This is a genomic window from Variovorax sp. AC194 (assembly GCF_979257995.1).
On record NZ_OZ409823.1, the window covers coordinates 4,206,692 to 4,262,737 of the forward strand.

A 56,046-nucleotide genomic window follows, 5' to 3' on the forward strand; every position below is an offset into this window, starting at 1 on the left:
TCGAACGCGAGGGCGCCGGCATCGAGAACTACATGGACCACCTGGGCGAGCGCAGCCCGTTCAAGGCCGGCTGAGGGCGCATCTCTCTAACCAAGGGCATAGCGCCCTTGACCGTTTGGCACATCGACGGCGCGCGGCGCCTCTCCTAGCATCCGGGCCAGAACAGGCCCGCTCCCGCACTCCCGAGGAGAAACCGCATGCGCCCATCGATCCGCCTCGCCCTTGCGGCGCTTTGCTTCATGAGCGCCGGCCACGCCTTCGCCGCGAGCTTCGACTGCGCCAAGGCCGGCAACGCCACCGAGAAAGCCATCTGCGCCGACCCGGGCCTGTCGCGGCAGGACGAGGCCCTGGCCGCGCTCTACCAGCGCCAGCTCGAGATGCCCGACGCGGGCCAATGGGCAACGATCCTGCGGCGCGACCAGCGCGACTGGATCGCGCTGCGCAACCGCGAGTGCAAGGGCAACGTCGATTGCCTGAACCAGGACTACCAGCGCCGCATCGCCTACCTCAGCCATGCGCTGCTGCAATGGATGGGCCGCTACGTGCAGGGCAAATGCCCGCACGAGGGCCGCTTCCTCGATGTCACGCCCGGTGACGCCGGGCAGCTCGATGTGGAGATCTACATCTGCCCCAACCCACGCGGCAACATGCTGCTGCAGGGCAGGAACGTGCTCGAAGCCGGACAGCGCCTGAGGGTGGCGGAAAGCGGGCGTTGCACCCGCACGTTCCAGTTCGCTGCCGATCGCGTCACGGTCGCAGACGGGCCCGAATGCGCGCCCTCGCTGAAAGGCATTTACGTGCGCGACCCGCGCCGTTCGCCGTTCGAGCTCGAGGGCGTGAAGTGAATGGGCCGGATTACTTCTTGTACGCCGCGATCCCGTCCACGACTTCCTTCTTCGCCGCGTCGATGCCTTCCCAGCCCAGCACCTTGACCCACTTGCCTGCTTCCAGGTCCTTGTAGTGCTCGAAGAAATGGCTGATGGCCTTCAGGCGCATCGGGTTCACGTCGTCGACCGACTTCCAGTGGCTGTAGATCGGCAGCACCTTGTCGGTGGGCACGGCCAGCACCTTGCCGTCGACGCCGGCTTCGTCTTCCATCATCAGGATGCCCAGGGGGCGGCAGGGCACGACCACGCCCGGCAAGAGCGGGTACGGGGCGATCACCAGCACGTCGACCGGGTCGCCGTCGCCCGAGAGGGTCTGCGGCACGTAGCCGTAGTTGGCGGGGTAATACATGGCCGTCGTCATGAAGCGGTCCACGAAGATCGCGCCCGATTCCTTGTCGACTTCGTACTTGATCGGGTCGGCATTCATCGGGATTTCGATCACGACGTTGAAGGCATCGGGGACGTTCTTGCCGGGGGAGACTTTGTCGAAGGACATGACGTTTTTCGAGTAGTTGAAAAGTATTGGGGAGACGGGGACAAACCCTGAGTTTACTTTCCGTGTCACCGCGCGGTCGCACACGCCCGCGTTTTTGCCTGTAAATTGCAACCGTTGGCCAATCGGCTCCTCACCTTCTCGGTGCAGCGAGCTTCGAGGAAGCAACGCGACGGAAAACCTGGGTCCCGTACGCGTTGCGCGCAGGATCCATGCTGTCCGTCTCCACAAGTCACATCGAACGAATGGAGAAGCAAAGCATGATCGGCAACACCCCCCTGATACTCGCCATCGTCTGCGGCCTCGTGGCCGTCGGCTACGGTTTCTGGGCCCGAAGTTGGATTCTCGCCAAGGACCCGGGCAACGCCCGGATGCAGGAAATCGCCGCCGCCATCCAGGCCGGCGCCTCGGCTTACCTCGCCAAGCAGTACACCACCATCGCGGTGGTCGGCGTCATCCTGGCGGTGCTCATCGCCCTCTTCCTTGACCTCACCACGGCCGTCGGCTTCGTGGTCGGCGCGGTGCTCTCGGGCGCCTGCGGCTTCATCGGCATGAACGTGTCGGTGCGCGCCAACGTGCGCACGGCGCAAGCCGCAACCAAGGGCATCGGCCCGGCGCTGGACGTGGCGTTCCGCGGCGGCGCCATCACCGGCATGCTGGTGGTGGGCCTGGGCCTCCTGGGCGTGACCGGCTTCTACTGGTTCCTGGCCGGCAGCGCGCCCAAGTCGGACCACACCCTGGCGGCCATCCTCAATCCGCTGATCGGCTTTGCCTTCGGCTCCTCGCTGATCTCGATCTTCGCGCGGCTGGGCGGCGGCATCTTCACCAAGGGCGCCGACGTCGGCGCCGACCTGGTGGGCAAGGTCGAAGCCGGCATTCCGGAAGACGATCCGCGCAACCCCGCGGTGATCGCCGACAACGTGGGTGACAACGTGGGCGACTGCGCCGGCATGGCGGCCGACCTGTTCGAGACCTACGCGGTGACGCTGATCGCCACCATGGTGCTCGGCGCGCTGATGGTCACCACGGCGCCGGGCAATGCGGTGCTGTATCCGCTCGCGCTGGGCGGCGTGTCGATCATCGCGTCGATCATCGGCTGCTTCTTCGTGAAGGCGTCGCCGGGCATGGTCAACGTGATGCCGGCGCTCTACAAGGGGCTGGCGGTCGCGGGCATCCTCTCGCTGATCGCGTTCTGGTTCGTCACGGCGTGGATCATTCCGGACAACGCCATCGCCGCGAGCGGCAGCCAGCTGAAGCTCTTCGGCGCCTGCTTCGTGGGCCTGGCGCTCACCGCGGCGCTGGTGTGGGTCACCGAGTACTACACGGGCACGCAGTACAAGCCCGTGCAGCACATCGCGCAGGCCTCGACCACGGGCCACGGCACGAACATCATCGCGGGCCTGGGCGTCTCGATGCGCTCCACGGCCTGGCCGGTGATCTTCGTTTGCATCGCGATCCTGGCCTCGTATTCGCTGGCCGGCCTGTTCGGCATCGCGGTGGCCGCAACGTCCATGCTGAGCATGGCGGGCATCGTGGTGGCTCTCGACGCCTACGGCCCCATCACCGACAACGCCGGCGGCATCGCCGAGATGAGCGATCTGCCCGACAGCGTGCGCGCCGTGACCGACCCGCTCGACGCGGTCGGCAACACCACCAAGGCCGTGACCAAGGGCTACGCGATCGGCTCGGCCGGCCTCGCCTCGCTGGTGCTCTTTGCCGACTACACGCACAAGCTGGAGAGCTTCGGCCTGAACATCAGCTTCAACCTGAGCGACCCGATGGTGATCGTGGGCCTCTTCATCGGCGGCCTGATTCCCTACCTCTTCGGCGCGATGGCGATGGAAGCCGTCGGCCGCGCGGCCGGTGCGGTGGTGGAGGAAGTGCGCCGCCAGTTCCGCGAGATTCCCGGGATCATGGAAGGCACCGGCAAGCCCGAGTACGGCAAGGCCGTGGGCATGCTGACCGGCGCGGCCATCAAGGAAATGATGATCCCCTCGCTGCTGCCGGTGGTGGTGCCGATCGTCGTGGGCCTCGTGCTCGGACCGAAGGCGCTGGGGGGCCTCTTGATGGGCACGATCGTCACGGGCCTGTTCGTCGCCATCTCGATGTGCACGGGCGGCGGCGCGTGGGACAACGCCAAGAAGTACATCGAGGACGGCCACCACGGCGGCAAGGGCTCCGAGGCGCACAAGGCGGCCGTCACCGGCGACACCGTGGGCGACCCCTACAAGGACACCGCGGGCCCCGCCGTGAATCCGCTGATCAAGATCATCAACATCGTGGCGCTGCTCATCGTGCCGCTGGTGGTGAAGTTCCATGCGGGCGATGCGGCGGCGATGGCGCCTGCCAAGGTCGAGACGCCGACCGCAGTGACGGCGCCCGCGGCAATGGCACCGGCTACACCGGCCACACCGGCGGCCGCCGTCGCCTCGGGCGCGGTGTCCGCAGTCGAAGCCGCCGCGGTGAAGGTCGAGAACGGCGTCGTGAAGTTCTACTTCGCGAGCGCCAGTTCCGAAGTCGCGCCCAACGCCAAGGAGGCGCTGGCCGATGTCATCAAGGCCGTGCAGAGCGGCAGCACCGTGCTCGTGAGCGGCTACCACGATGCGAGCGGCGACCCGGCCAAGAACGCCGAACTGGCCAAGCAGCGCGCCATGGCCGTGAGCGATGCGCTCAAGGCCGCGGGCGCGCCCGAGGACAAGATCGAGCTGGCCAAGCCCGAGCAGTCGCAGGCCGATGGGCCGGCGTCGGAAGCGCGCCGCGTCGAAGTGAAAGTGAAGTCCTGAAGATGCCCACGCCCGCACGGCTCGAAGCCTTCATCGCCGCCGTGGAAGGCGGCGCGCATGCGCAGGTCATCGAGGACTACTACACCGAAGACGCCACCATGCGCGAGAACCAGGCCGAGCCCCGGCGCGGGCGCAGCACGCTGGTCGCGCAGGAGAGCGCCGTGCTCGATCGCACCGAGTCGGTGGTGTCCACGTGCGTGCGGCCGGTGCTGGTGAACGGCGACCACGTGGCGATCCAATGGGTCTTCGCGTTCACCTTCAAGGGTGGCGCCACCATGCGCATGGAAGAGATCGCGTGGCAGCGCTGGGACGGCGAGCGCATCGCCGAGGAGCAGTTCTTCTACGACCCGGCGCAGAGAAAGCCAACGCCGGCCCCGTCGAGCGGCAACGTCGCTTAGCGCTGGCTCTCCGCGGCCACCGCGCGCACCAGCCGCGTGGCGGGTGCCACCAGTTCGCGCAGGTCGCCCGCACGGTTCTGCTCGATGGCCTGCAGCACCAGCTCGTTGATGCCGCCGACCACCGTCATCGCCATCTCGCTCGTGAGGTGCGCCGCGGGGCTGCAATCGCTGTCGCTGCTGTTGATGGCCACCTGGATGAAGTTGGCGATCTCGTCGTTGACGCGGCGCCGTGCCGCGAGGCCCGGCATGCCCAGGCCCAGGATCTCGACGAAGAGGGTGCGCAGCAGCACCGGGTCTTGGGCGAGGTAATCGAAGTACGCGGTCATCGCCTGCTCGACCTGCGCATGCCAGGGCTGCGCGGGATCGAAGGCCTCGCTCACGGCCTGCAGCGCGAGGCGGCTGGCGGTTTCGTAGAGCGCGATCAGGCACTCGGTCTTGGTGCTGAAGTGCTCGTAGAACGTGCGGCGCGAGACGGCCGCCTCGCGCACGATGTCGGCGATGGTCGTGTCCGCGTAGCCCTTGGCCGCCACGGCGTGCGCCATGCCCTGCAGGAGGCGCGCATAGTGCTCGCTTTCCGTGCCCTCGGCGGATTTGGAGGCCACGGTTTTTTCGATGGTGTCGCTCATGGATGGCACATTTTCCTACGCCTCGGTACTTGACAGTACCAGCATCGACCCGCAACATGGAGGCATGCGGTACGAAGCTGTACCAACTTTTCATCCCACGATGTCCCGAGGATTGTTTTCATGACTGAACTCGTTGTCCGCCGCCTGCTGATCGACCTGCAATCGCCCTTTGCCCGCAACTGGTGCGGCGGCGATGCATTCTCCAGCGCCTTCTTCAATGCACTGTCGATGAGTTTCCCCTTCGGCGAGCAATTCTTCATCGATGCCGTGCGCGATGCGGTGGCCACGCTGCCGCCCGAGGTGCAGGAAAAATACCGCGCCGACGTGCGCGGCTTCATCGGCCAGGAGGCCACGCACCGGCGCATCCATTCGCTCTTCAACAACCACCTCGAGGAACAGGGGCTGGTCGACGGCTGGACCGCGCGTGCCAACAAGCGCATGACGCTGATGGAAGAGGCCGATCCGCGCCACGCGTTGGCGGTCACGGCGGCCACCGAGCACTTCACCGCGATGTTCGCCGAGTGGCTGCTGGCGCGCCCCGAGATCCTCGATGGCGCGGAACCGCGCCTGCGGACGATGTGGCTGTGGCACAGCGCCGAGGAGCTGGAGCACAAGTCGGTCGCCTTCGACATCTACAAGGCCGCGGGCGGCTCGGACGAATGGCGCCGGCGCTGGTTCCGCCGCGTGACCGTGATGTTCCTCGGCGACCTGATGCACCAGACCATCGACAACCTGCGCCACGAAAAGCAGTTGTGGAAGTGGGCGACGTGGAAGAGCGCGGCGCGCATCCTGCTGGGCAAGGGAGGCCTGTTGCGCGGCAACCTGCGCGGCTGGCGCAGCTACCTGCGGGCGGACTTCCATCCGGCGCAGCAGGACAGCAGCCTGTCGACGCGCTGGCTGGCCGACAACCGCGCGCAGTACACGCCGGTGGGCGTTGCCTCCGAGGCAGTTACGTCCTGATCGTCTCTTCTCAGTACATGCTGGCGCGGTGCGTGCCGCCGCCAGTGCCGCTGCGCGCCTGCTGCTGCTCGGGACGCAGCGACAGGTCGTGCAGGGTGTCGAAATCCGACGGGGCGTCGGGCACGCGCATCACCACTTCGAGCTCGTGCATCGACGCGACCCATCGGCCCGCGGGCGAGTCGGCCGGCTCGTCGTTGGCGAAGGTCCCGTCGCGGATGTAGAAGGTCTCGCCCTCGGGGCGCTCGGCATGGAGCTCGACCAGGCGCGAGATCGAGAAGTTGTACGTCACGAGCTTCTCGCGCGTCTTGCGGTCCTTGCCGCCGCAGTTGAAGGAGCCTTCGGCCGCGATGACGATGCAGGAGCCTTCCACGCCCCCGTCGATGTCGATCTCGTTGCCCGAGCGCCAGATGGCGTTGGGCAGGCGCACCCTCACCTTGTCGATCACCAGGTCGCGCTGCTTGTTGAGGCTGCCCAGGGGCGGCACCAGCGAACGCAACTGGCGCAGGCGCTCCGCGAAGTTGTCGTCCATGAGGAATTCGACGTGGTGCGTGGCGCTGCCCGAGGAGCGCTTGACCACCTGCATGACGACATGGCGTGGCTTGCTCACGGCAGGCCCCTTTCGCACGCGTCAACGTCAACGTCCACGCCCAATGCCGGGCAGCCAAGGCCTTGCTGGAATTGATTTGTCATCGGCTACAGATTAGAACTTTTGAATGAATGCAATTACATGCATCAATTGTGTCTAACTGTATATCGATTAAGTCCGTTGTGGAAGGAAATCTGCGACATGTTCACGCGGGCATGTCGCCAAAACGTCTCCGCTTCGTGCTAGCCGAAAACTAGCCCGACGACGCTTCCGATTGCTCCAGCGCCTCGTCGAGCGCCTTGCACGAAGGCGCGCACACGGTCTGCGACTTGCCCAGCACCTGACGCGTGCGCAATTGCGAGCGCACGCGGTGCTTGCCGCACATGAAGCAGGACATGGTCGCCCCGCTGAACGACGCCGAAGCGCGGAACGGGGAACCCGGTGTCTTGGTCTTGTAGCGCAGGCCGTCCGCCACCACTGCCGTCTTCACTTCACCCTTCGCCATGCGTCTTGTCCTTGTTCGTTTTGGCACCGCCCATGGCGCGTGCAATGGCTTCCCTGGCGCTGACTTCTGCCGCCAGGGAAACGTCCAATGCCGAGCGGCAAAGCCCGGCGTGCTGATAGTTGAGGTTCTCATAAACCTCGGATGCGGCCGGATAGGCATCGAGCAGGCGGCCCAGCTCGGCGCCTGGCGCGACATCCTCGAACTCATGCACCAGGTGCTCGACCACCGAGCGGTACTGCTCGGCGCCTACGGGCACGGCGCTGTGCTCCAGTCGCTCCAGCAGTTGCGCCAGCACTTGGGTCACTGCCAGATCGGTCTTGGGGGACGGATTGTGGGTCGTGTTCATGGTTCGCATCTGGGGGCAGCATACGCCTATGCAAGTGGCTGATCGTAGAGGGCCGTCTCCGGCTCCCCTGCTTTTTGGGCCGCCTGCATGCGCTGCAGCAGGCTGTGGAGCATTTCCGTGGACAGCCCGTGGATCACCAGCCGGTGCCCCGCCCGCAGGGTCGACAGGGGCACCAGCGGGTGCTTGTTGTTGACCAAAATCAGGTGCTCGGGCGCATTCAGGATCGTCGCCGTGTAGATGCCGATGGTTTCGTCCAGTTGCAATGAATTGGCCGCGCGCCAGAAATCGTTGTCGGTCAGCATCAGCTGGTAGAGCGGCGTGAACAGCTCGATGGCGCTCTGCAGGTCGAGGAAATTGAGCTTGCCGTGCGGCATGTCCTCCAGCCGCAGCCCCGGCTCCTTGATCATCGAGAAATCGACCTCCTCCGCCTTGCACAGTGCCACGCCCTTCTCGCGCAGCGCCGTGTTCAGGCGGATCACGAAGTTGAAGAGGTTCAGGTCGTGCTTCAAGAACATCTCGTCCTTCAGCGCGTCGATGTCCGCCGGCTCCAGCGGATGGGTGGACACGGGCGCAGGCGAGTTGCGCCCGATGAACGCCAGCACCTGCGACCCCAGGTGAAAGTGCCGCAGGATCAGCCAGTTCGCCTCCGGCGACACGAAGCGCTTGAGGCCCCACGCGAGAAAGCGGTGCAGCAGCATCGAATGCGACCAGTTGCGTGGCACGAACACCTTCACGATCTGGATGAGGATGATCGTGAGCCGCGCGATCGGCCTGAGGAACGGCAACAGGTACTGCCGAGAGCCCGAGCTCGAATCGGCCAGCCACGCCGACTTGACATTGTCCGGCAGCGGCGTGCTCTGGTCCAGGTAGAGCGCGAGCCACGGACTCGGGTCGCGCTCGTCGTGGGCTTGGGTCAGGAATTCAGGCGTTCGGCTCATTGGCACCTCCGCCTGCGGCTGCGGTATTCGCCTTGGGGCGGCCCGGCGGCTCATGCGGCATCCGCTCCGTGATGTGCTGGAACTGCATCAAATACAGCGCGGCCGTATGGCGCGCCGTGTCGATGATCTGACGGGCCGCGCGGGCCTGCCCCTCGATGGCCATGACCATCTCGACCGCGGCGAGCCAGCGGTTCAGGTGGTTCTCGTCGTTGTGGCCGTGGTATTCGAGAAAGCGGAAGGCATCGGGCGGCAGCTTCACGCTCGCCTTGATGAGCGGCAGCAGCGCCGGCACGATGCGCTGGCCCGTGCCTTCGATGATGTAGATCGCGCCCAGCAGGCCGATCGGATCGCGCGTGGCCGCCAGGCCGTGCAGGTAGGCATTGAGCGCTTCGCCGCCCGGGTTGCGGCGCAGGTCATCGATCTGCGCGACCGTGCCCCCGGCCTTCTTGTAGTCGCTGAAGAGGATGTTGAAGTCGTCCTGCTCCTCGCCCGCATGCACGCCGATCAGCGAGGCCAGCATCTGGTACGGCTCGCTCAGCGACGCGGCGCCTTCGCGCATCCACTTGCTGCCTTCGCGCACCTGCGGCACCCATTGCTCCATCCAGTTCAGGTAGTCGGGCAACGCGAGGCGGCGCTCGCGGATCTGGCGGACGAGCGGCGTGCGCCAGACGCGCGAGCGGTAGTCGTGCCAGATGGCGGCCAGTTCCGTCAGCAGAGCGCCCAGGCCCTCGGGCGCGGCGGCCGGATCGTGCGGGGGCGCGATGACGAGATCGTCGTCCGGCACCGCGGCGCGGGGCGCCACTGTCGTCACGGGCGCCGCATCGGCCGCTTCGACTTCCAGCAGCATGTACGCCGCCATGAAGCGCCCCGACTCGGGCACGTAGCAGAAGATCTGCTCGCCGGGCTTCAACGTCTTCGTGTGAAGGAATTCGGCCAGCATGACCAGGATCGACGCGGCCCCCGTGTTGCCGCGCCACGCGAGGTTGCTCCACCAGCGCTCGCGCGGAATCGACAGGTCGGCCTTGTTCATCAGGTCCTCGACCACCGGGATGAATTTCTCCGACGAGTAGTGGCACAGGAAGTGATCGATGCGCTTCGGATCGACCCAGCCGTCGCGCACCAGTCCTGCGTATTCGTGGATGCCGATGTCGAACAGGTGCGGCAGCAGGCGGATGTCCTGCCGCAGCGAGAGTGCGCCGGCGGCTTCGGCCTCTGCCCAGGAGCCGAAGTCGAGGTGGCCGCGCGCGCGGTCTTCGGTCAGCCCCATCTGCATGCACACCGGGTAGTCGCCCGAGAAGGCGCGCTGGTGCACCCACTTCAACTTCAGGCGCAAGCCGGGCGCGCCCGCCAGTGCGGGTGAGCCATCGGACAGCAGCAACGCGCCCGCGCCGTCGGACAGCATCCAGCGCAGGAAGTGCGAGTCGAAGTCGGTCTCGTAGCCGCGCGCCGCGAAACGCGAGCGCTTGAAGAGCCGCGACGGCATCTCGCTCGCCACCGCCATCGCGCTGCGGTGCGCGCCCAGCTCGATGCCCTGCGCAGCCGTCTGGATCGCCGACACGCCGGCCGCGCAGATGCCGTGCACCGAGTGCGTCTCCATCGGCTGCGCCGCGAGCTCGCCCTGGATCATGTTGGCGAAGCCCGGCATCAGCGTGTCGCCGCCCGAGGAGCCGCTTGCCAGCAGCGACACGCGCGACAGCTCCGCGCCGCCGCGCCGCAGGCAGTCGCGGATGGCGCCCGCGGCGAGCTGCGCATTGGTGTGCTGCGTCACGCCCTCCGCATCGATGGCGTAGTGCCGCGTGAGGATGCCGTTCTCCGCGAGGATGCGCCGCTTGATGCGCTCGGACATGCGATTGAGCGGCGCGATGTACGCGTCCATGCGGTCGTTGGGAATGGGCTCACCCGGCATGAAATAGCCGGCGCTCTCGAGGTACACGCGTTGGAATGAAACAGGCATGGTTCAGTGAATGGAGGAATCGGGAGGCATCAGCGAGCGGCTGCGAAAACGCGGCCACACGGTCCCCAGCACGAAGACCCGCACCATGTAGGGAACCAGCCCGCCCTCGTTGAGCACGGGATCGACCTGCGCGCGATAGCGCGTGGCGTGCAGGTGTGTGAGCTCGGACCAATGGGCATGCGGGTTCTCGTGGTGTGCGGTGTGCAGGCCGATGTTGAACAGCAACGGGTTCACCAGCCCTTCGAAATTGCGTGCGTAGTTCAGCCTGCCCCCAGGGGTATCGCGCAACGCTCCTTCGCGCGATGGCTTCCGGCCATCGGCGTGCGCATGCTGCAGGTAGTTGGTCGCGAGCAGCCAGTGCAGGCCATGCAGTTGCGGCACGATCACGAAGAGCAGCGCCTTGCGCCAGTCGAGCGCGAGCAGCACGGCCCAGCTCGCGAGCCACAGCGCGTACTGCGCGATGCAGTAGCGCCAGGCGCCGCGCCGGTACGTCCGCAGCCGCGCGAGCCAACCGACGAACACCGGCATCAGCACCCACACGGCCTGGAACGGATGCAGCAGGTAGCCCCACAGATGGTTGGTGTCGCCGCCGAAGCGGTAGGTGCGCGCGACATCTTTCGGGCCATGCCGGTGGCGATGGTGATTGGCCACATGCGCGGGCCAGAACACGAAGGTCGGGTGGCCCTGCAGCAGCGTGATCCAGAAGTCGGTCAGCCGGTTCATGCGCCGCCCGCGCCACATGCGCAGGTGCACGTGGTTGTGGTGAATCACGCCGATGCCCAGTGTGAGGAACAGCATCGGCGCATAGAGCAGCACGTTGAAGCCGTTCACCCACTGCCACGCCGCCAATGCCGGCAGCGCTGCGAGGTACGCGAGGCTTTGCCAATCGCGCCGGTGCCGCAGGCGCGGCAGGCGGCGCGACGCCTCAGGCCGGCGTGCCATGCTGCCGCGCCTGCTTGTCCCGAAAGGCCTGGAAGTGCGGCTCGGCCGCGTCCGCCGCGATGCGCGTGCCGAACAGCCGGTCCATGAAGGTGAACTGGAAGCCGTAGTTGCCGTTGTGGCAGGCATGGTGCAGGTGATGCCGCCGGCTCGCGGCGAACCAGTGGCCGTACGACACCCCTGTGAAGAAGTCGTAGTTCGAATGTCCCACGCAGTTGAAGAACAGGCTGAACACCGGCACCGCGGCCAGCGACCAGAAGCTGAAGTCGTGCACCACCATCGGCAACAGGATCACGTTGCCCAGCATCAGCGCCTCGATCGGGTGGAAGCTGTAGGTGGCCCACGGCGTGGTCACGAACGAGCGGTGGTGCGGCCCGTGAAAGCGGCGCAAAAGGCGCGTGTGCAAGAGGCGATGGTTGATCCAGAAATGCACGTCGTTCCACACCGCGAGCAGGAGGATCTCGAGCGCGATCTGCCGCCAGCCCGCATCGGGATCGAGTCGCGCCCAGCCCAACTGGAGCAAGCCCCACGGAAACACCATGCCCAGCCCGAAGATCAACACCGAGATGCCCGACTGCCCCAGCTCCCGCCGCAACTGCCCCGGCTGCAGCGGCCGCGGATCGAGCACCCGCCCGATGCGCAGCGCCGGCAGCACGCGCTTGGTCAGCAGCCAGGTGATGGCGCCGAAACCGAGGTAGATGCCGCCGAAAAAAAGCACGCCCCACAGCATGACCTGCAGGGCGGGCAGTGAAGTGAAGGTCTGCGCCATCCCCCGAGGCTACAGCAGCATCTCGGGAACGATGGGTGCGATGAGCATGTTGTAGAAGCGCTGGAAGAAGCCCGACTCGGGCTCGGAGGTCAGGATCACCTCCTTCTCGCCATCGCTGGTGAGCCACTGCAGCGTGCCGGTGTCCTTGGCCAGCCTGAGGCGGTAGGAGTTCTGCAGCTTGCTGATGTTGATGATGCGCAGCATCTCGCGCGCCAGCTGCGGGCTGTCCACCACCAGGCCCATCTCGGTGTTCTGGCTCGCCGAGCGCGGGTCGAGGTTCATCGAGCCGATGAAGATGCGCGTCTTGTCGATGGCAGCGGTCTTGGCGTGCAGCCGGCCGAGCGACTTGCCGAACATGCCGAAGCGCTCGCCCTTGCTGGTGCGCTGCGGGCTCAGCTCGTACAGGTCGGCGCCGCTTTGCAGCAGCCGCTCACGGTAGCGCGCATAGCCGGTGTGCACCAGCGGCTCGTCGTTGGCGGCCAACGAGTTGGTCAGCAGTGTGAGTTTCACCTTGCGCTTGGCCAGGTCGTCGAACGCCGCCATGCCGCGCTCGCCCGGCACGAGGTAGGGCGAGGTCAGGTCGACCTCGGTCTTGGCGTCCATCAGCAGGCCCCAGACTTTCATCGTCACGCTGGTGGCGATGGCCTCGTCGGCCGTCATGGTCGCGGGCTTGGTCGGCGGGTCGGCGATGGCGCGCGCCTCGCCCCACAGGAGGCCCATGCGGCCGCCGTCGAGCTCCTCGGCGATCGGGCCATAGCCCAGGATGTCCGACGGCGGCAGCACGATCTTCGGTGGCGGCGCGGCCATGCCGATCCAGTCGTCGAACTCGGCGCTGCCGGGCATGCGGCCGCCCTCGCCCTTCACGATGTCGGCGATGGGCCAGACCTGCACGCTGTTCCAGTAGGCGTCGAAGATGGATTCGAGCTGCGGCACCACCTTGCCCACCACCAGCGCGTCCATGTCGATGAAGTTCTGCGCCTCGCTCAGCACGAAATACTCGTCGGCGATGTTGCGTCCGCCCACCACCGCCATCGCGCCGTCGGCGATGAAGAGCTTGTTGTGCATGCGGTGGTTGAGCCGCACGATCTCCCAGGGCGAGGCCGCGAAGCGCGAGAGAAAACCGTCGCGCCCGCAGCAGAACGGGTTGTAGAGCCGCACCTGCACATTGGGCGTTTCCGAGAGCGCCAGCAGCAGCTGCTGGCTCTTGACGGTGTAGAGGTCGTCCACCAGCACCCGCACCTTCACGCCCCGTGCCGCGGCTTCGCGCAGCGTGCGCAGCAGCAGGCGGCCGACGGCGTCGTTCTCCAGCTGGTAGTACTGCACCACCAGCGACTGCTGGGCGCGCTGCGCGAGCTGGATGCGCGCATCGAGCGAATAGACGCCCAGCGGCATCAGCCGGAAGCCCGAATGCTCGCCGGGCGGGGTGGAGGCCGCCGCGATCTTCGCAAGCCGGGTCGACGGATCGGCCGAGGCGGCGTGCTCGGCGGGCCGATCTTTCGCCGGCGGCAGCGAGCCGCAGGCAGCGAGCACTGCCAGCAGAAAGCCCGCGAGCGCCATGCGCAGAAGTCGGTCCCAGCCGTTCATGATGATGATTTCCGTCGTTCGTTTTTCAATCGCTGCCATGAATACGCGGGCCGGAGGGCGTCAGTTTCGTTCTGCCCTGCGAAAGGTGCGCCGTCCTAGAATTCGTGTCACACCCGCACGGAGTTACACCATGGCCCGACCGATCCTCTCACGCATCGCGCTGATGACGGCCCCTGCCGCCCTTTACGCCCTTTCCGCGCTTGCACACCCCGCTTGGGCCGCCCTGGACATCGGCGACCCCGCGCCCAAGTTCACCGCCAATGCGGCCCTTGGCGGCAAGACCTTCCGCTACTCGCTGGCCGACGCGCTCGCCAAGGGACCGGTGGTGTTGTACTTCTTTCCGGCCGCCGACTCCAACGATTGCTCGATCGAGGCCCACGCCTTCGCCGAGGCGGTCGACCAGTTCGCGGCATTGGGCGCCACTGTGATCGGCGTTTCGGCCGACGACATCGACACCCTCTCCAAGTTCTCGGTCAAGTCCTGCCAAAGCCGGTTCCCGGTGGCATCCGACGAAGCCAAGACGGTCATCAACGGCTTCGACGCGCTGATGCAGACCCGCCCGGACTTCGCCAACCGGCTGTCGTACGTGATCTCGCCGGATGGGAAGGTGGCGTACTACTACCAGAACCTGAATCCGGACAAGCATGTGGAGCGCACGTTGAATGCGGTGCGGGCGTTGCCCAAAGCAACCGCGGCAAAGTGAACCTAGGGGCAGGCGCTACCTGACCCGGACGCCTTCGTTCCAGCCCTTCTCCAGCGGGTTCAGCACCAGCTGGATCAACCGGCGCCTGTCGGTCTGAATGTCCGCCTGGAGGCTCATGCCCGATTGCAGCGGTTGCGCGTGTCCCTTGACCCAGATGCTGGCGTCAGGCCCGGCAAGGGCGATCTGCACCCGGTAGGCCAGGCCGTTCGTTCGCTGGTCCGAATTGCTGCTGTCGAAGTTGCGGTTGCTCGAGGCGGCCTGCCCCGTGCCTGTCTGCTTGTCGAGCGCCTGCGGGTTCTGGAACTCGGCGTCCGCGCTGATCCATTTCACGGTGCCAACCACGGCGCCGTACTGCGTGAAGGGAAAGCTGTCGAGCTTGACCTCGACGGGCTGGCCGATCTTGACGTAGCCGATGTCGTTGTTGCTGAGCAAGACTTCGGCAATCAGCGGCGTGTTCTCCGGCACGATCGTCAGGAGCGGTTGATTGGCTGCCACCGCGCTCCCCAGCGTCGTGACGCCGATGCTCTGGACCACGCCCGAAACTGGCGCGCGCAAGGTCTTCAGCCCGTTGAGCTGCTGCGCCTTCTCGAACTCGGCCTGCAGGCTCGCACCCTCGCGGCTGGCCTGCTCGACCTCGGCAAGGATCTGCACCTTGCGCTCCTGCTCTACGGCGGCCTGCCGGAAGCGCGCCTCCTGAAGCCCCGCGGCAAGCTGGGCCAGTGTCTGGCTCTGCGCCGCCAGGTCGTGTTCCAGGCCGACCACTTCCTGCTCCTGCTTGAGGCGCTCGCCTTCGCTGAAGAAGCCCTCCTTGACCAGCGCCAGGCTCTGCTGATAGCGCTTGGTCGCGAGGCCCAGGTTCAGGCGCAGCTTCGTGTGCGTCGATTCGGCCGCCTTGAGTGCCTTGGTCTTTTCATCCACCGATGCCTTGGCTTCCGCGAGCTTGGCCTCGAAAGCCGCTTCGCGGGCCTGGATTGTCGCCATCTGGTCAGGGGTCAGCGCCGGCGTGGTTCGCGCCCCGCTGGGATTGGCGCCCGAGGCGGACATCGGCAGGTGCTGCCCCTTCATTTCCACCATGAGCCGCGCCATCTGCTGCTGGTTCTGCTGCAGCCGCTGCTGGCTGCTGGACAGGTCAGCCTGTGACAACGTCGGATCGAGCTCGATCAGGAGGTCGCCCTCCTTGACGCGCTGGCCTTCGCGCACGTGAATGGCGCGCACGAGCGCTGGCTCGATCGTCTGCAGGACCTTCACCCGCCCATCGGGAATCAGCCGGCCGGGCGCCGTCGCCACGATCTCGATTTCGCCGATGCATGCCCAGGTGATGGCGCCGAGCAGCAGCACCGCCAGCGCCCACATCAGGCCGCTGGCAAAGGGTGCGGGAGGCGTCTCCTCGATGGCGAGCGCCGGGCTATGGAACGCCCGCTCCTTGGGAGACAGCACGATGTTCATGCCTCGGTCTCCGCGGGGTTGCCACGCCGCTCGGCACGATGCGTTGTCGGGTTCTTTCGAACACCGGTGCCCGGCTCGTGCTGCTGCATGGCCCAGAGCCTGGCGAACTCACCCTGTTGCGCAATGAGCTCCTGCAATCCGCCCTGCTCGACCACCTTGCCGCTGTCGAGCACGACGATGCGGCTGCAATGACGCAGCGTGGAAAGACGATGGGCAATCATGATGACCGTGCGGCCGCGGCAGATCTGCGCCATGTTGGCCTGGATGGCCTGCTCGCTCTCGACATCCAGCGCGCTGGTGGCTTCGTCCAGGATCAGGATGCGCGGGTCGCCCGTCAGTGCGCGGGCGATCGCGATGCGCTGGCGCTGCCCGCCGGACAGAAGAGCACCACGCTCGCCCACCGGCGTCTGGTAGCCCTGTGGCAAGGCGGTGATGAACTCGTGCGCCCCCGCCTGCTGCGCCGCAAAGATGATGCGATCGAAAGACATCCCCGGATGGGCGACGGCGATGTTTTCCGCGATCGTCCCGCTGAACAGGAAACTGTCTTGCAGCACGACGCCGATCTGCCTGCGCAGTTGCTGGGGATCGGCATGCGCGATGTCGTGACCATCGACCAGCACGCGCCCGGCCTCCATGCCGTACAGCCGCTGGATCAGCTTGGTGAGCGTCGACTTGCCGCACCCGGAGCGCCCCACGATGCCCACCACTTCGCCCGGCTCCAGGAGAAGGCTCACGTCGTTCAGCACGAGCGGCGTTTCTGCCTGGTAGCGGAAATGAATCGACTGCAGCTCGACGCGCCCCTTCAGCGGCGGCATGGCCTGGACACCCGTGTTGGTGGGCTCCGGCTGCGCGTTCATGAGATCGCCCATGCGGTCGACCGACAGCTTGACCTGCTGGAAGTTCTGCCAGAGGCCGACCAGCCGGGACACCGGCTGCAGCACCTGCCCCGCCAGCATCTGGAATGCGATGAGCCCGCCGACGGTGAGGTCGTTGTTCATCACCAGCGTGGTGCCGACCCAGAGCACCGCCAGCGTCAGCATCCGCTGCACCGCTTGCGAGATGCTTTGCGCCGCGTTGCCCAGCTTGCTGACATCGAAACCTGCCGCCACCTGCCGGGCGGCGAGCAGGTCCCACTTACGCTGCCACATGGGCGCCAGCGCCAGGCTCTTGAGCGTATGGATCCCCTGGATGCTCTCGACCATGAAGCTGCCGGCCTCCGCGCTGCGGTCGAATTTCGTCTGCAGCGCCCTTGCGAAAATGGGCTGGGCCACGAGCGTGACGAGGGCCAGGATCGGCAAGCCGATGAGCGTGACGATGGTCAGCTTGATGCTGTAGAGCAGCATCACCGCGATGAAGATGCCGATGAAGAGGCCGTCGACCAACGTCGTCAACGCGCCGCCCGTGAAGAAGCTGCGGATGTTCTCGAGTTCGCGCGTGCGGGCCAGCGTGTCGCCGGCCTGGCGCTGTTCGAAATAGCGGATGGGCAGGCTGAGCACGTGGCGAAAGAGGTCGCTCGACAATCCGGCATCGAGGCGCGCCGATGTATGGGCGAGCATGTAGCCGCGCAGCGTGTTGGTGACGGCCTCGAAGACGATCAGGCCCGCCATGCCGATGCCCAGAACGTGCAAGGTCGACAGGCTCTTGTGCATCAAGACCTTGTCGATGATGACCTGGCTGAACAGGGGTGTCGTCAACGCGACCAGCTGGAGCAGGAACGCGCCGAGCAGCACCTGTCCCAGCGGCTTGCGATAGCGCCACAGCACCGGAACGAACCACCCGAGACCGAAGCGCCGGGAGGGTGAACCACTGGCCGCGCCGAGTTGCAGGGGCTGGCGGAAACGGATGACGGGGAGCACGCCATTTTCCCCGTGGCTTCGAACGAGGTCCGCCATCGAGACCCACGTGAATTTCGAGGTCCGGGGTGTCCAGAGGAGAAGTTCTTCCGACGGCAGCTTCGGATCGGCAGCGCCGGATTCGCTGGCGGCACCGGGGCGCGGCCCCAGGGCGGCACCGCGCGTCTCGCGTCGCGCCACCACGGTGACCACATTGCCGTCGCCACTGACGATCACGCATGGAATGGGGAGCGACCGCGCCCCGCCGCGTTGCTTGAGGAACGGCCATTTGCGTGAGGGGCGTTCCCGCACCTGCTGAGGCTTCGACACGAGCCCCAGGTGCTGCGCCGCATGCTGCAGCTCCTGCACGCCGATGAGGGTTTCAGGACGCCAGCCCATCGCTTGGCCCAACGCCTGGACGCTCATCTCCAGGGAGAAGAATGCAACGATGGGCTGCAAGGCCGAGAGGCCCTGCAGCGCTGGAAAAGAGGCACCCCCTGACTCAGCCGACGTGCCGGGGCCGCCAGGACTATTCAAGGCCTGCTGCGGCTGGCTTGCGCCCCCCTCTTCCATGGCCTTCTGGTCCAAAGCAGTCCAAGCTCTTTTCTCAATCGGGGCGCCGCGTCGCTCTGCTGCGCAGGCATTGCAAGAACGACGCGTTGGCTACGTCACGCTGTCAGTTGGATGTTGGCCTGCGAAAGCTGGGCCAGCGTTGCGTGGTGGAACGTGATGCTCTGGTTGCCATCGGTGAACACTACGTTCTGACCGTTCTGCGTCATGTGGCTCAGGACGTCGGCCGTGCCGCCGTAGCCGAAGCCGGTGAAGCGCAGCTGATCGACGCCCTCAAGTCCGTAGACCTGGTTGTTGCTTGCGTCGGTGCTGGAGTTGAAGATGAAAACGTCCGCACCGCGACCGCCGATCAGCGTGTTGTTTCCGGCGCCGCCATTCAAGGCATCGCTCCAGCTTCCGAAGGTCGAGGCCATGTAGGTCGCCTGCTCCGGCGCGGTATTGATCCGGAACTCCGCGGAGTTGGAGAAACCGAGCACCACGGTGGCGCGACTCGTTCCATGATCGAGCGCATTGACCCACGCAAACAGCCCATCCGAATCGGCATCCCTGCCCAGCACGTTGTGATAGAGCAGCGAGACGAACTGACTGTTGTTCAGCGTCCCATAGGTATTCTGGAACTCGGCCGATCCCACGAAACCTTGCGCAACGGCCTGAATGGTTTGGGTTGCGTTGTCCAAGGCATTGACCCAGCTGACCAGCCCGCCGCCATCGGGCTCCCGGCCCAAAGTCGCTTGGTAGAGGCGATAGACAGCGCCCTGGTGCTCTCCGCTGAAATTCGAAGTCATGAAGGCGTCGACATCGACCGACGTGCTGGTCCTGAACTCCGCCGAATCCGAGAAGCCGACCACGACCTCCGCGCGAGACAACCCGGCATTCAACGCCTGAACCCAAACCGAAAGTCCTGCGTTGTCGGGTGCGCGGTCCAGCACGTTCTGGTACAGCAACGTCACGAACTGGGTGTTGTTCAGGGAACCGTACACATTCTGAAATTCCGCCGATCCAACGAATCCTGCCGCAACGGTTTTCAGAGGCGTGCCATTCTTGAGGGCCCCGGCCCAAGCTTCGAGGCCGTCCACGTCCGGCTCTCTGGCAACGGTTGCCTGGTACAGGCGGTACACAGCACCATAGGCCGTGTTCGCCGTGCCGAAGATGCCGTCGCCACCGTCGATGACGTCGTTGCCAGCACCGCCGACGAGGCCATCATTGCCCCAGCCGCCGGTGATCTTGTCATCGCCGGCACCACCGTTGAGGTAGACAGAACTGGTGGCACCCAAGGCAGTCAGGGTGTCGTTGAAGTCCGAACCGACGACTGCGTAGATCTGCGAGAGCGTGTCGCGATTGCCCCAGCCGTCCGTCGCGGTGCCCGACCGCAGATCGACGTTGACGCCCGCAGGGCCGTCGTTGTAGTGAACGATGACTGCACCGGTGTTGTTGCCGGTGATGGTGTCGTTGCCCTGGCCACCCCAGATGTCGTCGTCCCCTGCATCGCTGTAGATGAAATCGTTGCCTGCGCCGCCGTCGATCAGATCGTTCCCGGCACCGCCGTGAATGATGTCCGAACCGGTGGTTCCAACCAAAGTATCGTTTCCGGGAGTGCCGTCGATGATCGCCACAGTACGTTCCTTCGTTTTTTAAATAAGACTTCTCCACATCTGCATCGCTCCTCACGCCGATGCAGCCCATCCAAGTCACGGTCGTTTCCGCCCCGACCTGTCGATATCGTATCCGCTTGTATCCCTCGTTTCGTCTGTGAATATGCGCACGGTCACGTGCTTTTTCCACGGAGCGCGGACTTTTTACAAAGACATTCGATTACATAGTACTTAACTATTAAGTAGATTTGCCAGTGCGTTCGGCGCGCAGGCTGCAGGAATAGAACGCAGCCCACCAAGGCTTTTTTCGCGTTCGCGCAAAATCCCGCCCCATGCAGCTCAACTACATCGCCAACGCCGACGTCCCGTCCGCCTCCGGCCGCACCCTCCCCGTCACCGACCCGTCCGACGGCCAGCCCTTCGACGACATCCAGCGCAGCAACGCCGCAGACATCGACACCGCCGTGCGCGCCGCGCGCGACTGCTTCGAGGGCGTGTGGCACAAGGTCAGCGCGGCCGACCGCAGCCGCCTGCTCTACAAGCTCTCGCTGAAGATCGCCGAGCACGTCGACGAGCTCGCGCTGATCGAGCAGCGCGACTGCGGCAAGCCCGTGAAGCAGGCGCGCGCCGATGCGGTGGCGCTGGTGCGCTACTTCGAGTTCTACGCCGGCGCCTGCGACAAGCTGCACGGCGAGACCATCCCCTACCAGGACGGCTACAGCGTCTTCACCTGGCGCGAACCGCACGGCGTCACCGGGCACATCATTCCGTGGAACTACCCGATGCAGATCTTCGGGCGCAGCGTGGGCGGCGCGCTCGCGGCGGGCAACGTGTGCGTGGTGAAGCCGGCCGAGGACGCGTGCCTTTCGCTGATCCGCGTGGCGCAGTTGGCGGCCGAGGTCGGCTTTCCAGCGGGCGCGCTCAACATCGTGACGGGCTACGGCCACGAAGTGGGCGACGCGCTCGCGCGGCACGAAGGCATCGACCACATCAGCTTCACGGGCAGCCCCAAGATCGGCACGCTGATCCAGCAGGTGGCGGCCGAGCGGCACTGCCCGGTCACGCTCGAGCTGGGTGGCAAGAGCCCGCAGATCATCTTCGCGGACGCCGACCTCGATGCGGCCATTCCGGTGGTCATCAACGCGATCGTGCAGAACGCCGGACAGACCTGCTCGGCCGGCTCGCGCGTACTGATCCAGCGCAGCATCTACGAACCGCTGCTCGAGCGCCTGGGCCATGCCTTCGAAGCCCTGCGCGTCGGCCCGGCGGCCATGGACCTGGACGTCGGCCCGCTGATCCGCCAGACGCAGCAGCAGCGCGTGTGGGATTTCCTGAGCGACGCCCAGCACGCCGGCATCCCGATGGTGGCGCAGGGCATCGTCGTCGAGGAAGCGCCCGAGACCGGCTTCTACCAGGCGCCCACGCTGCTGCGCGACGTGCCGGTCGGCCACCGGCTTGCGCAGGAAGAAGTGTTCGGCCCGGTGCTCGCCGCGATGCAGTTCGCCGACGAAGACGAAGCGGTGGCGCTCGCCAACGCCACGCAGTTCGGCCTCGTCGCCGGGGTGTGGACGGCCGACGGTTCGCGCCAGTTCCGCATGGCCCGGCGCGTGCGCAGCGGGCAGGTGTTCATCAACAACTATGGCGCGGGCGGCGGTGTCGAACTGCCCTTCGGCGGCGTGAAGTCCTCGGGCTACGGCCGCGAAAAGGGCTTCGAGGCGCTCTACGGCTTCACGACGCTGAAGACCGTCGCCGTCAAGCACGGCTAGAACCTGGCGCTCCCCCAGGCTAGGCGCACTTCGTGTCGCTTCGCCAACCCCCTCGCCGGGGGCGACACCTGCGGCCCGGCAAAGCCGGTTCCGCGGTGTCCTGCGGATGGGATGCCTACCCCAGCGCGGTGTCCAGCAGCATCATCAGCACGAAGCCGAGCATCAGCCCGCTGGTCGCAAAGGCTTCGTGCCCCTTGCGGTGCGACTCGGGAATGATCTCGTGGCTGATGACGAACAGCATCGCGCCAGCCGCGAAGCCGAGGCCCCACGGAAGCAACAGCGCCGAGTGGCCGACGACTGCAGCACCCAGCACCGCGCCCAGCGGCTCGACCAGCCCAGAGGCCATGCCGATCGCCACTGCGAACCAGCGCTTGTAGCCAGCCGCGAGCAACGCCACCGCCACGACCAGCCCTTCGGGCACGTCCTGGATCGCGATGCCCGTGGCCAGCGCATCGGCGCGCAGACCGTTGTTGCCCGCATACCCCACACCGATCGCCAGGCCTTCGGGCACGTTGTGCAGCGCGATCGCGAACACGAAGAGCCACGTGCGCCGCAGTTGTTTCGCCGACTGCCCTTCGCGCCCCTTGATGAAATGCTCGTGCGGCAGCACCCGGTCCATCACCATGAGCACGATGCCGCCCAGCAGGATGGCGGCGCCGATCACGCCGCCCGCCGCCCAACTGCCGCCGCCGAAGACGCCGATGTTCCTGGCCGCATCCAAGCCGGGAATGATCAGCGAGAAGGCGCAGGCCGCCAGCATCACGCCCGCGCCGAAGCCGAAGAGCGTGTCCTGCAGCCGCTCGGGCAGCTTCTGCGAGAACACCACCGGAAGCGTGCCCAGCGCCGTCGCCAGTGCGGCGACCGAGCCGCCGAGCAAGGCGTTCCACACCACCGGGTCGGTCCGCACGAACTGCCAGAACTGCGAGGCCAGCGCCAGCGCGCCGGCCGCGACGATCGCCAGGCCGATCCATTCGCGAAGCGCGCGTGCGGGCCTTGCGCGCGCGGTCACGGCCGTGCCTTGCGGACCAGCCACATCGTGCAGATCGGCGGGCTTGCGGGAGGCCGGATGGCGCGCATCGATGGCACCGGGCGAGGCAGGCGGGGTGTACGGCACGATCGAAAGCTCCTTGGTTGAAGGGCCCTTTGCGTCGTCGACGTGCTGCGTACTCAGGCGTACAGATGATAGTAATTCTCATTGGCTACGTCAAGACATCGCTCCTGGAGATGGCGAAAACCGGCCAGATCCGGTCACACGACGAAACGGCCCGATACACTGCCCCGCGTCCCCCTGAAAGGCTTTGCACCGATGAAATTGCACCGCATCCTGACCCTCGTGCCGACCTTCCTGCTGCTGTTCGGCGCGGGCATCGCCGGCGCCCAGGTCGCCACTCCGCCGGCCGGCGACTACATCTACGAGGGCGGCGCCGGTTCGCTGCGCGTCAAGTCCAACGGGCATTTCGACATCACCACCGTCGGCGCCAATGCCCATCTCTGCTCGCTGGACGGCACCATCGTCCGCGGCAAGTCCAAGATCGACGACACCGGCTGCGTGGTGAATTTCACCCTCAAAGGCGGCGCGGTCGAGGTCAGTTCCAACGGCTCGGACGACTGCCGCCAGAGCTGCGGCGCGCGCGCCTCCTTCGAAGGCACCTACCTCAAGCCCAGCCCCGCCTGCACCGACAAGGCCGTGGCCGCCTCGCGCAAGACCTTCAAGCGCCAGTACGACGCCAAGGATTTCGCCGCCGCCCAGGCCACCCTCGCCCCCGTGCTCGGCGAATGCAGCAGGACGCTCGACTGGATCACCACGGGCCGCGTGCGCAACGACCTGGCGATCACGCAGTTCAGGCTCGGCGACCGCGCAGGGTGCCTCAAGACCCTGGAGCCGCTGGCCGAAGATGCCGCGAAGACCGACCAGGGCGTGAAGGACTCCTACCCGCCGGCGGACGCCGAGGACATCTTGCCGGTGGCCCGCGCGGCCCGCACGAACCTGAAGCTCTGCAAGGGGTAGCCCCCGCACACTGAAACACCAGGCGGCGCCAAGACCGTCATGCCGACTTTCCATCAACGACAGGACGGAGACAACACCATGAAGTTCTTCCAGCGCACCCTGCGCACGGCCGTGCTCGGCCTGAGCCTGGCCGCACCGCTGCTGGCCGCGGCGCAATCGCTGCCGACCGCCACCCCGGAGCGGGTCGGGCTCTCGACCGAGCGCCTGCAGATGCTCACCGACGTGCTCAAGGCCGACGTCGCCAGCGGCAAGATCCCGGGCGCGGTGCTGCTGGTGGCGCGGCAAGGCAAGGTGGCGTGGTTCGAGCCGGTCGGCAAGCTCGACCCCGCGGCCGGCACGCCGATGCAGCGCGACGGCATCTTCCGCATCTATTCGATGAGCAAGCCCATCACCACGGTGGCCGCGATGATGCTGGTCGAAGACGGCCGCCTGAAGCTGGACGACCCGATTTCGACCTACCTGCCCGAATACGCCACCATGACCGTGGGCGTCGAGAAGCCCGGCGCCGACGGCAAGCCGGTGCTGGAGACCGTGCCCGCGCGCCGCCCGATCACCGTGCAGGACCTGATGCGCCACACCTCGGGCCTGACCTACGGCTTCTTCGGGCCGGGCCTGGTCAAGCAGGCCTACAACGCGGCGGGCCTGGGCGCCAACGACCCGACCAACGCCGAGTTCTCGCAGCGCCTGGCCAAGCTGCCGCTGGCCTACCAGCCGGGCACCACCTGGGACTACAGCCAGTCGACCGACATCCTGGGCCGCGTGATCGAGGTGGTCTCGGGCCAGTCGCTCTACCAGTTCGAGAAGGCGCGCCTCTTCGATCCGCTGGGCATGAAGGACACCACCTACTACGTGCCCGAGCCGGCGCGCCAGCCGCGCATCGCCGAGCCGCTCCCCACCGACCGCAGCTTCGGCGTGGGCGCCGACCTGAACGATCCGCGCATCGTGCGCAAGCTCGAATCGGGCGGCGGCGGCCTGATGTCCACGGCCGGCGACTACGCGCGCTTCCTGCAGATGCTGCTGAACGGCGGCTCGCTCGACGGCAAGCGGTACCTGGGCCCGCGCACCATCGCGCTGATGACCGCCGACCATTCCAACGCCGGCGCCGGCATCGTGCCCGGCCCGCTCTACCTGCCGGGCCCGGGCTACGGATTCGGCCTGGGTTTCGCGGTGCGCCGCAACGACGGCGAGGCGCCCTACCCCGCGGCCGGCGGCGAATACAACTGGGGCGGCGCGGGCGGCACCTACATGTGGGTGGACCCGAAGAACGAGATGTTCGTGGTGCTGATGCTGCAGTCGCCGAAATACCGGACACATTACAGATCCTTGACCCGGGACATGATTTATGCGGCCGTGATCAAGTAGCCTGCACCGGACAGGTCCTTGAGGCCTGGCGCAAAATCGGGCCTTCCCACCACGCCATGAAGAACAGCAGCAGCAGCACCGTCATCCCGATCTCCCAGATCGGCCGCACGCCACCCGCCGTGGCCGTGCCGGACATCGCCGTGCCCGCCACGGGCCTGCTGCAAGACCGTCTGGGCCGCCCGCTCACGGACCTGCGCATCAGCGTGACCGACCGCTGCAACTTCCGCTGCAGCTACTGCATGCCCAAGGACGTGTTCGACAAGGACTACAAGTACCTGCCGCACAGCGCGCTCCTGAGCTTCGAGGAAATGACGCGCCTCGCGCGCCTCTTTGCCGCGCACGGCGTGCGCAAGGTCCGGCTCACCGGCGGCGAGCCGCTGCTGCGCAAGAACATCGAGGGGCTGATCGAGCAGCTCGCCGACATCCGCACGCCCGACGGCCAGCCGCTGGCCCTCACGCTCACCACCAACGGCTCGCTGCTCGCGCGCAAGGCCGCCGCGCTCAAGGCCGCCGGCCTGCAGCGCGTGACGGTGAGCCTGGACAGCCTGGACGACGCGGTGTTCCGCCACATGAACGACGTCGATTTCCCGGTCGCCGACGTGCTGGCCGGCATCGACGCGGCGCAGGCCGCGGGCCTGGGCCCCATCAAGGTCAACATGGTGGTCAAGCGCGGCACCAACGAGCAGGAGATCCTGCCGATGGCGCGCTACTTCCGCGAGCACCATGGCGGCAACGTGGTGCTGCGCTTCATCGAATACATGGACGTGGGCGCCACCAACGGCTGGCGCATGGACGAGGTGCTGCCCTCGGCCGACGTCATCGCGCGCATCGCCGAAGAGTTTCCGCTGGTGCCGCTCGAAGCCACCACCCCCGGCGAAACCGCCCAGCGCTGGGCCTATGCCGACGGCGGCGGCGAAGTCGGCGTGATCAGCAGCGTGACGCAGGCCTTCTGCCACGACTGCAGCCGCGCGCGCCTGTCGACCGAAGGCAAGCTGTACCTCTGCCTCTTCGCGAGCGCCGGCCACGACCTGCGCCCGCTGCTGCGCGGTGCGGCCAGCGACGACGACATTTCCTCGGCCATCGGCCACATCTGGCAGGGCCGGGCCGACCGCTACTCCGAACTGCGGGCTCTCCGCGGCCCCGACCACGCCGCCGATCGCGGCGACGCCAACGACAAGGCGCCGCGCCGCGTCGAGATGAGCTACATCGGCGGATGACGCGGGCTGCCGCCATGCCCGCGCACCCCGCCATCGCGCCCGCCGGCATCACGGGCCTGCTGCTGGCCGGCGGACGCGGCATCCGGATGGGCGGCGTCGACAAGGGCCTGCAGAACTTCAACGGCGAGCCGCTCGCCCTGCACGCGGTGCGCCGGCTCGGCGCGCAGGTCGGCCAGGTGATGGTCAACGCCAACCGGAATCGCGCGGCCTACGAAGCGTTCGGCGTTCCCGTGCTGGCCGACAGCCTCGCGGACTACCCGGGGCCCCTCGCAGGTTTCCTCACGGGGATGGCGCACTGCGCCACGCCCTTCCTGCTCACCGTGCCTTGCGACACGCCGCTGTTCCCGCACGACCTCGCGGCGCGCCTGTCCGAAGCACTGGCCGCCGACGACGCGGACATCGCCATGGTGAGCGCGCCCGATTCCGAAGGCGATGCCGGGCCCACGCTGCGCCCTCAACCCGTGTTCTGCCTGATGCGCACGAACCTGCACGAAAGCCTGCGGCACTTCACCGAAGCCGGCGGCCGCAAGGTGCAGGCATGGACCGCGCAGCATCGCACCGTGCTTGTCCCCTTCGACCGGCCCGGCGACGCGCCCGACGCCTTCTTCAACGCCAACACGCTCGCCGAATTGCAAGCACTCCAAAACCGATGAGCCCGATGAGCCCGATGAGCAGCCTCGCCGACATCGCCGCCGCCCTCCCGGGCCATGACACCGACGCGCTGAGCGTCGATGCCGTCCAGGCTTTTTTGGCCCGGCTGGTCGCGCCGCTGGTCATCACCGAGCGCGAGAACGTGCCGCTGCGCGAAGCGCTCGGCCGCGTGCTGGCCGAAGACATCGTCTCGCCCGTGAGCGTGCCGCCGCACGACAACTCGGCGATGGACGGCTACGCGTTCGATGGCGCGATCCTCCCGACCGACGCGCCCGCCGACCATTCCATCCAGCTGCGCGTGGTGGGCACCGCGCTCGCGGGCGCGGCCTGGCGCGGCGCGCTGGCCCCGGGCGATGCGGTGCGCATCATGACCGGCGCGATGATGCCGGCCGGCCTCGATACCGTGATCCCGCAGGAGTTCTGCCAGGTCGAGGGCGACGTCGTGCGCTTTCCCGACCGGGTGCTGCGCCGTGGCGACAACCGCCGCTTCGCGGGCGAAGATCTGATGAAGGGCCAGCCGGCGCTCAGGCGCGGCGAGCGGCTCTCGCCGGCCGCGCTCGGCATGGTCGCGAGCCTCGGGCTGCCGGGCGTGCCGGCGCTTCGCAAGTTGCGCGTCGCGTACTTCTCGACCGGCGACGAGATCCTCTGCATCGGCGAGCCGCCGCGCGAAGGCGCGGTGTACGACAGCAACCGCTACACCGTCTTCGGCCTGCTCACACGCCTGGGCTGCGAGGTGATCGACCTGGGCCTCGTGCACGACGACCCCGCCACGCTGGCCGCGACGCTGCAGCGCGCCACGCGCGAAGCCGATGCCATCGTCACCAGCGGCGGCGTGAGCGTGGGCGCGGCCGACCACACGCGCGAGGTGATGCAGCAGGTCGGCGAGATGGCTTTCTGGCACGTCGCGATGCGCCCCGGCCGGCCGCTGGCCGTGGGCCTGATTCCACGCGACGGCGGCGAAGCCACGAGCCCCGCCGTGCTGTTCGGCCTGCCCGGCAATCCGGTGGCCGTGATGGTCACTTTCCTCGCGTTCGTGCGGCCCGCGCTGCTGCGCATGATGGGTTGCCACGACGCCGCTTCCGCGCCGCCTCCGCTGCTGCGCGCACGCAGCGCGGGCCCGATCCGCAAGAAGCCCGGCCGCACCGAATACCAGCGCGGGTTCGTGAAGGCCGTGCCGGGGTCATTGCCCGAAGTCTGCGTGGCGGGCAACCAGGGCTCGGGCGTGCTGAGCTCGATGGTCGAGGCCAACGGCCTCGTGGTGCTTCACCACGACCAGGCCCACGTCGCCGCCGGCGAAGAGGTCGACGTGATGCTGTTCGACGGCGCGATCTAGCGGCTCAGGGCATTCAGGGCGCCAGGTACTGCTTGGAGATGCCCGCGCCCACCGTGTACTTCGGGTCCACGAAATTGCCGAGCCGCACCTTGCCGCACTGGCTCAGCATCATGTAGGCGTCCCAGCGGTCGTAGCCGTACTCCGCCTCCATCCAGAGGATGAGTTCCTTGTAGGCGATGCGGGTCGCGTCCTCCAACGGCCGCGCGCTGCCGATCGCCATGATCATCTCCGCGGTTTCCAGCCGCGGCCATTCGAGCTTCCAGCCCTTGATGAGATCGACGCGGATGGTCGTGAGGCTCGGGTATTCCACCGCCGTGCCGCACACCTCGCCATCGCCCTGGCAGGCGTGCGCATCGCCGATGAAGAGGCGCCCGCCGGCCGTGCGCACCGGCAGGTAGGTGATGCTGCCGGGCCCCATGTCGGGCAGGTCCATGTTGCCGCCGTGCTGGTCGGGCGTGAGGCTGTTGATCGAGTCGATCTCAGGCGAACAGCTCAGCGTGCCGATGTGCGGCCTGTAGGGCAAGGTGACGCGCTTGCTCCAGTAGACGCCCTCTTCGTCCACGTCGATCTTGCGCACCGTCTCGGGCAGCGGCTGGTTCAGCAGCGCGGTGAAGGCCGTGCCGCTCAACGCGCCGAAGTCCGGGATCATGCAGCAGGTGCCGCGCGGATTGGGCCCGCGCGGCGCCATCGATTCGATGTGCACCGCGATCGTGTCGCCGGGCTCGGCGCCCTCGATCATGATCGGCCCGTTCTGCGGGTTCACGAAGGGCATGGTCAGCACCTTCGAGGGCAGGTCCTGCTCGGTCTTGACCTTGCCGTCGAACGCGTCGCGCGTCTCCACCACGATGCGGTCGCCGGGCTTCACCGTCATCACGGGCTCGGTGTAGGGGCCGATGGTGAAGTGAAACTTGCCTTGCTTGGCTTCGGTGAGTTCGTGCGTGTCCACGCTGCGCCCACGGCCCAGGCCCCGCGTGTGCATGATCGATTGGTCGAGCCAGTTCATCCGTTGTTCTCCTTGAGGGGTTTTGTTCAGAGCATCAGGTGCGCGCGCACCGCCTGCGCGTTCATCTGGCCGGGCTCGATGCGCCCGACGATGCGGCCCTTCTCCATGACGTAGGCACGCTCGCCCACGTCCAGGATCGTGTCCAGGTTCTGCTCCACGAAAAGAATGGTGGTGCCCAGGTCGCGCCGTATCGCGCGCAGCACGTCGCAGATGAGCTGCACGATCGAGGGCTGAATGCCCTCCGAAGGCTCGTCCAGCAGCATCAGCGCGGGGTTGCCCACCAGCGCGCGGCCGATGGCCAGCTGCTGCTGTTCGCCACCGGACATGGTGCCGGCTTGCTGGTTGCGGCGCTCCGCCAGCCGCGGGAAATACTGGTAGACCAGCTCGGGCTGCTTCTTGCCGCGCGGGCCGCCGACGAGTTCGCCCACCATCAGGTTCTCGGCCACCGTCATGCGCGCGAACACCTCGCGGCCCTGCGGCACGTAGCCGATGCCCAGGCGCGCGCGTGCATCGCTGGAGAGCGCCGCGATGTCCTGCCCCTGCAGCCGCACGCTGCCGCTGCGCGTGCGCAAGAGGCCCATCAGGCAGCGCATGGTGGTCGTCTTGCCGACGCCGTTGCGGCCGATGAGGCTCACGATCTCGCCCTTGCGCACCTTCATGTCCACGCCCTGCAGGATGGGCGTCGCGCCGTAGCTGGCCTGCAGCCCCTGCAGCTCGAGGATGGTCTCAGTGGTCATTGGAAACCTCCGCGCTGCGCACTGCGGTATTCGCCTTGGGGCGGCCCGGCGGCTCATGTGTCTTGCCCAAATAGATCTCGGCCACGCGCGGGTCCGCGATGATTTCGCCGATCGAGCCTTCGGCGAACACCTTGCCGAAGTGCAGCACCGTCACGCGCTGTGCGATCTGGCGGATGAAGGCCATGTCGTGCTCGACCACCAGCACCGTCATGCCCTCGGCGTTGAGCTTCTGGATCAGCTCGCCGGTCTTGAAGGTTTCCTCGGGCGAGAGGCCCGCGGTGGGTTCGTCCATGAGCAGCAGCACCGGCTTGAGCGCGAGTGCCATGCCGATCTCCAGCCACTGCTGCTGGCCGTGGGCGAGTTCGCCCGCGGGCTTGCCGGCGTCCTGCGCGAGGTCGAGCAGTTCGAGCAGCCGGTCTTCCTCGCGACGCAACTCGGCAAGGCGCGTGTGATGCTGCAGCGCGATGTGGATGTTCTGCCGCACCGGCAGCTCCTTGAACACGCTGGGCGCCTGCATCTTGATGCTCATGCCCTGCTGCACGCGCTGGAACGGGCGCTCGCGCGTCACGTCGCGCCCCTGGAACGCGATGCTTCCTTCCGAGGCCTCGTGCGTGCCGACGATGAGCTTGAACAGCGTGCTCTTGCCCGCGCCGTTGGGCCCGATGAGGCAATGGATCTCGCCCTGGCGCACCGACAGGTCGACCTCCGACACCGCCGCATGGCCGCCGAAGCGCTTGGAGAGCGCCCGCGTTTCGAGCAAGGCGTTCATGCGCGCGCCTCCTCTTGCACCGGGGGCACCGTGGGCGCCGCGGGTTCCTTGGACGGACGGCGCCGCCCGAACAACCGCCGCGCCGCCTGCACCACGCCGATGACGAAGCCCTGCGGCGCCACCATCACCGTGCACAGCAGCATCGCGCCCATCAGGAGCAGCGCCGCCTGCTGGCTGTAGACGGTGATCGTCTGGAAGGCCCAGAGCACGAGGAACGAGCCCACCAGCGTGGCGGTGATGTCGCCCCGCCCCGAGAACGCGACCCACACGATCGGCATCGCCGCGGCCGGTAGCCCGACGCTGGCCGGGGTGATGAACTGGCCCCACGAGGTGTAGAGCACGCCGCTCAGGCCCGCGAGCGTGGAGCCGATCACGAAGGTGGCGAGCTGGTATTTGCGCACGTCGTAGCCCAAGAGCTCGGCGCGCTGCGGGTCCTCGCGCACCGCGACGATCACGTTGCCGAAGCGCGAGTTCAGCATCATGCGAAGGCCCAGGTACACGATGAGGATCAGCCCCACCACCAGGTAGTACAGCGCGATGCCGTCGAACACCAGCGGGTCGTCGCCGAACCACGGGATGTTCAGCGGCGCCATGTCCTTCATGCCGTTGAAGCCGTTCAGCCGCGCGCTGCCGATGTGCCATTCGGGCCCGGCCGTCTGCCCGAGAAAGAAGGCCAGCACCAGCGTGGCCGACAGCGTGACGATGCCGAAGAACACGCCGCCCACGCGCCCCCAGATCATGAAGTAACCCAGCACCGCCGCGGCCACGGCCGCCAGGCACAGCGCGATCGCCAGCGCGAGGAACGTGGTGCCCGCATCGCCGCCCAGGTTGACCGCGGCCACGCCGTAGCCGTAGCCCGCGATGCCGAAGAAGAAGGTCTGCCCGAACGACAGCATGCCGCCGTAGCCCCACACCAGGCACAGGCCCATGGCCATGAAAACCCAGGTGAGCAGGTAGGCCATGTTGCCCACGTCGTAGCCGTCGGCGAAGGCCGGGTACAGCAGCACGGCCGCGAGCACCGCGATGAAGGGAAGCCAGAAGACGCGGGTGGCACCCAGCGTCTGCGGCCCGTTGATGAGTTGGAACATTCGTGTGACTCCGTGCAGGTTCAGCGCGTCTTGCGGGCCAGCCATCCGGACACCCCTTCGGGCAGGATGCGGATCACCACGATCACGGCCAGCAGCATGCCGATCTGCCCCACGATCTGCCCGCCCCAGCCATTGAGGCCGGTGCGGATGACCGCGAGCAAGATGCCGGCCGGCGCGGTGCCCAGCAGCACGTTGGCGCCGCCCACCACCACCGTGACGAAGGCCTCGACCAGGAAGGCCGCGCCCATCGTGGGTATCAGCGTCATCGTGGGCGCATAGAGCGCGCCGCACAGGCCCGCCAGCGCCGCGCCGATGCCGAAGCTCAGCGCATACACCCGCCCCACGCGCACGCCGGTGGCCTGCGCGATCGATGCGTTCTGCATCGTGGCGCGCGCATGCACGCCGAAGCGCGTGCGCATGAAGATGAAGTAGATGCCGCCCAGCACCGCCACGGCGGCTGCGAACAGCACCATGCGGTAGACCGAGAAGGTGTAGTCGCCCACCACGAAGCTGCCCTCGGGCGTGCCCACGCCGGTGAGCGTGGAGCCGAAGACCAGCAGCATGCCCTGCGTCACGATGAGGCTCAGGCCCCAGGTGGCGAGCAGCGAATCGAGCGGCCGCTTGTAGAGCTTGCGCACCAGGCTCCACTCCACGGCCACGCCGATGAGCCCCGCGGCGAGCGTGCCGCACAGCTGCGCGAGCGGCAGCGGAAAGCCCGCGTGCACGAGCCCCACGGTGACGTAGGCGCCGCACATGATGAATTCGCCGTGCGCCATGTTGATCACGCCCATCATCCCGAACACGATGGCCAGGCCGGCCGCCGAGAGGATGAGGAACGCGAACACGTCGGCGAACTGGTAGAAGAACGAGAAGATTTCGGCGAACACCGCTGCTCCCTGCTGTACCGGTCGATCGGATGGGTCCGGGCGCGATGCGTCAGAGCTTCTTGGGCAGGTCCGACGGCGTGTACTGCTTGCGGTCGTTCTTCTTGGTGAGGTCGCAGCCGATCTTGCCGAGCCAGTACGGCTGGATCGTTCCGTAGTCCTTGAGCACCTTCACGTCGTGCTTCTCGTCCACCGCGATCAGGCGCATCTCGTGCGAGGCGTGCTGGCTCTTGGGGTCGATGCAGACCTTGCCCTCGGCCGCCTCGATGCAGGCCTCGCCCGCGGCGATCACCTTGCGAATGTCGGCCAGCTTGGTCGACTTGGCCTTCTCGACCATCGTCTTGTACATGTAGAGCGCGTTGTAGGCGTTGTAGCCCATGTCGTTGATGTAGGGCTCGTTCGGGAACTTGGCGTGCCAGCGCTTCTTGAACTCGTTGGCCGCGGGCGTGTCGATTTCCTCGAACCAGTTGGCCGTGGCGTGCATGCGGTTGAGCGCGGGCGGCGCGAAGCGCTTGTGCTCGAAGCCCAGCATGACCTTCACCGACGAGCCCATCGGCAGGTTCAACTTGGCGGCGGCGGCCTGCTCGAAGAACGAGTCCTGCGCGGCGCCCACGTTGAGCATCAGGAGCCAGTCGGGCTTGGCCTTCTGGATGTTCTGGATGGTCTGCGCGAACTGCGAGACGCCCAGCGGAATGAATTCCTCTCCGACCACCGTGCCGCCCACGTCTTTCAGGATCGTGCGGTTCCACTCGGCGGAGATCTGGCCGAAGTTGTAGTCGGCCGCGACCACGTACACCTTCTTGCCGAATTTTTCGACCATGTACGGAATGAGCGTGGAGAACTGCTGCTCGGGCACCGCGCCCATGCTGATCATGTTGGCATCGCACACACCGCCTTCGTACTGGTTGGTATAGAAGTACGGCGTCTGCGTGCGGTCCACGATCGGGCGAATGGCTTCACGCGAGGCCGAGGTGATGCCGCCGATGAGCACGTCCACCTTGTCCTTGCTCAGGAGGCGCCGCGTGAACTCCTGGTAGCGCGCGTTGTCGCCCTGCGGGTCCAGGTGGATGAGCTCGATCTGCCGGCCCAGGATGCCGCCGGCCTTGTTGATTTCTTCCACCGCCAGTTGCGAGCCGTTGAGCTTGGGCTTGCCCAGCACGGCGAGGTCGCCCGAGACGTCTTCCATCAGGCCGACCTTCAGCGGCTCGGCGGCCACAGCAGCGGCCGCGGCGGTGGCCAGCACCATCGTGCAGCCCAGGGAGAAAAGCGCGTGACGTAGTTTCATGGTGATGTGCTTTCAGGAGAGAGAGAAAAAGACAAGGAGAGAGAAGGGAATCGGGAAGCCGCGGCGGCTCAGAGCGCCGGGTGCCGGCGGTGCCAGTCGGTGACCTCCTGGAAGGCGGCGCCCGCGCGCACCAGCAGTGCCTCGTCGAAATGCCGCGCGACGAACTGGAACGCCACCGGCATGCCGCCTGCGGTGAAGCCGCCGGGCAGCGTGATGGTCGGGCTGCCGGTCATGTCGAACGGGCAGGTGTAGCGCAGCATCGCGGCCATGAGGTCGGCATCCACGCCCATCTGCGCCATGCGCTCCATGGTCGGCGAAGCGATGCCCGTGGCGGGGATCAGGAGCAGGTCGATGTCCTCGAACATCGCGCGCACCTTGCCGCTGAAGTCATGGCGGCGCAGCACGATCTTCTGGTAATCCACGCCGCGCTGCGCAAGGCCCAGCTCGATGAGGCCCGCGACTGCCGGGCCGTACATGTCCTTCTGCGCGGGATAGGTCTTCTCGTGCACCACGGCGGCTTCGATGCCGCACAGCGGGAACCAGTCCTCGATGGCCTGCGCGGGATCGGGAAAGCGCACCTCGCGCAGGTCGCCGCCGAGCGTGCGCACCGCGGCGATGGCGGCGTCGAGCACCTCGCGCGTCGGCGCATCGACGCCCTCGGTGGCCCAGCGCATGTCGATGCCGATGCGCAGGCCCGCGAGGCCCTTGCCCAGATCGGCGAGGTAATCGGGCACCGGCGCGAGGCTGGCGGTCGGGTCGTTCACGTCGGCGCCGGCAATCGCGCCGAGCATCGCGCCGGCATCGGCGGCGCTGCGCGTCATCGGGCCGATGTGGTCCAGCGTCGCGGCCAGTTCGAAGGCGCCGTAGCGGCTCACGCGGCCCCAGGTGGGCTTCAGGCCCGTGAGGCCGTTGGCGGCCGAGGGAAAGCGGATCGAGCCGCCGGTGTCGGTGCCCAGCGAGCCGTAGCACAGGCCGGCCGCGGTCGCGACGCCCGAACCGCTGGACGACACGCCCGGCCAGTGCGCCGGGTTCCACGGATTGACCGGCGGCGAGACCGACGGGTGATGGTCCGCATAGGCGCTTTCGGTGAGCTGCAGCTTGCCCAGGATGACGGCGCCCGCCTCGCGCAGCTTGCGCACCACGGTGCCGTCGGTGATGGGCACGAAGTCCTTGTAGAGCGTCATGCCGGCGGCGGTCGGCACGCCTTCGGTCCAGCACAGGTCCTTGATGGCGATCGGCACGCCGTGCAGCGGGCCGCGGATCTGGCCCCTGGCGATTTCCGCTTCGGCACGCGCCGCCTCGGCGAGCGCGGAATCGCCGAGCACCCGCACATAGCTCTTGAGCTTGCCGTCGAGCGCGCCGATGCGCTCGAGCTGCGCCTTCGTCACCTCCACGGGCGAGAGTTCCTTGGCCTGGATGCGGCGGCCGACTTCCAGAAGTTCGAGGTAGTGCAGATCGTTGTCCGGCATGGCGGGGAGACTCCGTTTCGTTGGGGATCAGGGCGAGGAACAGGCTTGTCTGAAGCTGCCCATCGAAGGTATTGAAGGTATTGAAGGTACCGAAGGGCCGCCGCGAGCGCTTGGCTCGCAGCGCCATCGCGATGTGCTGGAGCGGCCAGCGACGCTTTTTCTTTCAGCGCAGCACGGGCGCGCGCTGGTGGAAGCCCGTGGCCTGCTGGAAGGCATGGCCCGCGCGCAGCAGCGTCGCCTCGGCGAAGGGCCGGCCGATGACCTGCATGCCGATGGGCAGGCCGTCGGGGTCGAACCCGCAGGGCACGTTCAGCGACGGCAGCCCCGTGAGGCTCGCGACGCCGGTGAACTGCATGATGGCCGAGAGCATGTCTTCCTCCTGCCCCGGCTCGATCTCCACGCGCGTCTGGCCGATGCGGGTGGCGACGAAGGGCAGCGAGGGGCAGACGAACACGTCCACCTTCCTGAAGGCCTCGAGGAATTCGGCGCGCAGCAGCGCGCGGTAGCGCTGGGCCTGCAGGTACTGGGTCGCCAGCAGCATTTCGCCGGCTTCCAGCAGGGTGCGCACGTCGTCGCCGTAGTCCTGGGGGCGCTCGCGCAGGTTGCGCTGGTGGTAGGTGCTGGGCTCGGCCGATTCGATGGTGAGCTGCGCGGAGATGTTGCCGTGGATGTTGCGGATGTCGATGTCGACCAGCTCCGCGCCCAGGTCCACAAAGGTGGCCAGCGCCTCTTTCACCGCGTCGTGCACCGGCGCCTGCAGGTGCTCGAAGAAGTAGCCCGGCACGATGCCGATGCGCAGGCCGCGGCAGCCGCCGCCCAGGTCTTTCAAGTAGTCGTCGCAGGTGCGTTGCGCGCTTCCCGCGTCCTTCGGATCGAAGCCCGCGATGGCGCCGAACATCAGCGCGCAGTCTTCGACGGTGCGCGTCATCGGGCCCACCGTGTCCATGCTCCATGCGAGCGGAATCACGCCGTGGTTGCTGACCCGCCCGTAGGTCGGACGCAGGCCCACGATGCCGTTGATGGCCGAAGGCAGGCGGATCGAGCCGCCCGTGTCGGTGCCGATCGCGCCGAAGCAGAAGCGCGCGGCCACGGCGACCGCAGAGCCGCCGCTGGAGCCGGCCGGAAAGCGCGCCGGGTCCCAGGGGTTGCGCACCGCGCCGTAGTGCGGATTGGCCGAGGTGCCGCCCCAGGCGAACTCGTGCATGTTGGTCTTGCCGATGAAGATCGCGCCGGCCTGGCGCAGCCGCGTGGTGACGGTGGCGTCGGCCTCGGGCAGCCAGTCGGCCAGGATCTTGCTGCCCGCGGTGGTGCGGCTGCCGCGCACCGCGACGTTGTCCTTCAGCGCGAGCGGAATGCCCTGCAGCGGGCCGAGCTCGTGGCCCGCGCCCGAGAGCAACTCGGCCGCGCGCGCCACCTGCATCGCCTGCTCCTCGAACACCGTGATGAAGGAGCGGAGCACGCCGTCGTGCGCGCGGATGCGTGCGAGCGATGCCTCCACCAGCTCCACGGGCGAGACCTTGCGCGCGCGCACCAGGCGCGCGGCTTCGGCGAGGCCGAGTTCGAGCAGCTCGCTCATGCGGCGTCCTCGGGCACGTCGTGCGCATGCGCGAAGGCGGTGACAGGCATCAGCTCGCTGTAGGCCGCATCACTCATCTTGCGGCTCAGTTCGTTGGCCGCGGGAATCCAGGTGGACAGCACGGCCTGGACCGCGGCGCGGCGCTCGGGGCTCAGGTCCAGGGCCGCGCAGCGGGCGAGCGCACCGACATCGACCGCATCTGCGGGCGGGGAAGCATTCATCGTCGTCTCCATTCGTGAAGGAAGCTTGTGGACTTCACGATAGGGAGCAACGCCGCGCGCGGCTTGGCTGCAAAGGCCAGCGCGATGGGCTGGAACCGCCAACCTCTGCGCGTGCAGCGGATGGCCGGCTGTGGTGACGCGGTGCGCGGTGGCGCGCTGGTGCTAGTGCCCGCGCAGCAGCGTCTGCGGCGTCACCCCATAGGCCTTCTTGAAGACCCGGCAAAAATGCGAGAGATCGCTGAAGCCGTACTGGAACGCCGCCTGCGTGACCTGCCGCACGCGGCCTTCGCGCAGCGCGCTGTGGCTCGCCTCCAGGCGCTGCCTCCAGAGCCACTGGATCGGCGTGGTGCCGTGCTCGGCGAACACGCGCGCGAGCGTGCGGGCGGACACGTGCTGCGCGGAGGCGATCTGCTCCACGTCGAGTTCGCAATCGTCCAGGTGCGCGGCGATGTAGTCGCGCGTCTTTTGGAACAGCGCGTGGTGCGAGGACTGCACGGCGTCGGTGCATCCGACCTGGAACTGCAGCACCGCCGAGAGCATGTCCAGCAGCGAGCTCGCAAGACTGGCCTGCATGCCCTCCTGCCCCGAGAGCTCGAGCACCGCGGCCTCGCGGATCATGCTGCCCAGCAATCTGGCGATGGGGTGGCCGTTGGCCAGGTGCATGGCCGTGAGGTTCTGGGCCTCGGGAAACCTGCAGAGCAGCTGCAACCGCGGAATGCGCACGAGCAGGTTCGACTCGGGCGAAAGGTCGAAGGTGAATGGCCGTGCGGCGTCGTAAAGAATGATGTCGCCGTCGCGCTGCACCACCTCGCGGCCCGACTGCGACAGCACGCCGTGCCCGGACACCATGAGGCTCAGCATGAAGTCTTCGTTCGGCCCGCTGCGCAGGTGCTGCGCGTCGCGCTCCCAGTAGTGGCGCGGCGAGGACATCTCGGCCAGCGTGAGGTTGCCGAGCGAACGGACGGAAAAGTGCGCGTTGAAATGCTCGCGGTCGGGCACGCGGCTCGCGGCGGGTATGAAGTGCTTGCGCACCACATCGCTCCAGTAGTCGAAGCGCTGGCTGCGTTCGACCGTGTCCGTTGAGTAGTCGAGGTTCATGCTGCGAACGAATGGACGGTGCCACCGGCGTGGTGGAATACCAAAACCCAAGCAACAATCGTGCCCCTGCGTCGGCCGGCTTCGCTGCGTTGGGGCACTCTAGCAAGCGCCCGCCCCGGCAGCGTCGGGGCTGACCCTACGTCAGATCCGTCCCAGTGCCTTGTCCACGCCCTTGTTGGCCAGCATGTCGGCGCGCTCGTTGCCCGGATCGCCCGAATGGCCCTTGACCCAGCGCCATTCGATCGTGTGGCCGCCCTCGGCCACCAGCTTGTCCAGCCGCTGCCAGAGCTCGACGTTCTTCACCGGCTGCTTGCTGGCGGTCATCCAGCCCTTGGCCTTCCAGCCGCGGATCCATTCGGTGATGCCCATGCGCACATACTGGCTGTCCAGGTAGAGCAGCACGTTGCAGGGGCGCTTGAGCGCGGCCAGGCCCTCGATGACGGCGGTCAGCTCCATGCGGTTGTTGGTGGTGTTGAGTTCGCCGCCGAACAGTTCCTTTTCGGTGGCGCCCGACTTGAGCCACGCGCCCCAGCCCCCGGGTCCGGGGTTGCCCTTGCATGCACCATCGGTGTAGATCACGACTTCGTTCAAGCTCTCTTTTCCTTGTTTCTCTTCATTCGATTCAATCTGTCCGGTCCGGCCCTTGCCGATGCACCTTGCCCGCGATCGACACGGGCGCCGTGGCGCGTGCCGCGGCCCGGCGCCAGTCGGCGCTCAGGAGGCGCATGCCCCGCACCCGCTTCACGGCCACGAGGAAATACGCCGCGCCGAAGATCGGCCACCAGCGCTCGCCGGCCTTGTCCATCCAGCGGCAGCGCTCCAGCCACGCGTCGCTGCGCACCGCGGGCCGGTAGACGCCGAAGCGCCCCGACTCCACCTCGAAGCTCAGGAGCCGCAGCCAGTCGCGCATGCGCCAGTAGCCGATGAACTCCCCGCCCTCGGGCAGGTAGAGATCGCCGATGCCCAGCTTGCGGTACAGGTGCGCGCGCCGCTGGCGCATGCCCCAGAGGCTGGCCGGGTTGAGCCCGCAGATCACCACGCGGCCCTCGGGCACCAGCACCCGCTCGACTTCGCGGAGAGTCGCGTGCGGATCGGGACTGAGTTCCAGCGCATGCGGCATCACCACCAGGTCCAAGCTGTTGGCCGCGAAGGGCAGCGCGGTGAAGTCGGTCAGGAGCGTCGCCTTGGCGGGCCGCATCGGGTCGCTCAGGGCCAGCCAGCGGTGCGGCATGCGGTTGGTGCGCAGTCCCTCGACCTCGGCCGCGCCCAGTTGCAGCGCGTGGTAGCCGAACACGTCGGCCACCGCCTGGTCGAACTGGGCTTGCTCCCACGCGAGGAGGTAGCGTCCCGGGGGGGTCGCGAACCAATCCTGCAAACCTATAATTTGACCGCTCATGACCCTCGTTCCGCTGCCCGCCTTCGCTGACAACTACATCTGGATGCTGCACGACGGGTCCAGCGCCATCATCGTGGATCCGGGCGACGCCCAACCGGTGTTCGATGCGCTGGCGCACCACCAACTGCAGCTGGCCGCGATTCTAGTCACGCACCATCACGCCGATCACACCGGCGGCGTGGCCGCGCTGCACGCCGCCACGGGCGCGCCGGTGCACGGCCCCGCGCGCGAACGCATCCCCGAGCCCTTCACGCCGTATGTGCAGGGCGACGTCGCCCAGGCGCTCGGCCTCGGCTTTGAAGTGATCGACGTGCCGGGCCACACGGCCGGCCACATCGCCTACTTTCTTCCCGCCGCCGAAGGCCGCGCACCGCTGCTTTTTTGCGGCGACACACTGTTTTCTGGCGGCTGCGGCCGGCTCTTCGAAGGCACGCCCACGCAGATGCTGGCCTCGCTCGATGCGCTCGCCGCGCTGCCGGGCGACACGCGCGTCTGCTGCGCGCACGAATACACACTTGCTAACCTGCGATTCGCCCGTGCGGTGGAACCGGGCAATGCCGATCTGACTCAGTACAACGCGCGTTGCGAAAGCCTGCGCGCGCAGGGGCAGCCCACGCTGCCCGCGCAGTTGGCGACCGAACGCCTGATCAACCCCTTTCTTCGCAGCCGCGAAGCCACTGTCCTTCGAGCGGTGCGCGCGCACGCCGAGCTTTCCGCCGACGCGGCCGAAGCCGATGTGTTCGCCGCACTGCGCCAATGGAAAAACGACTTCCGATGAAATTTCTCGCTGCCACCTGCCTAGCAGGTTCCCTGGTGCTCGCCGGCTGCGCGGCACCGACCGACAACAGCTCCTCCACCACTTCCTCCAAGACCGGCGCCACCGCCGGCGGCACCGGCGCCAAGGTCGCCGGCAGCGCGGCCCCCGTCTATCCGCGCGACGCCCTCTCGCCCCTGTCCAGCAGCGAGGCCCACTCGCAGAGCGTGGTCACGCTGGCACCGCCGACCGACATGTGGGACCGCATCCGCCGCGGCTTCAAGATGCCCAACCTGGAGAGCGACCTGGTGCGCGACCGCGAGCAGTGGTATGCCAGCCGCCCCGACTACATCCAGCGCATGACCGAGCGCTCGAACAAGTACATGTTCCACATCGTCGAGGAACTCGAGCGCCGCAACATGCCCACCGAGCTCGCGCTGCTGCCGTACATCGAGAGCGCGTTCAATCCGCAAGCCGTCTCCAGCGCGCGCGCCGCCGGCATGTGGCAGTTCATGCCGGCCACCGGCACCGACTTCGACCTGAAGCAGAACATCTTCCGCGACGACCGCCGCGACGTGGTGGCCTCCACCCGCGCCGCGCTCGATTACCTGCAGAAGCTCTACGGCATGTTCGGCGACTGGCAGCTCGCGCTGGCCGCCTACAACTGGGGCGAAGGCAGTGTGAGCCGCGCCATCGCCAAGAACCAGCGCGCGGGACTGCCCACCACCTACAGCGACCTGAACATGCCGGCCGAGACGCGGCTGTACGTGCCCAAGCTGCAGGCGGTGAAGAACATCGTGGCCAATCCGCAGGCCTTCAACGCCGAGCTGCCGCTGATCGCCAACCACCCGTACTTCCAGACCGTCACGCTCACGCGCGACCTGGACGTGGAGCTGGCCGCCAAGCTGGCCGACGTGCGCCTGGACGACTTCCGCGCGCTCAACCCCGCCGCGCACAAGCCGGTGCTGATCGCCGCGGGCACGCCGCAGATCCTCCTGCCCTGGGACAACGCGGCCGTGTTCCAGCGCAACTTCGACGCCTACGCCCAAGGCCAATACGCCAGCTGGACCGCCTGGGTCGTGCCCAACACCATGACGGTGGCCGACGCGGCCCAGCGCTCGGGCATGAGCGAGAGCGACCTGCGCGCGATGAACAACGTGCCGCCGCGCATGCTCATCAAGGCCGGCTCGACGCTCATCGTGCCGCGCGGCGCCCGCGTGAAGGAAGACGTCGCGGCCGTGGTGGCCGATGGCGGGCACCTGAGCTTCCAGCCCGAGATCGTCAATCGCCGCACCACCGTGAAGGCGGGGCGCAACGACAGCGTGACGAGCATCGCGCGCCGCTACAACCTCAAGCCCACCAACGTGGCCGAGTGGAACGACGTGAAGCCCAACCACGCGTTCAAGCGCGGCTACAGCGTGGTGGTGTACCTGCCGGTTCGCGCGGCGCCCGCGGCCCGTGTCGGCGCCGGCGTGGCGGTGGCGCGCGGCCATGCCGCGGCGGCCTCCTCCAAGCGCGGCGCCGCTCCGGCCCAGGCCAACACGGCCCGCGGCAAGAACGTCGTGAAGGTGCCGGCGGGCAAGCAGGTCGTGCGCGAGAAGCGCGGCGGCACGCCCTCGAAAAAGAAGCGCTGAAGAAGCGCTGGACAAGGCGACAGAAGCGCTGACGCGGCGGTGCCCGCTCAGTGCGCCTGGGCGGCTCCCGCCCGGCGGCGCACCACGGCTTCCAGCGCGGCCACGGCGATCATCACCACCGTGGTCAGCGTGCCCACCACCAGCACCGTCAGGTGCGAGGCGAACGCGCCCAGCACCGCGAGCCCGATGAGCCCGAAGAGGTGCGACTGCGGCAGGAAGCCGCGCACCACCCGCTTGAACAGCGCATTGCCGAAGAGATAGATGGCCGGTCCGCCCAGAAGCGGCCCGAGGTACTTGAGCTCGGCATGGTGCGAGCCCTCGCCGATCACGAGCTCGTCGGCGACCGCGCACACGATGATGCCGGCCACCAGGATCACGTGCGTGTAGTGGTAGCTGGCGCCCATGCGGCCCGTGTCCTTCGCGTGCTCGATCGCATGCGTGGCCTCCCTGGCGCTGGTGTCGAAGTACATCCACCACATGGCCAGGCTGCCCGCGAAGCCCACGAGCAACGCGTACACGTCGACCGGATGCCATTCGGCGTGATGGCCGAACGCGATGCCGCTCGCCAGGATGGATTCGCCCAGCGCCACGATCACGAAGAGCTGGCAGCGCTCGGCGAGGTGGCCGCCGTCGATGGTCCACTCCGCGGTCGACGAACGCCCCAGCCCCGGAAAGACCAGCCCGACCATCGGCGCAACGTATTCGCACAGCACGCCGACGCACCAGAACCCGAGGCGCCACGGCCCTTCGGAGAATCCGCCCGCGATCCAGAACACGGCCGCCACGCAGTTCCATGCCAGGAGGCGCCGGAAGTTGGGCGCCAGGTCGCTCTTCGAACCGACCGCGATCAGCATGCACAGGGTGCGCCCGACCTGGATGCCCGCAAAGCAGCAGGCGAACACCAGCCCACGCTCGGCGAACGCGCCCGGCAGCGCCGACGCCATCACCATGGCCAGCAGCATCACCCCGAACAGCATGCCGCGGATGCGCAGCGACCCGGGGTTGAACCAGTTGGTGGCCCAGGCGGTGTACTGCCAGCCGAGCCAGACGGCGAACCACATCACCAGCGTCTGCAGCGCGCCCAGGAGGCTCAGGTGGTCCAGCAGGTAGTGCGACAGCTGCGTGACCGAGAACGCATAGACCAGGTCGAAGAACAGCTCTTCGTTCGAGACCCTGGCGGCCTCGTTGCGCGATCGCAAAGTCGTTGGCAGTCCGTTTTTCTTGCGCAACATGACTCTCTCTCCCTTTCAGTTTTCAAATTTCGAGCCGCTAGAGTTTTTCGGTTTCTCCGCTGCGTGGCTGCCACTTCATGAGGCGCTTCTCGATCAGGCCGACCAGCCCGTCGAGCGCCAGCGCAAAGGCCGTGAGCACGACGATACCGGCAAAGACGGTGTTGACATCGAACGTGCCCTCGGCCTGCAGGATGAGATAGCCCACGCCGCGCGCCGAGCCCAGGTACTCGCCCACCACCGCGCCGACGAAGGCCAGCCCCACCGAGGTGTGCAGGCTGGAGAACACCCAGCTCGTCGCGCTCGGCAGGTACACGGTGCGCAGCAGCTGCCGCTGGTTGGCGCCCAGCATCTTCGCGTTGGCCAGCACCACCGGGCTCACTTCGCGCACGCCCTGGTAGACGTTGAAGAACACGATGAAGAACACCAGCGTGACCGCCAGCGCCACCTTGCTCCAGATGCCCAGGCCGAACCACAGCGCGAAGATCGGCGCGAGGATCACGCGCGGCATCGAGTTGGCGGCCTTGATGTACGGATCGAGGATCAGGCTCGCGGTCGGCGCGAGCGCCAGCCAGAGCCCGCACGCCAGCCCCATCACGGTGCCGATGCCGAAGGCCAGCACCGTCTCCAGGAGCGTGGTGCCCAGGTGCAGGTAGATGTCGGCGTTGCCCTTGAGGCCCTCGGGAAACAGCAGGTTCGGCGGCACCTCGAACGGCAGGAACCAGCTCCAGATGCGGCCCGCCACCTGGATCGGCTCGCCGACGAAGAAGGCGAACTGCTGGTTGCGCGATGCCAGGTGCCAGCCCACCAGGATGACCACCAGCAGCACCAGTTGCCAGAAGCGCGCGTTGCGTTCGTTCAGGCGCGGGATCATGCGGCCTTCCTCAGTTGCTGCGCGTAGCCCTTGAGCACCTCGTCGCGCAGCACCTCCCAGATCTGCGTGTGCAACTCGACGAAGCGCGGTTGCGTGCGCACCTCGGCCACGTCGCGCGGGCGCGCCAGGTCGATGTCGAACTCGCCGATCGGGTGCGTCGCCGGGCCGGCCGACAGCACCACCACGCGGTCGCTCATCGCGATGGCTTCATCGAGGTCGTGCGTGATGAAGAGCACCGCTTTCTTCTTCGCGCTCCAGATGTCGAGCACCTCGTTTTCCATCAGCTGGCGCGTCTGGATGTCGAGCGCGCTGAAGGGCTCATCCATGAGGATGATGTCGGGGTCGAGCACCAGCGTCTGCGCGAGCGCCACGCGCTTGCGCATGCCGCCCGAGAGCTGGTGCGGATAGCGGTCGCCGAAGCCCGAGAGCCCCACGCGCGAGAGCCAGGCCTCGGCCTGCTCGCGCGCATCGGCATCGGAGACGCCGCGGTACTGCAGCCCCACCATCACGTTGGCGACGGCGCTGCGCCACGGCATCAGCGCCTCGGTCTGGAACATGTAGCCCGCGCGCGCGTTGACGCCCGAAAGCGTCTGGCCGAACACTTTGACCGTGCCCGACGACGGCGCGAGCAGCCCCGCGCCCACGTTCAGCAGCGTCGACTTGCCGCAGCCCGTGGGGCCGACCACCGAGACGAACTCCCCGGCCTTGATGCGCAGCGTGGTGTCAGCGACCGCGGTGTAACGCTGGCCCGGATCGTCCTTCGAGTGGAAGGTGCAGCTGATGGAGAGGAGTTCGAGTGCGTGATCGGACATGTCGGCCGGATTAAAAAACCCGGCCAAGGCCGGGTCGCGGGGACGTTCGGAGTCAGGCTTTGAACCTGTCCTTCGCGCGCCTAGCAAAATCGTTGGTGTAGGTCTTGGTGAGGTCGATCTTGTCGGACTTCACGCTGGTGTCGAAGCTCGCGATGGCCGCGAGCGCCGTCTTGGGGCCGTCGACCGGCACGAGGCCATCGGTGGCAATGGATTCGCGCACCTTGTCGAACGACGCGAGGTACAGCGCGCGGTCGCCGAGCAGGTAGGTCTCGGGCACCGTCTTGATGATGTCGCCCGGCCCCGCGGTCTGCAGCCACTTCAGGCCGTGCACGATGGCATTGGCCAGCGCCTGGCAGGTGTTGGGGTTCTTCTGGATGAACTCGCTCGATGCATAGAGGCAGGCCGCCGGCATGGTGCCGCCGAACACCTGCTGCGTGCCCTTGAGCGTGCGCGTGTCGCTGATGATCTTCACGTCGCCCTTCTGCTCGAGCATCGTCATCACCGGGTCGGTGTTGCTGATGGCGTCGATCTGGCCCGAGCGCAGCGCGGTGAGCGCGCCGGCCGCGACGCCCACGCCGATGTAGCTCACGTCGCTCGCCTTCAGCCCACCGCGCGAGAGCACGAGGTTGGCCACCATGTTGGTCGACGAGCCCGGTGCCGAGACGCCGATCTTCTTCCCCTTCAAGTCCTGGATGCCGGTGTAGCCGGCCATGTTCTTGGTCGACACGCCCACCGCGATCTGCGGTGCGCGGCCCTGCAGCACGAAGGCCTGGAAGAACTGATTCTTGGCCTGCAGGTTGATGGTGTGTTCGTAGGCGCCCGAGCAGACATCGGCCGAGCCACCCACCACGGCCTGCAGCGCGCGCGCGCCGCCGGCGAAATCGGAAATCTCCACCTCGAGCCCTTCGGCCTTGAAGTAGCCCAGCTGTTCGGAGATCGTGAGGGGCAGGTAGTAGAACGCGGCCTTGCCGCCGACCGCGATGGAGATCTTCGTTTTCTCCAGCTTGGCTTGCGCAAAAACCCGCGGCAGCGCAATCGCGGCGGCGGCGACTGCGGAGGCGGAAATGAGGGTTCTGCGATGAAGCATGAAGCGGTCCTGCGGGCTCTTTGATTCTTGTGAAGTGAATCGAGCTTAGGGGTGCGCGCCGGTTGCCTGCATCGGGGTCATCCCGTGCGGGTTTCCACGTAAGCATGAAGGCCTCCACGGGCCCTCTGCCGAATGGCCTTTGGCGGCCTATTTCGCGAGGAAAAGAATCGCGATGTTGACGAGGAACGCGAGCGCCCAGACCGCGCTGCGCACGCCGCCCAGGCCCTTGATGTAGATCGCCAGGTAGATCGCGCGCAGCACGACATAGGCCACCGCCAGCATGTCCAGCCGCGCCTGGTTAGCGCCCAGCTGGTGCGCGATGATCACCGCGCCGATGAAGAACGGCAGCCCTTCGAAGGTGTTGGCCTGCGCGCTGTTGGCGCGCGCGCGCCAACCGTTCTGCCGGGCGGCCCATTCGCGCGGATGCACGTTGTCGCGCGGGCCGAAGGCGCCGGCCTTGGCGGTCCACGCGGCCAGATACGGCAGGCCGCAGGCGACGAACACGCACCAGTAGGCGATGGTGAGGAGGGATAGGGTCATGGCAGGTTGATTGCGCCTGTCGCTTGGGCTATCGGCGATCGACCAGCGCGTGCGCGATGGTGCCCAGGTCCACGTATTCGAGCTCGCTGCCGGCCGGAACGCCGCGCGCGAGGCGCGTCACGGTGAGGCCGCGCTGCTTGAGCGCTTCGCCGATCACATGCGCGGTGGCTTCGCCCTCGGCGGTGAAGTTGGTGGCGAGGATGACTTCGCTCACCGTGCCGTCGAGTGCGCGATCGAACAGCTTCTGCAGGCCGATGTCTTTCGGCCCGATGCCGTCGAGCGGACTGAGCTTGCCCATCAGCACGAAGTAATAGCCGCGGAACGCACCGGTGCGCTCCAGCGCGGCCTGGTCGGCGGGCGTCTCGACCACGCAGAGCTTGGTTCCGTCGCGGCGCGAGTCCATGCACACGCTGCAGATCGGTGCTTCCGTGAAGGTGTTGCACAGCTCGCAGTGCCGCACATTGCCCGCCGCCTGCTGCAATGCGCGCGACAGCAATTGGGCGCCGTCGCGGTCGTGCTGCAGCAGGTGAAACGCCATGCGCGAGGCCGACTTCACGCCGACGCCGGGCAGGCGGCGCAGCGCATCGACCAGGGCGTCGAGCGAACTGGCGTCGGCCATGTCAGCGCTTCCCTTCGCGCGAACACCGTGGAACCGGCTTTGCCGGGCCACTGGTGTTGCCCCCTGCAAGGGGGTTGGCGGCCACACGCAGTGGGCAAGCCTGGGGGTGAGCCATTAAAACGGGAGCTTCATGCCCGGGGGAAGGCCCGGCATGCCCGCGGTGAGCTTGCCCATCTTCTGCTCGCTGGTTTCCTCGGCCTTGCGCACGGCGGCGTTGAAGGCGGCGGCCACGAGGTCTTCGAGCATGTCCTTGTCGTCGGCCAAGAGGCTCGGGTCGATGGTGATGCGCTTGACGTCGTGCTTGCAGGTCATGACGACCTTCACGAGGCCCGCGCCCGATTCGCCTTCGACCTCGATGTGCGCCAGTTCTTCCTGGGCCTTCTTGAGGTTGTCCTGCATTGCCTGCGCCTGCTTCATGAGGCCGGCCAGTTGTCCTTTGTTGAACATCGTTGGTCCTGTGTGTGTGGTGAAGAAAATGGGTGAAGGATAAGAGACGTGGCTGCCCGGCTCTGAGCCTCTCAGGCTGGCCGCAGCGTTCCGGGGACGATCTTCGCATCGAAGTCGCGCATCAGCATCTGCACCTCGGGGTCGCTGTGGATGGCCTCCTCGGCCACGCGCTGGCGTGCCTCGGCCGCGTGCCGGTTGCGGCGCGCGGGGCTGTCGACCACGCCGCCGATCTCGATGGCGAGCTTGATGTCGTGGCCGAGCGCGTTGAGCGCGGCCGTGAGCTTCTCGCGGCTGGAAGGCTGGTTGAGCGTTTCGCGCTCGATGCGCAGGATCCACTGGTCGGTGTCGCGCCCCACGAGCTGCGACTGCAGCGCGAGTTCGCGCGAGAGCGCCGTGATGCTTTCGGCCGCGACCAGCTGGGTGACCGTGGCGTACCAGAAGTCGCCGTCTTCGCTGGGCGGGATCGGTGCGGCCGGGCCGCGCTGCTCGTCGGTGCGCGGCGCATCGCGCTGGCCGGGAGGCGGCTGCACGCGGATCGGCATGCCGACGACCTTGGCGGGCGCGTCCGTGGGAGAAGGCCTGTGGTCCGAGGGACGCATGGACTCGTCGACCACCGCCAGACGATGACCCGCGGGGGCCGATGCCGGCGCATTCGATGCTGCGGCGGGTGCCGGAACGGGCGGCGTGGGAGCCGTCGGAGGCGGTGTTTCGGCCGCGGGCCTGGCCACCGGCGCCAGGGCTGGGGCCGGCACAGGACGAGCGACGGGGGCGGGCGCCCTTTGCGCCGCGCCCTGGGCGTCATTCAGAGTTTTTTTTTCCGGGGTGGCCGTCGAAGCGGCCGCGTTGGAAGGCTTGAAGGCCAGCAGCCGCAGCAGCACCATGGTGAGCGCGGCGTACTCGTCGGGTGCCAGGCCCAGCTCGCCGCGGCCGTGCAGGCACAGGCTGTAGAGCAGTTGCGTTTCGTCGGCCGGCATCAGCGATGCGAGGCGCGCGGTGTCGGCGGCGTCCGGATCGGTGGCCGAATCGGCGGACTCCGCCCGCGAAGGCACCGCCTGCAGCACGGCCATGGCCTGCAGCACCGATGTCATTTCCTCGAGCGTGGAAGCAGCCGACATGCCATCGCGGCGCAGGGCCTCGGAAGTGTCGACCACCGTCTTGCCGTCGCCCTGCGCAAGCGCCTCGATCAGCTTGAACACATGGCCGCGGTCCACGCTGCCGAGCATCTGGCGCACGCCGGTCTCGACCAGCTCGCCGTTGCCGAAGGCGATGGCTTGGTCGGTGAGCGAGAGCGCGTCGCGCATCGAGCCGCGCGCCGCGCGCGCCAGGAGGCGCAGCGCCTGCGGCTCGGCCGGCACCTCTTCGGTCTGCAGCACGCCTGTCAGGTGTTCGAGGATCGTCTCGGGCGCCATCGGCCGCAGGTTGAACTGCAGGCAGCGCGAAAGCACCGTGACTGGCACCTTCTGCGGATCGGTGGTGGCGAGCACAAACTTGAGGTATTCGGGCGGCTCCTCGAGCGTCTTCAACATCGCGTTGAACGCGGTGTTGGTGAGCATGTGCACCTCGTCGATCATGAAGACCTTGAAGCGCCCCTGCACCGGCTTGTAGACGGCTTGCTCGAGCAGCGACTGCACTTCGTCCACGCCGCGGTTGGAGGCCGCGTCGAGCTCGGTGTAGTCGACGAAGCGGCCCGAGTCGATGTCGCGGCAGGCCTGGCACACGCCGCACGGCGTGGCGGTGATGCCGCCCTGCCCGTCCGGCCCCTGGCAGTTGAGCGACTTGGCCAGGATGCGCGAGACCGTGGTCTTGCCCACGCCGCGCGTGCCGGTGAAAAGATAGGCGTGATGCAGGCGCTGCGTGGTGAGGGCGTTCTCGAGCGCCTGCACCACATGCCCCTGACCGACCATCTCACCGAAGGTTTTCGGACGGAACTTGCGAGCGAGCACGAGATAAGACATTGCGGGCATTCTAAAAGGCGCGGAGAGGCCGCTTCACGCTTGTTTCCCCGCCGCCCCCGAAATCATTCACGCCCCCGCGAAGGGGGCAAATTCACCCGGTTAGAATGCAAGTTGACGGGCCTCCCTGCATGGTGAAGTGGCCAACCGGGTCAGGTGGGGAACCAAGCAGCCCTAACTGCGTAGTCAGTGCCAGGGGTAAGGCTCGTCAACCTCTTCAGCCGCTCGTTTCACTTCATGCAAAGTGAAACGCAGCTTGCAAAAAATCTCTCAGCGAAAAACCCTCGGGCGCGAGGCCTTCACAGGCCCAGCCTCTGGATGACGCCGCGCGCTGCGGCCGCACCGCTGGCCATCGATGCCGTCAGCAGGTAACCGCCGGTCGGCGCCTCCCAGTCGAGCATCTCCCCCGCCACGAACACGCCCGGCAATGCGCTCGCCATGAGCTGCGCATCGAGCGCATCGAAGCGCACGCCGCCCGCAGTGCTGATCGCTTCGTCGATGGGCCGCGTCGCGACGAGCTTCAATGGCACGGCCTTGATCGTCGCGGCCAGCTGCGCCGGGTCCTGCATCGCCTCGCGGCTCAGCGCCTCGTGCAGCACACCGGCCTTGATGCCTTCGAGACCCAGCCGGCTCTTGAGGTGACTGCTCAGCGACCGCGCACCGCGTGGATGCTTCACGGCCGCCAGCACCTGTTCCGCGCTGCGATCGGGCAAGAGGTCCAGCAACAACGTCGCGCTGCCCTGCGCGGTGATTTCATCGCGCAGCAAAGCAGAAGCTGCGTAGATCAGACTGCCCTCGATGCCCGTCGCCGTCGCAACGAACTCGCCCTTGCGCGCGAAGCTGCGCCCTTGGCTGTCGGTGAACGAAATCGCCACCGACTTGAACGGCTGCCCCGCGAAGCGGCTGGAGAAATGCTCGCTCCACCCTGCCCCGTCGAAGCCGCAGTTGGCAGGCAGCAGCGGCGCAACTTCGATGCCGCGGCCTTGCAGCCACGGGGCCCACGCGCCATCGGACCCCAGCCGCGCCCAGCTCGCGCCGCCCAGCGCCAGCACGACCGCGTCCGCCTTCACCGAGGTCTCGCCGGTCGGCGTGGCGAACCGCAGCGCGGCCGCATCGAACGATGCATCGCCCAGCCAGCGATGGCGCATATGAAACTGCACGCCCGCCGAACGCAGCCGATGCAGCCACGCGCGCAGCAGCGGCGCGGCCTTCATGTCCTTCGGAAACACGCGCCCCGAGGTGCCGACGAAGGTCTCGATGCCCAGGCCCGTCGCCCAGTCGCGCGCCTGCTGCGGCCCGAACTGCGCGAGCATCGGTTCGAGCTGCGCACGGCGCTCGCCGAAGCGGCTCATGAAGACATCGAAGGGCTCCGAATGCGTGAGGTTCAGCCCGCCGCGGCCGGCCAGCAGGAACTTGCGGCCCACCGAGGGCATGGCGTCGTAGACGTGCACTTGCGCGCCGGATGCGCCGAGGACTTCAGCCGCCATCAGGCCGGCAGGTCCGCCGCCGATCACGGCGACGGTTGGGGAAAGGGTCATTCGAGAGTTACCAGTTCGCCCTGCCCGGTGAGGAACGCGACGCGAACCGTGGCACCGGGGTAGGCATGTTGCACGGCCGCGCGGTAGCGCTGCATCTGTGCGATCAACGTCGCGTCCCGTTCGGGGCGCGCTGCGGATTTGTAGTCGAGGATCCACCAGGCACCGCTGTCGCGCTCGCGCACCAGACGGTCGATGCGCAGGGTCTCGCCTTCGTGGACCAGCGTGACCTCATTGCCATGCCAGTCGACCCTGCGATCGTCCCACACCCAGGCACCGGCGCCCGCGCGGATGCGTTCGGCCAGCGTCGCGGCGCCGCGCGCCTGCTGCGGATCGAGCATGAATTCGCGGGCCGCGGCGCGCACGTGGGCAGGCGGCAGCGCCTCGCCGGGCACCGCCCATTCGAGCAGCCGGTGCATGGCCTGGCCGAAGGCGGCGGCGCGCGCGTCGACCGTGGCGTCGGCCGCTTTCCTGGCGGAAGGCTGATCGATGGCGGCGGGCGCCGGAGGCATCTGCTTCATCGAGAAGCTGGCCACGCCAGTCTCGACGGGCAGTGCCACCAGCGGCTCATCGGCCTCGGTCGGTTCGCAAGCCGATTCCAGCCGCGCCCACCAGCTGCCCTCGTTGGCACGCGCCGGCTTCACCGACGAGAGCACCAGCCGCTCGCGCGCCCGCGTGGTCGCGACGTAGAGGCCGTTGAGCTCTTCGCGATGGCGCGCGCGCTGCTCTTCTTCGAGCAACGATGCCGCGCAGGCCGGCGGCGTCTTCTCGCTGGCGAGGAACACGAAGCGCGTCGGCGCGCTGTCGCTGCCCTTCCATTCGACCAGCACGCCCATGGTCTGCGCGCGCGGCGGTGCGGCGTCGCAGTCGAGCATCAGCACGGTGTCGGCTTCCAGCCCCTTGGCGCCGTGCACGGTCAGCAGTTGCACCGCATCGGGCGCGGCCACCGACGGCGCGCGCACGCCGCCGGCACGCAGGGCGCGCACCAGCGCATAGGGCGTGGCGAATCGCGCGCCTTCGATCTCGAGCGATGCGGACATCAGCCCGCGCAGGTTGGCCAACGCGCTCTGGCGCATCGCGGCGGGCACGGCCGCGCCGAACTTCGCGAGCACGTCGCCATCGTGAAAGATCGCGTCGATGGCGTCGTGCGGCGGCAGCGTCACGAGCCAGCGCTGCCACTTCTTCAGGCTCGCGCCCGCCTCGGCCAGCACCGGCGGCAGGCCCTCGCCTTTCTGGATCAGCGCGAACCAGCTCGACGCGTGCTCGCGCTGCCGCAGCGCCAGTTGCACCAGCGCCTCATCGCCAATGTTGAAGAGCGGCGACTTCAGCGCCCGCGCGAGCGAGAGATCGTGCGCGGGCGACACCAGCGCATCGATCAGCGCGACCATGTCCTGCACCTCGGGCGCATCGTGCAGCTCGTTCTTCTCGGGCTGCTGCACGGGGATGTGGCGCTGGCGCAGCGCGTCCTGCATCGCGGAGAGGCGATTGCGCCGGCGCGCCAGCACCATGATCTGCCGCGGTGGTATGCCATCGGCGATGCGCTGCGCCACCCAGCGCGCGGCCTGCTCGCATTCCTTCTGCAGCAGTTGCTCTTCGGGCAGCACGCGCGGCGTGACGAGGCTGTCGCGCCAGTGCAGCATGCCGTCGTCGGCGGGCGCGGCTTCGGCCACATCGCCGAGCGCATCGCGGTCGATGGCGGGCAGCTTGAGCAATTCGCCCTCGTCGCCGCGCTCTGTCGTGTGGGCGCGGTAGCCGTCGAACTCGCCCGCGTCCTGCGCGGCCAGCATGGCCTGGTTGACCAGTCCGACCACCGCGCGCGCGTTGCGGTGCGTGTGGTCGCAGTTGAGCAGTTCGCCATCGAGCCCTTCGCGCACGAATTTCTTCGCGGCAATGAACACCTGCGGCTCCGCGCGGCGGAAGCGGTAGATGCTCTGCTTCGGGTCGCCCACGATGAACACGCGCGGCGCGCTGCCGCCCGCGCCGGTGTAGGCGCTGAGCCAGCCGTAGAGCGCCTGCCACTGCAGCGGGTTGGTGTCCTGGAACTCGTCGATCAAAAGGTGCGCGATGCGCGCGTCGAGCCGCTCCTGCACCCAGCCCGACAGCGCCGATTGGCCGAGGAGCAGCTGCGCGGCCTGCTCGACGTCGTTCATGTCGACCCAGCCGTGGGCACGCTTGACGTCGGCGAAGGCGGCGATCAGGAGGCGCGTGAGCCGCGTCATGCGCTGCTGGTAGAGCCATGCCGCGTGCTGGGCCTGCGCGGCGCACAGCACCTGGAGCTCGGCCTCGGCCTCCTGCGCGGCGGGGAATTTCTGCAGGTTCTTGGTGAGACGGTCTTCGCTCGCGACGAAGAAGTTCTTTCTCAGGTGCGCGAGCGCCGCCGATAGCGATTCGCTCGGCGGTTCACCGACGCCGAACACGTCGATGATGGCCTCGGCGGTCTTCTGCGGCGTCTTGTTGCTCTCCTTGCCGAGCGCCGCGGCGCGATCGAGCCACCGGCGGCGGACCGGTTCGCCGCGCAGCGCATCGGTCGGCTGGTCCAGGCCTTCGAGCGACGGATGGAGCGCACTGAAATGCTGCACGGCGTTTTCCGCATCGGCCAGCGAGAACTCGACGCGCTTGGTCAGCGCTTCGCCCAGCGCCTTGGCCGTCTGCGAGCGGCCGTGCGTCGCGACGACGGCGTAGTAGTCGGCCAGTGCGTGCTTGTCGGCGGTGACCGCTTCGAAGAAAGGCCGCCAGGTGTGGCCGCGTGCCTCGGCATCGTCTTCGAGCAGTTCGTAGTTGGACGGCAGGCCCAGTTCGCGCAGCACCGCGAGCGGCGCGTTGCGCAGCAGGCCCGCGAACCAGGCGTGGAAGGTGCGGAACTGCACCGGGCGGCCGCCTTCGAGCAGGCGCCTGTAGAGGCCCTTCACTCGCGGCACGGCAGCGAGCGCGGCGGCAGGTTCGACGCCGCGCATCACGAGTTGCTTGACCAGTTCTTCGGGGCTCTCTTCTGCGAACTGCTCGAGCCATTGGTCGAGACGCTCGCGCATCTCGCCGGCCGCCTTCTTGGTGAAAGTGATCGCGAGAATCTCGTGCGGCTCGCAGGCGGAGTCGCCCTCCTCGAGCAACGCGCGCAGGATGCGCGACACGAGCATCCACGTCTTGCCCGCACCCGCGCAGGCTTCGACGGCCACCGAGCGGCGCGGATCGCAGGCGACGGTGTAGAAGGCCTCGCGCGTGACGTGGCGGCCGTTGTGTTCGTAGGCTGCGCCGTTCATTTCGACACCTCCCAGAAATCTTTCCTGCACAGGCCTCGGGCCGCGCAGTAGTCGCAGACCGCGCCCTCGCCCAGCGGCGGCAGCGCCGCGCCCTCCGCGATGCGCGTGAAGTCGCTCATGATGCCGGCCACCAGCGCGTCCCTTGCCTCGACCACCGCGGGCTGCTCGACGGTCTGCGTGCCCGAGGATTTCTCGCCCACGTTGACGTATGCGGCGCGCAAGGTGTCGTCGGCCACAAGGGCCGCGTAGAAGGCGAGCTGCGTGTCTTCGGTCGGGTCCTTCACGCGATCCTTGGTGACGCTCGCGGACTCGGTCTTGTAGTCGATCACGAAGGCCTGGCCGTCGGAGGTGCGGTCGATGCGGTCGAGGCGGCCGACCAGGCGCAGGCCCCCGAGCGGCTGCTCCTTCCAGGGTTCGGATTCGACGAACACCGCGCCGCTCGCCTCATGCCCCGCGAGCCATTCGAGATAGCCGTCGCGCACCGCGGGCCAGGCCGCTGCAAAGGGGAGGAACTCGGCGTCGGAGAGTGCGTACTCGCGCGTGGCGCGTTGTGCTGCTTCTTCGATGCTTGCCACGCGCTCCTGTGCATCCTGCGTCGGGGTTTCGATCAGCGCCTCGTGGAAATGGCCGAGCACCGCGTGCAGCCAGTTGCCGAAGTCGCGCTTGTCGACCTCCACATCGAGCTCGTCGGCACTGCTCAGGCCCAGTTGCCGCAGCGCGAAGAAGCGATAGGGGCAGCGGCGCAGGTCTTCGTACACGCTGGTCGAGATGTTTTCCAGCGGGAGCAATGCGCCCGAGGGCGTCGGATATACGGTCGGCTGCACGGGCACGTCGCGCCCGGGACGCGGATCGACCGCGGGCTGCAGCACATGGTCGAGTTGCAGCGCCTGCACCAGCGGGCTCGGGCGGACCGGCTCGCCGCTCGCGTCGGACTGGCGCCAGACCAGCTCGCACCAGGGGTTGTGCAAGGCCGCGGTCCAGGCCGAGCGCTGCGCGGCTTCGAGGGTATCGCGCGAAGGCAGGCCCAGCTCGAGGCGCTGGGCGGCGCTCCAGTTGCCGGGCGGCTCGGGTGATGCGGGCAGGCGGCGGTCGTCGCAGCCGGGGATGACCACGGCGCCGAATGCGCGGCCGAGCAGTTGATAGAGCGGCAGCACGATCACCCGGGGCGCCAGGTCGCCGGTGGGCGGCACGAAGCTCGCGTCTTCGAGCACGTCGCGCACCCAGGCGGTGAACTCGGCCAGCGTGTGGCGGCCGCCGGGGAACTCATCGGCATCGCCATGCGAATCGGCATCGAGCCACAGCGCGGCGATGACCTTGCCACCGGCCATGTCGTCGGCCAGCGGCGTCCATTGCCCGCTGCCTTCGAGCAGCTCGCGCAGCGCGCGCAGCCATTCGGCCACGGGCCTGGACTTCATCATCGAGGCACGGCGTGCCTCGATGGCTTCGGTGTAGGGCAGCAACGCGATGTCCTGGGGCTTCTCGCTGCGGGCCGCGAGGCCGCACCAGGCGGACCAGTCGCGCAGGCCTTCGCG

Annotated in this window: 51 protein-coding genes and 1 other RNA gene (2 of these 52 only partly in view); 15 read left to right on the plus strand and 37 right to left on the minus strand. The window is 67.6% G+C overall.

Annotated elements, in window-relative coordinates; all coding sequences use genetic code 11:
* Both ACZYRS_RS20030 and ACZYRS_RS20035 read left to right on the plus strand, forming a co-directional pair.
* Positions 1-74: the final stretch of a GNAT family N-acetyltransferase gene (locus tag ACZYRS_RS20030; protein WP_463420650.1), read on the plus strand. The gene continues 1,126 nt to the left of window position 1, outside the view; only the last 74 of its 1,200 coding nucleotides appear in the window; its start codon lies beyond the left edge, outside the window; the stop codon is at positions 72-74.
* 123 nt (positions 75-197) lie between these two features.
* Positions 198-845 (plus strand): lysozyme inhibitor LprI family protein, encoded by a 648-nt coding sequence (locus tag ACZYRS_RS20035; RefSeq protein WP_463420651.1) that lies wholly within the window; start codon positions 198-200, stop codon positions 843-845.
* A gap of 10 nt (positions 846-855) precedes the next feature.
* Here the strand turns inward: ACZYRS_RS20035 and ppa are convergent, their stop codons facing one another.
* Positions 856-1,383, minus strand: a complete 528-nt coding sequence (ppa, locus tag ACZYRS_RS20040; protein ID WP_042576736.1) for an inorganic diphosphatase — start codon at positions 1,381-1,383, stop codon at positions 856-858.
* Between the two features lie 257 nt (positions 1,384-1,640).
* Here ppa and ACZYRS_RS20045 point away from each other — a divergent pair, with 257 nt between their 5' ends.
* Together ACZYRS_RS20045 and ACZYRS_RS20050 are read left to right on the plus strand one after the other, a co-directional pair.
* Positions 1,641-4,163: a sodium-translocating pyrophosphatase gene (locus tag ACZYRS_RS20045; RefSeq protein WP_463420652.1), complete on the plus strand. Its 2,523-nt coding sequence runs from the start codon at positions 1,641-1,643 to the stop codon at positions 4,161-4,163.
* A 2-nt stretch (positions 4,164-4,165) separates the two neighbouring features.
* A complete protein-coding gene (locus tag ACZYRS_RS20050) occupies positions 4,166-4,561 on the plus strand; it encodes a nuclear transport factor 2 family protein (protein WP_463420653.1) in 396 nt (131 codons plus the stop codon).
* Here ACZYRS_RS20050 and ACZYRS_RS20055 read toward each other — a convergent pair.
* A complete protein-coding gene (locus ACZYRS_RS20055) occupies positions 4,558-5,187 on the minus strand; it encodes a TetR/AcrR family transcriptional regulator (protein WP_463420654.1) in 630 nt (209 codons plus the stop codon). The two genes, ACZYRS_RS20050 and ACZYRS_RS20055, sit on opposite strands and share 4 nt — an antisense overlap.
* Before the next feature lie 120 nt (positions 5,188-5,307).
* Between ACZYRS_RS20055 and ACZYRS_RS20060 the strand changes: the two genes are divergently transcribed.
* Positions 5,308-6,147, plus strand: a complete 840-nt coding sequence (locus ACZYRS_RS20060) for a metal-dependent hydrolase (protein WP_463420655.1) — start codon at positions 5,308-5,310, stop codon at positions 6,145-6,147.
* 10 nt (positions 6,148-6,157) lie between these two features.
* On the opposite strand, the gene ACZYRS_RS20065 is transcribed toward ACZYRS_RS20060, so the two are convergent.
* The 8 genes from ACZYRS_RS20065 to ACZYRS_RS20100 all read right to left on the minus strand — a co-directional run bounded on the left by ACZYRS_RS20065 (position 6,158) and on the right by ACZYRS_RS20100 (position 13,768).
* Complete coding sequence (locus tag ACZYRS_RS20065) at positions 6,158-6,754, minus strand: hypothetical protein (RefSeq protein ID WP_463420656.1); 597 nt, start codon at positions 6,752-6,754, stop codon at positions 6,158-6,160.
* 232 nt (positions 6,755-6,986) lie between these two features.
* Entirely contained in the window at positions 6,987-7,238 is a 252-nt protein-coding gene (locus ACZYRS_RS20070) for a hypothetical protein (protein WP_013540963.1), read from the minus strand.
* The gene (locus ACZYRS_RS20075) at positions 7,225-7,593 is read right to left on the minus strand and encodes a hypothetical protein (RefSeq protein ID WP_198784289.1); all 369 of its coding nucleotides are present in this window, start codon (positions 7,591-7,593) and stop codon (positions 7,225-7,227) included. The genes ACZYRS_RS20070 and ACZYRS_RS20075 overlap by 14 nt, the downstream gene beginning before the upstream one ends.
* Positions 7,594-7,610: 17 nt before the next feature.
* Positions 7,611-8,522, minus strand: coding sequence for a DUF6999 family protein (locus tag ACZYRS_RS20080; protein ID WP_463420657.1), 912 nt, complete (start codon positions 8,520-8,522; stop codon positions 7,611-7,613).
* Complete coding sequence (locus ACZYRS_RS20085; protein ID WP_463420658.1) at positions 8,506-10,476, minus strand: iron-containing redox enzyme family protein; 1,971 nt, start codon at positions 10,474-10,476, stop codon at positions 8,506-8,508. Before ACZYRS_RS20085 ends, ACZYRS_RS20080 begins: the two co-directional genes overlap by 17 nt.
* A 3-nt stretch (positions 10,477-10,479) precedes the next feature.
* Positions 10,480-11,418 (minus strand): fatty acid desaturase, encoded by a 939-nt coding sequence (locus tag ACZYRS_RS20090; RefSeq protein WP_463420659.1) that lies wholly within the window; start codon positions 11,416-11,418, stop codon positions 10,480-10,482.
* Entirely contained in the window at positions 11,402-12,184 is a 783-nt protein-coding gene (locus ACZYRS_RS20095; RefSeq protein WP_463420660.1) for a sterol desaturase family protein, read from the minus strand. The genes ACZYRS_RS20090 and ACZYRS_RS20095 overlap by 17 nt, the downstream gene beginning before the upstream one ends.
* A 9-nt stretch (positions 12,185-12,193) precedes the next feature.
* Positions 12,194-13,768: a phospholipase D-like domain-containing protein gene (locus ACZYRS_RS20100; protein ID WP_463420661.1), complete on the minus strand. Its 1,575-nt coding sequence runs from the start codon at positions 13,766-13,768 to the stop codon at positions 12,194-12,196.
* Between the two features lie 130 nt (positions 13,769-13,898).
* Here ACZYRS_RS20100 and ACZYRS_RS20105 point away from each other — a divergent pair, with 130 nt between their 5' ends.
* Positions 13,899-14,471, plus strand: coding sequence for a peroxiredoxin (locus tag ACZYRS_RS20105; protein WP_198784295.1), 573 nt, complete (start codon positions 13,899-13,901; stop codon positions 14,469-14,471).
* A 15-nt stretch (positions 14,472-14,486) separates the two neighbouring features.
* Here the strand turns inward: ACZYRS_RS20105 and ACZYRS_RS20110 are convergent, their stop codons facing one another.
* From ACZYRS_RS20110 to ACZYRS_RS20120, 3 genes are all read right to left on the minus strand, one after another.
* Positions 14,487-15,917: an HlyD family type I secretion periplasmic adaptor subunit gene (locus ACZYRS_RS20110; RefSeq protein ID WP_463420662.1), complete on the minus strand. Its 1,431-nt coding sequence runs from the start codon at positions 15,915-15,917 to the stop codon at positions 14,487-14,489.
* Positions 15,914-18,337: a peptidase domain-containing ABC transporter gene (locus tag ACZYRS_RS20115; RefSeq protein ID WP_463420663.1), complete on the minus strand. Its 2,424-nt coding sequence runs from the start codon at positions 18,335-18,337 to the stop codon at positions 15,914-15,916. The genes ACZYRS_RS20110 and ACZYRS_RS20115 overlap by 4 nt, the downstream gene beginning before the upstream one ends.
* Positions 18,338-18,417: 80 nt before the next feature.
* A complete protein-coding gene (locus tag ACZYRS_RS20120; protein ID WP_463420664.1) occupies positions 18,418-19,932 on the minus strand; it encodes a DUF4214 domain-containing protein in 1,515 nt (504 codons plus the stop codon).
* 311 nt (positions 19,933-20,243) lie between these two features.
* Here ACZYRS_RS20120 and ACZYRS_RS20125 point away from each other — a divergent pair, with 311 nt between their 5' ends.
* A complete protein-coding gene (locus ACZYRS_RS20125) occupies positions 20,244-21,677 on the plus strand; it encodes an aldehyde dehydrogenase family protein (protein ID WP_463420665.1) in 1,434 nt (477 codons plus the stop codon).
* 115 nt (positions 21,678-21,792) lie between these two features.
* On the opposite strand, the gene ACZYRS_RS20130 is transcribed toward ACZYRS_RS20125, so the two are convergent.
* Complete coding sequence (locus tag ACZYRS_RS20130; protein WP_463422514.1) at positions 21,793-22,686, minus strand: ZIP family metal transporter; 894 nt, start codon at positions 22,684-22,686, stop codon at positions 21,793-21,795.
* Between the two features lie 297 nt (positions 22,687-22,983).
* Between ACZYRS_RS20130 and ACZYRS_RS20135 the strand changes: the two genes are divergently transcribed.
* From ACZYRS_RS20135 to moeA, 5 genes are all read left to right on the plus strand, one after another.
* Positions 22,984-23,685 (plus strand): hypothetical protein, encoded by a 702-nt coding sequence (locus ACZYRS_RS20135; RefSeq protein ID WP_463420666.1) that lies wholly within the window; start codon positions 22,984-22,986, stop codon positions 23,683-23,685.
* Positions 23,686-23,763: 78 nt separating this feature from the next.
* On the plus strand, positions 23,764-25,047 hold the full coding sequence (locus tag ACZYRS_RS20140) for a serine hydrolase domain-containing protein (protein ID WP_463420667.1): 1,284 nt from the start codon (positions 23,764-23,766) through the stop codon (positions 25,045-25,047).
* A 56-nt stretch (positions 25,048-25,103) separates the two neighbouring features.
* Positions 25,104-26,264, plus strand: coding sequence for a GTP 3',8-cyclase MoaA (moaA, locus tag ACZYRS_RS20145; protein WP_463420668.1), 1,161 nt, complete (start codon positions 25,104-25,106; stop codon positions 26,262-26,264).
* Between the two features lie 14 nt (positions 26,265-26,278).
* Positions 26,279-26,917, plus strand: a complete 639-nt coding sequence (gene mobA / locus ACZYRS_RS20150; RefSeq protein ID WP_463420669.1) for a molybdenum cofactor guanylyltransferase MobA — start codon at positions 26,279-26,281, stop codon at positions 26,915-26,917.
* Positions 26,918-26,931: 14 nt separating this feature from the next.
* Positions 26,932-28,248 (plus strand): molybdopterin molybdotransferase MoeA, encoded by a 1,317-nt coding sequence (gene moeA, locus ACZYRS_RS20155; RefSeq protein WP_463420670.1) that lies wholly within the window; start codon positions 26,932-26,934, stop codon positions 28,246-28,248.
* Positions 28,249-28,261: 13 nt separating this feature from the next.
* Here the strand turns inward: moeA and ACZYRS_RS20160 are convergent, their stop codons facing one another.
* The 12 genes from ACZYRS_RS20160 to ACZYRS_RS20215 form a co-directional block, all read right to left on the minus strand.
* Entirely contained in the window at positions 28,262-29,251 is a 990-nt protein-coding gene (locus ACZYRS_RS20160; protein ID WP_463420671.1) for an acetamidase/formamidase family protein, read from the minus strand.
* 26 nt (positions 29,252-29,277) lie between these two features.
* Positions 29,278-29,988 carry an ABC transporter ATP-binding protein gene (locus tag ACZYRS_RS20165; protein ID WP_463420672.1) on the minus strand — a complete coding sequence of 237 codons (711 nt, stop codon included), beginning with the start codon at positions 29,986-29,988 and terminating at the stop codon, positions 29,278-29,280.
* Positions 29,978-30,757, minus strand: coding sequence for an ABC transporter ATP-binding protein (locus ACZYRS_RS20170; protein WP_463420673.1), 780 nt, complete (start codon positions 30,755-30,757; stop codon positions 29,978-29,980). Before ACZYRS_RS20170 ends, ACZYRS_RS20165 begins: the two co-directional genes overlap by 11 nt.
* A complete protein-coding gene (locus ACZYRS_RS20175) occupies positions 30,754-31,845 on the minus strand; it encodes a branched-chain amino acid ABC transporter permease (protein ID WP_463420674.1) in 1,092 nt (363 codons plus the stop codon). The genes ACZYRS_RS20170 and ACZYRS_RS20175 overlap by 4 nt, the downstream gene beginning before the upstream one ends.
* A 20-nt stretch (positions 31,846-31,865) precedes the next feature.
* Positions 31,866-32,732: an ABC transporter permease subunit gene (locus tag ACZYRS_RS20180; RefSeq protein WP_093432021.1), complete on the minus strand. Its 867-nt coding sequence runs from the start codon at positions 32,730-32,732 to the stop codon at positions 31,866-31,868.
* 49 nt (positions 32,733-32,781) lie between these two features.
* On the minus strand, positions 32,782-34,014 hold the full coding sequence (locus ACZYRS_RS20185; protein WP_463420675.1) for an urea ABC transporter substrate-binding protein: 1,233 nt from the start codon (positions 34,012-34,014) through the stop codon (positions 32,782-32,784).
* Positions 34,015-34,082: 68 nt separating this feature from the next.
* On the minus strand, positions 34,083-35,483 hold the full coding sequence (locus tag ACZYRS_RS20190) for an amidase (RefSeq protein ID WP_463420676.1): 1,401 nt from the start codon (positions 35,481-35,483) through the stop codon (positions 34,083-34,085).
* Between the two features lie 163 nt (positions 35,484-35,646).
* A complete protein-coding gene (locus tag ACZYRS_RS20195; RefSeq protein ID WP_463420677.1) occupies positions 35,647-37,059 on the minus strand; it encodes an amidase in 1,413 nt (470 codons plus the stop codon).
* Positions 37,056-37,280 carry a hypothetical protein gene (locus ACZYRS_RS20200; protein ID WP_463420678.1) on the minus strand — a complete coding sequence of 75 codons (225 nt, stop codon included), beginning with the start codon at positions 37,278-37,280 and terminating at the stop codon, positions 37,056-37,058. Before ACZYRS_RS20200 ends, ACZYRS_RS20195 begins: the two co-directional genes overlap by 4 nt.
* Before the next feature lie 162 nt (positions 37,281-37,442).
* Positions 37,443-38,378 carry a helix-turn-helix domain-containing protein gene (locus tag ACZYRS_RS20205; protein ID WP_463420679.1) on the minus strand — a complete coding sequence of 312 codons (936 nt, stop codon included), beginning with the start codon at positions 38,376-38,378 and terminating at the stop codon, positions 37,443-37,445.
* A gap of 141 nt (positions 38,379-38,519) precedes the next feature.
* Positions 38,520-38,969 carry a ribonuclease HI gene (gene rnhA / locus ACZYRS_RS20210; RefSeq protein WP_198784313.1) on the minus strand — a complete coding sequence of 150 codons (450 nt, stop codon included), beginning with the start codon at positions 38,967-38,969 and terminating at the stop codon, positions 38,520-38,522.
* 31 nt (positions 38,970-39,000) lie between these two features.
* The gene (locus ACZYRS_RS20215; protein WP_198784883.1) at positions 39,001-39,753 is read right to left on the minus strand and encodes a class I SAM-dependent methyltransferase; all 753 of its coding nucleotides are present in this window, start codon (positions 39,751-39,753) and stop codon (positions 39,001-39,003) included.
* A 19-nt stretch (positions 39,754-39,772) separates the two neighbouring features.
* On the opposite strand from ACZYRS_RS20215, the gene gloB reads away from it, so the two are divergent.
* Together gloB and ACZYRS_RS20225 are read left to right on the plus strand one after the other, a co-directional pair.
* Positions 39,773-40,552 carry a hydroxyacylglutathione hydrolase gene (gene gloB / locus ACZYRS_RS20220; protein ID WP_198784314.1) on the plus strand — a complete coding sequence of 260 codons (780 nt, stop codon included), beginning with the start codon at positions 39,773-39,775 and terminating at the stop codon, positions 40,550-40,552.
* Positions 40,549-42,162 carry a transglycosylase SLT domain-containing protein gene (locus ACZYRS_RS20225; protein ID WP_463420680.1) on the plus strand — a complete coding sequence of 538 codons (1,614 nt, stop codon included), beginning with the start codon at positions 40,549-40,551 and terminating at the stop codon, positions 42,160-42,162. The genes gloB and ACZYRS_RS20225 overlap by 4 nt, the downstream gene beginning before the upstream one ends.
* Before the next feature lie 47 nt (positions 42,163-42,209).
* On the opposite strand, the gene ACZYRS_RS20230 is transcribed toward ACZYRS_RS20225, so the two are convergent.
* The 8 genes from ACZYRS_RS20230 to dnaX all read right to left on the minus strand — a co-directional run bounded on the left by ACZYRS_RS20230 (position 42,210) and on the right by dnaX (position 49,725).
* The gene (locus ACZYRS_RS20230; protein WP_463420681.1) at positions 42,210-43,394 is read right to left on the minus strand and encodes a low temperature requirement protein A; all 1,185 of its coding nucleotides are present in this window, start codon (positions 43,392-43,394) and stop codon (positions 42,210-42,212) included.
* Positions 43,395-43,431: 37 nt separating this feature from the next.
* Positions 43,432-44,265: an ABC transporter permease gene (locus ACZYRS_RS20235; protein WP_463420682.1), complete on the minus strand. Its 834-nt coding sequence runs from the start codon at positions 44,263-44,265 to the stop codon at positions 43,432-43,434.
* On the minus strand, positions 44,262-45,077 hold the full coding sequence (locus tag ACZYRS_RS20240) for an ABC transporter ATP-binding protein (protein ID WP_463420683.1): 816 nt from the start codon (positions 45,075-45,077) through the stop codon (positions 44,262-44,264). Before ACZYRS_RS20240 ends, ACZYRS_RS20235 begins: the two co-directional genes overlap by 4 nt.
* A 52-nt stretch (positions 45,078-45,129) precedes the next feature.
* Positions 45,130-46,164 carry an ABC transporter substrate-binding protein gene (locus tag ACZYRS_RS20245; protein WP_463420684.1) on the minus strand — a complete coding sequence of 345 codons (1,035 nt, stop codon included), beginning with the start codon at positions 46,162-46,164 and terminating at the stop codon, positions 45,130-45,132.
* A gap of 147 nt (positions 46,165-46,311) precedes the next feature.
* Positions 46,312-46,704, minus strand: a complete 393-nt coding sequence (locus tag ACZYRS_RS20250) for an MAPEG family protein (RefSeq protein ID WP_198784320.1) — start codon at positions 46,702-46,704, stop codon at positions 46,312-46,314.
* A gap of 28 nt (positions 46,705-46,732) precedes the next feature.
* Positions 46,733-47,323, minus strand: coding sequence for a recombination mediator RecR (gene recR / locus ACZYRS_RS20255; protein ID WP_013540938.1), 591 nt, complete (start codon positions 47,321-47,323; stop codon positions 46,733-46,735).
* Positions 47,324-47,437: 114 nt separating this feature from the next.
* Positions 47,438-47,770, minus strand: a complete 333-nt coding sequence (locus ACZYRS_RS20260) for a YbaB/EbfC family nucleoid-associated protein (RefSeq protein WP_007836669.1) — start codon at positions 47,768-47,770, stop codon at positions 47,438-47,440.
* A gap of 71 nt (positions 47,771-47,841) precedes the next feature.
* Complete coding sequence (gene dnaX, locus ACZYRS_RS20265) at positions 47,842-49,725, minus strand: DNA polymerase III subunit gamma/tau (protein WP_463420685.1); 1,884 nt, start codon at positions 49,723-49,725, stop codon at positions 47,842-47,844.
* A 113-nt stretch (positions 49,726-49,838) separates the two neighbouring features.
* Here dnaX and ffs point away from each other — a divergent pair.
* An RNA gene (gene ffs, locus ACZYRS_RS20270) (signal recognition particle sRNA small type) lies at positions 49,839-49,935 on the plus strand.
* Positions 49,936-50,021: 86 nt separating this feature from the next.
* Here the strand turns inward: ffs and ACZYRS_RS20275 are convergent.
* The 3 genes in view from ACZYRS_RS20275 to ACZYRS_RS20285 are tightly spaced (each overlapping or abutting the next) and all read right to left on the minus strand, a layout consistent with a single transcriptional unit that may run on beyond the window.
* Positions 50,022-51,260: a TIGR03862 family flavoprotein gene (locus ACZYRS_RS20275; RefSeq protein WP_463420686.1), complete on the minus strand. Its 1,239-nt coding sequence runs from the start codon at positions 51,258-51,260 to the stop codon at positions 50,022-50,024.
* Complete coding sequence (locus ACZYRS_RS20280; protein WP_463420687.1) at positions 51,257-54,514, minus strand: UvrD-helicase domain-containing protein; 3,258 nt, start codon at positions 54,512-54,514, stop codon at positions 51,257-51,259. Before ACZYRS_RS20280 ends, ACZYRS_RS20275 begins: the two co-directional genes overlap by 4 nt.
* Positions 54,511-56,046, minus strand: partial view of a PD-(D/E)XK nuclease family protein gene (locus tag ACZYRS_RS20285; RefSeq protein ID WP_463420688.1) — the 3' portion only. 1,020 nt of this gene lie beyond the right edge of the window; only the last 1,536 of its 2,556 coding nucleotides appear in the window; its start codon lies beyond the right edge, outside the window — the gene reads right to left on this strand; the stop codon is at positions 54,511-54,513. Before ACZYRS_RS20285 ends, ACZYRS_RS20280 begins: the two co-directional genes overlap by 4 nt.

What these genes read in the sequence shown, in the direction of transcription:
- ACZYRS_RS20035 (WP_463420651.1), top strand. Translation starts at nt 198, where the DNA reads ATGCGCCCATCGATCCGCCTCGCCCTTGCGGCGCTTTGCTTCATGAGC.
- ppa (WP_042576736.1), bottom strand. Translation starts at nt 1,383, where the DNA reads ATGTCCTTCGACAAAGTCTCCCCCGGCAAGAACGTCCCCGATGCCTTC.
- ACZYRS_RS20045 (WP_463420652.1), top strand. Translation starts at nt 1,641, where the DNA reads ATGATCGGCAACACCCCCCTGATACTCGCCATCGTCTGCGGCCTCGTG.
- ACZYRS_RS20050 (WP_463420653.1), top strand. Translation starts at nt 4,166, where the DNA reads ATGCCCACGCCCGCACGGCTCGAAGCCTTCATCGCCGCCGTGGAAGGC.
- ACZYRS_RS20055 (WP_463420654.1), bottom strand. Translation starts at nt 5,187, where the DNA reads ATGAGCGACACCATCGAAAAAACCGTGGCCTCCAAATCCGCCGAGGGC.
- ACZYRS_RS20060 (WP_463420655.1), top strand. Translation starts at nt 5,308, where the DNA reads ATGACTGAACTCGTTGTCCGCCGCCTGCTGATCGACCTGCAATCGCCC.
- ACZYRS_RS20070 (WP_013540963.1), bottom strand. Translation starts at nt 7,238, where the DNA reads ATGGCGAAGGGTGAAGTGAAGACGGCAGTGGTGGCGGACGGCCTGCGC.
- ACZYRS_RS20075 (WP_198784289.1), bottom strand. Translation starts at nt 7,593, where the DNA reads ATGCGAACCATGAACACGACCCACAATCCGTCCCCCAAGACCGATCTG.
- ACZYRS_RS20080 (WP_463420657.1), bottom strand. Translation starts at nt 8,522, where the DNA reads ATGAGCCGAACGCCTGAATTCCTGACCCAAGCCCACGACGAGCGCGAC.
- ACZYRS_RS20085 (WP_463420658.1), bottom strand. Translation starts at nt 10,476, where the DNA reads ATGCCTGTTTCATTCCAACGCGTGTACCTCGAGAGCGCCGGCTATTTC.
- ACZYRS_RS20090 (WP_463420659.1), bottom strand. Translation starts at nt 11,418, where the DNA reads ATGGCACGCCGGCCTGAGGCGTCGCGCCGCCTGCCGCGCCTGCGGCAC.
- ACZYRS_RS20095 (WP_463420660.1), bottom strand. Translation starts at nt 12,184, where the DNA reads ATGGCGCAGACCTTCACTTCACTGCCCGCCCTGCAGGTCATGCTGTGG.
- ACZYRS_RS20100 (WP_463420661.1), bottom strand. Translation starts at nt 13,768, where the DNA reads ATGAACGGCTGGGACCGACTTCTGCGCATGGCGCTCGCGGGCTTTCTG.
- ACZYRS_RS20105 (WP_198784295.1), top strand. Translation starts at nt 13,899, where the DNA reads ATGGCCCGACCGATCCTCTCACGCATCGCGCTGATGACGGCCCCTGCC.
- ACZYRS_RS20110 (WP_463420662.1), bottom strand. Translation starts at nt 15,917, where the DNA reads ATGAACATCGTGCTGTCTCCCAAGGAGCGGGCGTTCCATAGCCCGGCG.
- ACZYRS_RS20125 (WP_463420665.1), top strand. Translation starts at nt 20,244, where the DNA reads ATGCAGCTCAACTACATCGCCAACGCCGACGTCCCGTCCGCCTCCGGC.
- ACZYRS_RS20135 (WP_463420666.1), top strand. Translation starts at nt 22,984, where the DNA reads ATGAAATTGCACCGCATCCTGACCCTCGTGCCGACCTTCCTGCTGCTG.
- ACZYRS_RS20140 (WP_463420667.1), top strand. Translation starts at nt 23,764, where the DNA reads ATGAAGTTCTTCCAGCGCACCCTGCGCACGGCCGTGCTCGGCCTGAGC.
- moaA (WP_463420668.1), top strand. Translation starts at nt 25,104, where the DNA reads ATGAAGAACAGCAGCAGCAGCACCGTCATCCCGATCTCCCAGATCGGC.
- mobA (WP_463420669.1), top strand. Translation starts at nt 26,279, where the DNA reads ATGCCCGCGCACCCCGCCATCGCGCCCGCCGGCATCACGGGCCTGCTG.
- moeA (WP_463420670.1), top strand. Translation starts at nt 26,932, where the DNA reads ATGAGCAGCCTCGCCGACATCGCCGCCGCCCTCCCGGGCCATGACACC.
- ACZYRS_RS20160 (WP_463420671.1), bottom strand. Translation starts at nt 29,251, where the DNA reads ATGAACTGGCTCGACCAATCGATCATGCACACGCGGGGCCTGGGCCGT.
- ACZYRS_RS20165 (WP_463420672.1), bottom strand. Translation starts at nt 29,988, where the DNA reads ATGACCACTGAGACCATCCTCGAGCTGCAGGGGCTGCAGGCCAGCTAC.
- ACZYRS_RS20170 (WP_463420673.1), bottom strand. Translation starts at nt 30,757, where the DNA reads ATGAACGCCTTGCTCGAAACGCGGGCGCTCTCCAAGCGCTTCGGCGGC.
- ACZYRS_RS20175 (WP_463420674.1), bottom strand. Translation starts at nt 31,845, where the DNA reads ATGTTCCAACTCATCAACGGGCCGCAGACGCTGGGTGCCACCCGCGTC.
- ACZYRS_RS20185 (WP_463420675.1), bottom strand. Translation starts at nt 34,014, where the DNA reads ATGAAACTACGTCACGCGCTTTTCTCCCTGGGCTGCACGATGGTGCTG.
- ACZYRS_RS20190 (WP_463420676.1), bottom strand. Translation starts at nt 35,483, where the DNA reads ATGCCGGACAACGATCTGCACTACCTCGAACTTCTGGAAGTCGGCCGC.
- ACZYRS_RS20195 (WP_463420677.1), bottom strand. Translation starts at nt 37,059, where the DNA reads ATGAGCGAGCTGCTCGAACTCGGCCTCGCCGAAGCCGCGCGCCTGGTG.
- ACZYRS_RS20200 (WP_463420678.1), bottom strand. Translation starts at nt 37,280, where the DNA reads ATGAATGCTTCCCCGCCCGCAGATGCGGTCGATGTCGGTGCGCTCGCC.
- ACZYRS_RS20205 (WP_463420679.1), bottom strand. Translation starts at nt 38,378, where the DNA reads ATGAACCTCGACTACTCAACGGACACGGTCGAACGCAGCCAGCGCTTC.
- gloB (WP_198784314.1), top strand. Translation starts at nt 39,773, where the DNA reads ATGACCCTCGTTCCGCTGCCCGCCTTCGCTGACAACTACATCTGGATG.
- ACZYRS_RS20225 (WP_463420680.1), top strand. Translation starts at nt 40,549, where the DNA reads ATGAAATTTCTCGCTGCCACCTGCCTAGCAGGTTCCCTGGTGCTCGCC.
- ACZYRS_RS20230 (WP_463420681.1), bottom strand. Translation starts at nt 43,394, where the DNA reads ATGTTGCGCAAGAAAAACGGACTGCCAACGACTTTGCGATCGCGCAAC.
- ACZYRS_RS20235 (WP_463420682.1), bottom strand. Translation starts at nt 44,265, where the DNA reads ATGATCCCGCGCCTGAACGAACGCAACGCGCGCTTCTGGCAACTGGTG.
- ACZYRS_RS20240 (WP_463420683.1), bottom strand. Translation starts at nt 45,077, where the DNA reads ATGTCCGATCACGCACTCGAACTCCTCTCCATCAGCTGCACCTTCCAC.
- ACZYRS_RS20245 (WP_463420684.1), bottom strand. Translation starts at nt 46,164, where the DNA reads ATGCTTCATCGCAGAACCCTCATTTCCGCCTCCGCAGTCGCCGCCGCC.
- ACZYRS_RS20250 (WP_198784320.1), bottom strand. Translation starts at nt 46,704, where the DNA reads ATGACCCTATCCCTCCTCACCATCGCCTACTGGTGCGTGTTCGTCGCC.
- recR (WP_013540938.1), bottom strand. Translation starts at nt 47,323, where the DNA reads ATGGCCGACGCCAGTTCGCTCGACGCCCTGGTCGATGCGCTGCGCCGC.
- ACZYRS_RS20260 (WP_007836669.1), bottom strand. Translation starts at nt 47,770, where the DNA reads ATGTTCAACAAAGGACAACTGGCCGGCCTCATGAAGCAGGCGCAGGCA.
- dnaX (WP_463420685.1), bottom strand. Translation starts at nt 49,725, where the DNA reads ATGTCTTATCTCGTGCTCGCTCGCAAGTTCCGTCCGAAAACCTTCGGT.
- ACZYRS_RS20275 (WP_463420686.1), bottom strand. Translation starts at nt 51,260, where the DNA reads ATGACCCTTTCCCCAACCGTCGCCGTGATCGGCGGCGGACCTGCCGGC.
- ACZYRS_RS20280 (WP_463420687.1), bottom strand. Translation starts at nt 54,514, where the DNA reads ATGAACGGCGCAGCCTACGAACACAACGGCCGCCACGTCACGCGCGAG.